The sequence below is a fragment of the Actinomadura xylanilytica genome, assembly GCF_030283145.1.
GTDB lineage: Bacteria > Actinomycetota > Actinomycetes > Streptosporangiales > Streptosporangiaceae > Spirillospora > Spirillospora xylanilytica.
On the sequence record NZ_JASNWE010000004.1, the window covers coordinates 1 to 57,671 of the forward strand.

Below are 57,671 nucleotides of genomic sequence, written 5' to 3' on the forward strand. Positions count from 1 at the left end.
TCCCCGCAGACAGCGCCCGCCCCTTGCTGCCGACCTGCTTGCGGTGCCGGCCGACGACCCCGGTGACGTACTGCAGGGTCTGACGCGACAACGGCAGCGAAGAACGATAGAAAAGCATGTGAAACCTCTGGTGGGCGCGGAGGGTTGTGAGAGATCACCCGCCCTACCAAGGCTTCTTCACGTTCCAGGGCCCGCCACACCGCCCGCGACCATGCCGTGATCACCCATCCCACGGATGCTGGTGAAAAACGTTCACTGTGCGGCCGGGCAGTAGGACAGGAGCGAGGGCCCTGAAAACATTCTGGACGGACTCGCCTCCATACTCCTCCAGATTGTCGGTGGCCTGGAGGAAGCCTCCACCATGAGAGAGTTCATCCACTTGAGTAAACGCGCAAGTATTCCGAATAGCTTGTGCTCCACCGAGAGCCTGCATCAGCTCGGGCGCTACGATCGTCACCCAGGAGTAACCTCGAAGGGCCTCCGAGCACTTCGGAATCGTTTCATAAACGGACTGTCCTGTGGCGTCCTCATGACTGGTCTCAGGATCGGCGAAGTCATCGGTGATATGTCCCCAGCATGCTTGCATGCCCGTCGCCCACGGTTTGATAAATGACGCCCAAGCCCGCTGCTCATCCGCCGGAACAATCTGCGTGAACTCACTCATCACCTCCACACGCATCCACTCCGGGAAGTCCTCATCGGCGTAGGAAACCCCGATCCGGATGCTTCCGGAAGCGCTCCGGCCAGCGGCATCCAGCGGCTCCATGAAGAGCCAAGCTCCGTACGAACGGCACGCCAAGGCATCGACGAATCTCTGCCACGATGTCGGAGAATACAGTCTGAGCGGGGATGGTGAACTGTAGAGATCTTTGTGGACCTGCATCGCCGCCCAGATCCCGTTGGGCTCGCCGCGCGGGACGAGTCCTGTGTCGTCCTTCAGGGCAGCCGCGTTCAACACGGGGCCGCGCTGTAGTTCATCGTCGAATCGCGGAAACAGAACTCTCCTGGCAGCCTGCATCCAAGCGACGGCCAGCCGGGCGAACTCCTCCTCGGGCTCCACCCGGGCCACCAATTCCATGTGGAACTGCTGAGACGCCACCGTCCCCCACCTCCCGGGAGCAGATCGGCTTGAATCCTAACCCGCACGTATGCCGGGTTCCGGCGACCGCCGTCGGAGCTCAGGATGTCGCGCCGAACGTCAATAGTCCCAGCACCACCGCTCCACCGCTCCACCGCTCCACCGACGACGGCACCGGTGGCCGTGGCCTTTGCGGCGTACCCGGTCACCTGATGGCCCTGGCGTTGGAGACATCTACTCCGCTGCAAGGAAGAGTTCCGCGCATCCATGGAACGGGCACGAATGACCGCCTTCTCGATTGGGATTGAGCGCGCGGATCAACCCGCGTTCGTCAGAATGCGGATTACACGGGTGCAGTTCCGTGCCAGCATGGGAACATGACACGGAACCATTCGCACCAGTTCATGGATCGCTCGTCACGACCAGCCACACAAATCCGGTCTGAACAAGCGATCCGCAGGATTCAGGCTTCGGCCGGCGTCCTGCCGATCCCCAAGTTCGTCAGGTTCCGCTCATGATGCCCGCCAGTTCGGCCCGCGTGATCGGGGTCTCTCCTCGTTTGCCGGAGCCGGCGTTGAGGATGACGGCGGCGGCGTCTTCGGCGGATTGGCGGGCCAGGCCGGGGAGCAGGCTGGTGTAGGTGTCGGCCGCGATGGTGATCGACGACAACCGCAACGTCTCCTGCACGACCTTCATGTCATACCCCGCCGCCAAAAGGATTGACGCCGCGCCGTGCCGCAGATCATGGAACCGGATCGGCGGCAGACCGGCCTCCATCGACAGTTGCTCGAACTCCTCGGTGACGAACGCGGGATGCAGCGGCTGCCCGGTTTCGGTGGTGAACACGAACCCGGCCACTCTCCGGTCCATAATACGGAGAATTCCCATGCTCGAGGATTAGAAGGCGGATCCAACTGGTCGTCGCAACACCCTGAGATTTGGAGGTGTTGCTGGTGGGTGTGGGGAGGCGGCAGCAGTCTGTCCGGTTGTATCGGGGGCAGATTCCCTCGCCGGGGCGGCCGACGGTCGCGTGGCGTGAGGATCGTGTCCGTTTCTGGCAGGCGATCGCGCGTGAGGCGAGTTCGGAGGACGCCGCGGCTGCGATCGCGGTGTCGCAGGCGGTCGACACCGGCCTCCAGGTCTACTTCGCCGACCCGCACAGCCCCTGGCAGCGAGGAACCAACGAGAACACGAACGGACTGCTGCGCCAATACTGCCCCAAAGGCACAGACCTGTCGCGATGGGACGCAGACGAACTCGCAGTTGTAGCCCAAACACTCAACACCAGACCCCGCAAAACACTCGGATGGAAGACACCCGCCGAAGCCATGAACGAGCAACTACTAACGCCCCAGGAAACCGGTGTTGCGACGACCGGTTGAGTCCAAGCTTCACGCCTTCGCCACCTGGCATCTCTTCCGAAGTTGCGGAAGAAGGCCAAATAGCACCGCATCGCAGCCGAAGCCGGAGGAGTCTGGAAACCGCTACGCCCCCGGCGACCACCAAGTGACCAGAGAAGCTGCTGCAACCACGAATACGCGCTGAACGATTACGCGAGATCGCCAGCATCAAGCCCCGCGTCGAGGTTATAGTTCTCTGCCCTGTGCTGGAAGACCGTGTCGCGGTTGTCGCATGCGGCCTCGTACACGAGCATCGCCCGCACGGTCATGAGGTGCTCGCCTCCTCGCCCGCCGTGGCGTTGACGGACGCGATGGCTATCCGAAATTGCCGAGATCTACTTTGTGCATTGTGTGTGCTCATCGACGTCGGTGATCTCCGGCTTATATTCTTTCACTTCTTGAACATTATGGAAGTGGGTCGCGAAATTGTTCGACCACGTGGACATGAGATAATCTTTAAGCGCCTCTTTTAGGCGAATGCAATCGTTATAATGTCCCTTGGCGATGCCGATTCCGTAATACTGTGGCGACAGAGCCACGATGCCTTTTATGACACGCAGATCCTTGTACTTGTTTGCAAACCCATAGAGGATGGCCTGGTCTGTCCACACGGCGTCTGCATTTTTTCCTATCAGCAAATTTACGCAAGCCTTATAATCCTCCTCTGGGGGCAGATATGTAGCTTTTTCGTTCAACTGGGCGGCCATCTTGGCATCCGGATTACCCTTGCCGTCCACCTTCACTTCCGAGGTCGAGCCTTTCACGGTGCACACTTTTCTCTTTTTGAGTTGCGGCGACGTCCTGATCAGCTTTCTATCGTCTTCTCGTATCAGGACGCCGGTCCGGGTCATCAGATAGGGGCCGACGAAGTCGACCCTCTTTCGCCGCTCGTCTTCCATCGAATATGTTGCGATAACTAGCCTGTCGGCTCCACTTACGAGTCGCGGTTCACGTTGGGTGGTCGTGATGTCCTCCAATAGTGGATCAAATTTCAGCGAGCGGCCCAGATACGTGGCGAGATCGTTCTCGAATCCGTCGAACTTGTGGCCATCTTTGGAGGTCTCATTGAAGCCCGGCTGCCCGTTCTTGGCACCGACGTGGACAACGCCGGACAGCCACGGCTGGGCCGATGATGCCGCGGGCGAGCCCGCGGCGGACTGGACGGCCTTGCCGCCGTCGGTGCCGGAATCGCACGCTGCGAGTACGAGTGCGGTAAGCGTAAGTGCGACGAGGTATCTGCGTGTCACAGACATGACCGTGTTCTCCAAGGGAATCGCATGGAACCGGTTCGGCGTGGACCGGCGGGCGGCTTGGGATTCATGAGTCAATGACTCCACTCCCGACGCCGATCTTGATTTTGCAACCCTGGTCGGTCACCAATATTGCATTGAGTTTGACGGTTGTCCCATACGCCTGTCCAATGGGCACCATCGCGCTTTCATTGAACTTATAGTTGCTGCCCGACTTTGAGCCTGACACGTACCATCTACTTACGAATAGGCAATCTCCCGTATTCCCAGTGTCGGATTTTCCGGTCAATTTCAGTCGCAGAGTCTTATGGTCAGCCTTCGGCACCGGCGTGGAGATCGTAAAACCCTCGCCGTTACTCTTGGTGATCACACGGCCCGAATCCAGAGTGATCTTGTCGGTGACGTCGACGGGCTGGTGGTTCTTCCAATACGCGATGCCGAGGCCGCCACTGGTGAAGACGGCGGATAGCACGAGCACGAGGGCAATGGTGCTGCGGCCGTCCAACGGGGCGGCCGCCTGAACCAGCATGCCGAGCAGCGCCCCGGCGAGCGCAAGGCTGACAGTGCTGTAAAGCGTGCGTTCGTCAGGAGTTCCCCAGTTGACCCAGAAATAGGACGATAAGGCGAACAACCCCGTGACGGCGAAGGCCGACAGGAGTGCGATCACGAACCCGCGGCCCTGCCGCTCGCCCTCTGGTTCACGGGCGTCCGACGCCGGATCCACAGCCTCAGGGCACTGCGGTCTGCCCGGTTCACTCTCGGACTCCGCAGAGCCGCCTCGCGTCTGTCCCTCTGGCATGATCCCACCTCCGGCACCGACCGTGTCGCCTAGCATAGATACGAAGTCGTGGAGTAGTAAGGTAATCCCGGTAAATTTGAGCCGGACACCGATGCATTCTTAGGCATGACCGGTGTCGTTCAGGGAGACGTGCAGATAGATCGCAGGGTCAGAGAACGAGCGTGGAGGGTTTTTGGTCAGCTGATAGTCGCGTTGCGGGCGTGCGTTTCGGGTGACCAAGGACAACTCGATGGAGTCACCTAAGGCTTGTCCCGTAACTGTTGGGCGTGCTGGGGTGATCTTGGGGTGTCTGGTGTGATCACGGCGTCGGAGTCGTCCTGGATAGCCCCGTTCACCGGGCTGAGCCCGCGTGCCTTCGGGAAGCTGGTGATCGCGCTGCGCCGCGAGGGCGCCGATCCCGTCCGCAAAGGCCGCCCTTGGTCGCTGCCGCTGGAGGACCGGGTACTGCTCGTGGCGACCTACTGGCGGACGAACCTGACGATGCGCCAGCTCGCCCCGCTGTTCGGTATCTCCAAGTCCGCGGCCGACCGCGTCATCGACCACCTGGGCCCATCACTCGCGCTCCAGCCCCGCAAACGGTTCCGCAGCGACACCGTGCTGATCGTGGACGGCATCCTGGTGCCCACCCGCAACCACAGCATCGCCGAACAGTCCAAGAACTACCGGTACTCCACCAACCACCAGGTCGTCATCGACGCAGACACCCGCCTGGTCGTGCTGGTCGGCCAGCCCCTGCCCGGCAACCGCAACGACTGCAAGGCCTGGGAGGAATCCGGCGCCAAAACCGCCATCGGCACGACCACCACCATCACCATCACCATCACCATCACCATCACCATCACCATCACCATCACCATCACCGACGGCGGCTACCCCGGCACCGGACTCGTGATGCCCCACCGCCGCCGCACAGGCGAAGAACTACCCGAGTGGAAACAGGCCCACAACAAATCCCACAAACAGGTCCGCGCCCACGTCGAGCACGTCTTCGCCCGCATGAAAACCAGGAAGATCCTCCGCGACCGCCGACTCAAAGGCGACGGCGTCCACCACGCCATGCCCAGCATCGCCCGCCTCCACAACCTCAACCTCACCGGATAAGCAAACAGCCAACCCGACCACCGACCACGCCCACACACAGCCTGAGGTTCCCCCCGTAGCACGGCCACCTGGGGTGAGATGGGTCAGCCGGTCGGTGGTGAGGTGCGGTGTTGTTCCTCGAAGGCGACCGGGCTCAGCATTCCGATACTGGAATGTCTTCTGAATGAGTTATACCAACACTCGATCCATTCAAACATTGCGGCAGCGAGTTCGGCTCTTGTCGACCATTCTTGGTATCTAGGAGCTCAAGCTGCATGGTTCCCCAGAACGACTCCATCATCGCATTGTCGAAACAATCACCGACCGTGCCCATCGAGCCGAGCAGTCCAGCGTCCCGCAGCCGCTTCCCGAACGCCCAAGAAGTGAATTGCGGTCCGTGGTCGGAGTGCAGGACCGTGGAGTCGGCAGGTGGCTTGCGGCGGGTCACCGACGCGGCCATCGCATCGATGACCAGTTCGCTGGTCTGACGGATATCGATGGAATGACCGACGACACGGCGAGAAAAGCAGTCGAGAACGGCCGCGCAGTAGAGTTTTCCTTCGGCGGTCGGGTGTTCGGTGATGTCGGTGACCCACAGCAGGTCCGGAGCCTGGACCTCGAACGCGCACTGGACCAGGTCCTCCTCGGTGGGCTCGCCGGCCGGGTTGCGGTGGCCCCTGCGCCGGTGGATCCCCTGGATGCCGGCCTCGCGCATGAGCCGCTCCACCCGCTTGTGGTTCACCCGCTCTCCCAATCCGAGCGTCAGTTCGGCATGGACGCGTGGCGCACCGTAGCTGAAGCGGGATTCGGCGTGAACGGCGCGTATGAGCTTCAAAAGCTCGGCGTTGCTCTGTTCGCGGATCGAGGTAGGCCGGCCGAGCCAGTCCTTGTAACCGGATCGTGAGACGCTCAGGACTCGGCAGGCCACCGCGACGGGAATATCGTAATCGGCGAGTTCACGGACCAGCGAGTACCTTATTTTGGGAGGACGTTCTCGCGGGCAAAGTACGCCGCCGCCCGTTTGAGGATCTCGTTCTCCAACTCCAATTGCTTGGCTTTGCGGCGTAGCTCGACCAGTTCCTTTTTCTCGGCGCTCGTCAGGCCGTCTGTGCGGCCCTCGTCGACTTCTGCCTGCCGTATCCAGTTACTCAGGCACGACTGGCTGATGCCCAGGCTCTTGGCCAACGCTGTGACCGGTTTGTCGCCGGTCCGGGCCAGCTCGACAGCGCGTCGCCGGAACTCCGGCGGATGAGGTGGCGGCACGAGACACTTCCTTCCCCGTTGACACACGGCCAACTCAGGTCACGTGGCCGTGAAACGGGTCGAGTAGCCGGGGGCATCTCAGCCCCCGGCTCTCACAGAACCGTGCTTAACGATCTCTCGTTACACGGCTCTTGCTGTCTTGGTCACCAGACCACGGGGACCCAGTTGACCCAGGCCCAATGCGCAAAGAAGCGGGGCCGTTTCGCCACCGCCCTGTTCCACGCGTCCTGCGCCTTTCTGCGTCCCTGAAGTCGTTTGAATTTCTCACGGAGCCAGCGCATCAGGTAGGCGTTGATGCGTGCCAGGAGGGGATACAGCGCTGACCTGTAGAAGGCGCCGTAGTAGTTCATCCAACCTCGCACCACCGGGTTTATCCGGCGGGCAAGGTCCGCTTCGGACAGGCTCGTGCGGCGGTTCAGTCGCCAGGACCGCACCTCCGCGTTGAGCTTCTTAAGGGCGTCCTTGCTGACCGCGGGCAAGATCGAGGTGAACATTCTCCCGTTCTTGTCCCGCGCTCCCCGGGCTCGGAACGTGAACCACAGGAAAGTGAACGAGGTGTGTTCGTACGAGCCACGCCTCTTTCCGTCCTGGCAGTAGACGATCCTGGTCTTCTCCGGATGCAGCGCCAGCCCGACCTCTTCCATTCGCTGCCTGATCGCCTCCAGCACAAGGTGCGCTTGGCGCTCGCTGACGCAGTGCACGACCGCGTCATCTACATATCGTTCGAATGGAATGCCGGAGAACTCCCTGGCCATCCACGCGTCGAACGCGTAGTGCAGGAACAGATTGGCGAGCACCGGCAATACCGCCGAACCCTGCGGGGTCCCGCGGTCGCGTTGCAGCAAGGAACCGTCGGGCAGTCGCAGCGGCGCTTGAAGCCACCGCCGCACATACAACACCACCCACGGAAGGTCGGTATGGGCCTCCACCGCTTTGACGACGAGGCCCCACGGAACGCTGTCAAAGAACTTCTGAATGTCCAAATCGATCACCCAGCCGCTCTTCCAGCAGCGCCGGCGGCAGGCGTCGACCGCGTGCAGCGCGGACCGTCCCGGCCGATAGCCGTAGGAGTCCAGGTGGAAGATCGGTTCGACCTTCCCCTCCAGACTCCGGGCCACCACGGTCTGGCCGATCCGATCCGCTACGGTAGGCACCCCCAACATTCTGGTGCCTGCACCATGCGGTTTCGATATTTCCACCGCCCGCACCGGAGGTGGAAAGTAGCTCCCCGAGGACATCCGATTCCAGATCTTATACAGATTGTTCTTTAGATCTTTCTCGAATTCCTCGATCGAGTGGCCGTCCACACCCGGCGCTCCCTTATTCGCCTTCACCCTCTCCCACGCCTCCCAGACAACCCGCTTCGAGATATCAAACGACTTGCCTGACGATTTCAGCTCGTCCATGCGACTCCTCCCAGAACAATGCCTGGTTGATCGAACGAACAACAGCCACAGACAGCCCGGCCCCTTCGCTCCGCTCCCATTGCAGGAACTTCAGCGCTACTACGGACCGGTCCGCCGGCACACCCAGCGACGGTACTCAGCCCCTCACAGTTTTGGACTGCTCGAGGCGCTCCCTCTCTCCCGCCCTCGCAGGCGAGTAATTTCCGGGCATGCCTTCTCCTGTTCCACACAGACGCCGCAGACCGGGCTCACGCCACCTCCATGCCGGACACCACCTGGCCAATAAGCGGATACCCGCCAGGCTCATCCCGAAGCTTTCCCCACACCCCGGTTTCGATGTCACCTTATGAGTAACGACACGTCAGCAGTGGTTCACTCGCGTTCGTCTTCCCGGTCCCTACCTGACACCTTTCTGGCGCCTTTTCCTCATCGCTCACCACGACGGTCTTCAGCCAACGCAGCATGAGGCGGTTTGAAGCCTCCCTCCGCAGGGCGACTCCGAAGGGCCACAAAACCTTCATCATCTGTGCAGCGCCGCTCCGGACAGCTCTGCCTACATCACGAGCCTCCTTCACGTTCAGGACACACGGGGAAGCTCAGTGTCCGTCGTGGTGAATTTCGATGGTGGTCTGGTCAGGGGGCCGTTCGGCCCGGGTGCGGTGGAGCGGGAACGCTTTCGCTTGCTGGCGTCGCGCGCGCCAGCGTGGGTGGCAGCGTCAAGCGATCCGGCGTGGCAGTCGGTTCCGGCCCCACACGGGCAGGGCGGCGGGCGTCACCATAGCGGGTCCTGCCGGGCAGGAGGTTCGGACCAGGCCGGCATGGTGCGGGGTTCGGGGTGAGCGCGACGCCAGTGGCCAAGGTACTCGCGGCCGCAGGTCCGGCACCACGCGCGGTAGAGATGGATGATCAGAGCAGGGCAGGCAGACAGCACCTCGCACACACATCTGATCTATTACCAGGGGTCGTCATGACGACGAGTCGGACCCACGAACGGAATATGCACGACCACTTCTAACCTGCACAGATACATCCTCTGCCGTCTCCCGTTCATAGAGAGAACCTCGAAAAGGATCCCGAGAAGAACCCCGAACAGAAGGCCGGGAGGGGTGCCACCACACGCCTCAATGGGGGTCTTCGAACTTAACCGTGCCCGGTGGGCACGGTCCGCTGTCAGGGTCTTGACGGGTGCAGAACGCCCGTGACGCTCTGTGATTCTTCGAGTTGCGACGCTTGAAGGATCACGTGAAGGGCCACGGGCCTGTCCAACGATACGACGCGGCTGTTCGGCTTGGTCGGGGTGGAGGTGGTCGGCGTCGCGGTCGGCGCCGCCGAACCCTGATCGGGAGATGCATAAAGGATTCATATAAAGCCGCTATGCTTCAGCCATGAGTCGCCAAGGCGCCGCGCACGGCGCTTTCGATGCCATCGGGTCAGCCCTCTACGGTCTGGCCACCAGGGCCGTGAGACGCCTTCCCCGTGACATGAGCCTGACGTCCGCCGCCACCTTGGCCACCCTGGACAAGACCGGTCCGCGACGGATCACCGATCTGGCGGTGGCCGAGGGCGTCACCCAGCCCGCGATGACCGTCCTGGTCCGGGTGATGGAGGAATCCGGGCTGGTCGAGCGGAAGGGCGATCCGTCCGACAAGCGGGTCACGCTGGTGTGCCTGACCGAGGCCGGCGCGTCGTACGCCCGGACGCGGCGCCAGGCGGGCGTCGACGCGTACGCGCGGTTGCTCGACGAACTCACCGGTGACGAGGTCGAGGCCTTGGCGGCAGCCCTTCCGGCGCTGCTGCATCTGGCGGAGCTCGAAAGCCACGCCCGAGAGGAGTCGGACCGGTGACCGAGGCCCAGGCTCATGACCAGTCCATGAGTACTGCCCTGATTCGTTCCGAGGCACGTCTGCTGGTCCCCGCCCTGATGTTCATCGCCCTGGTCGTGGCGGCGGTCGCCAGCCTCGGGACGCCGCTCATCACCAGCGTGGCGACTACGTTCCACGTCTCCCTCGACAGCGCGCAGTGGACGCTGACCATCTCCCTGCTCAGCGGCGCCGTCGCCACACCCGTCCTCGGCCGGCTCGGAGCCGGTCCGCACCGGCGGGCCACGATTCTCGCCACGCTGGCGGTCGTCGTCGTCGGCAGCGCGCTCACCGTGCTGCCGCTGCCGTTCGCCTGGCTGCTCGTGGGCAGAGCGGCCCAAGGCGTCGGACTCGGTCTCACGGCGCTGATGATGGGCGTGGCCCGCGACCATCTTCCCGAGGAGCGCAGCGCGGCCACGATCGCCCTGATCTCAGTGGTCTCCATCATCGGAGCCGGCGTCGGCTACCCGCTGGCCGCGCTGCTCGCCGAGTTCGGCGGACTGCGGGCCGCCTACGGCCTCGGCCTGCTCGTCACCGCCATCGCCTTCGTGACCGCGTGGCGCTCCATGCCCGCAGCTCCCGAAGGCCGCTCCGCTCACGTGAACGTGGCCGGTGCGCTCGTCCTGGCGGGTGGACTGCTCCTCGTCCTGTTCCTGGCCGGCGAGAGGAGCCTGTGGAGCCGACACCTCGCCGTGGCGGTGACCCTTGCCGTCGCCGCCGTACTCCTGCTCTGCGTCTGGACCGTTTCCGAACTGCGAACCACGACGCCCCTGATCGACGTCCGGGCGGTACGGCACCCGGCGGTCGCCGGGGCGAACATCGCCATGTTCGTCGGCGGGAGCGGCATGTACCTCCTGCTCACGCTCATCACCCGCTACGCACAGACGCCGAACAGCGCCGGCTACGGCTTCGGACTGACCACCTTCGTGGCGGGGCTGGTCCTCATCCCGTTCTCCGTGCTGGGGTTCGTCGCCGGCAAGCTCACGCCCCGGGTCCGCGAACGGATCGACGGCCCCCTGCTCCTGGCCGGCAGCGCCGCCATCGTCGGCGGCGGGTTCGCCCTGTTCGCCACCGCCCGGTCCAACCTGGCCGAACTGCTCGTGGCCATGGGCGTGCTGGGCTTCGGCGTCGGCAGCTTCTCGGCCGCCATGCCCGGCGTCATCCTGGCCGTCACACCCAAGAGCGAGACGTCGAGCGCCATGAGCTTCAACTACGTCGTCCGCAGCGTCGGGTACTCCCTGGGCAGCGCCATCGGCGGTCTGGTCCTGGCCGCCGGCACCGCCACGGGCCGCCTCTTCCCGAACGACGACGCCTACACGACCGCGGCGCTGGTCGGCGTCGCCGCGATGGCGATCACGACGATGGCCAGCCTCGCCCTCGCCCGCCGACGCTCACCCGAGACCAACCCGATCACAGCCCCAGTCGGTGTGCCGGGCCAGGGCCGGTCGAGTCGAACCGGAAGCTGAGGATCGAAGCCGTCCGACTTCGACGCCGTCTCCGTCGGCTCGCTGGCCCACAGCGCGCCGGCCGTGGATCTGAGCATACTTCTGAGCATCCATTCCGAACACAGGAGGTAACCGTGGCCAAGGGCTATTGGGTCAGCGCCTACCGCACCATTGCGGACCCCGAGAAGCTTGCTGCCTACAACAAGCTGGCCGCTCCAGCCGTCGAGGCCGCGGGCGGGCGGCTGCTCGCCCGCGGCAGCCGGGTCGTCGCACACGACGCCGGAATCGCCGAGCGCACCGTCCTGATCGAGTTCGACAGCTTTGAACAGGCGGTCGCCGCACATGCGAGTGCGGCCTACCAGGAGGCGCTGGCCGCACTTGCTGACGGCGTCGAGCGCGACTTCCGCATCATCGAAGGCCTCGACTGACGACCGATGCTGCGTCGGCGACGAACACGAAGCCGACTGCGGGGATCACCCCGGCTCGTCAGCGGGGCGGCTCGGACGTCGGCCTCGATGTCGGCGGGGTGCGTTCGACGAGGTTCCAGCGGCCGATGTGGGTCATCAGGGCGGCGTAGGGGTTCGGGGTCACGATGTTGGAGAAGTAGAACGTGCCTCCGGGGCGGCACAGGCGGGACAGAGTGGTGCGGATCAGGGCTCGGGCGAAGCGTTCTTCGAGGTAGTCGAAGAGGCCTCCGGCCAGGACCAGGTCGAAGGGGCCGTAGTCGGAGGCCAGGTGGGCGGCGGTGCGCAGGACGTTGCCGGGGGCCGCGGCGGTCTGGGCGCGGGTCGTGGGCGGCAGGTGTGTGAGGGTGCGCTGGAGGGCGTCGGGGTCGACGTCGTTGAGGACCAGGCGGTCAGCGGGGTGCAGGAGAGCCGGGGCGACTCGGCGCAGGTCGGCGGCGCCTCCGGACGCGATCAGCAGGATGCGGCGGCCGGTGGCGCGCGCGGGGGCCGTGCTCGGGACGTCCGCCGGGTCGCTCCCGAGTGCGGACTCGATGAGCGCGGCTTGGTGGGCGATCTTGTTGCGGTGCTGGTCGGTTATGGGGGCGTGCAGGAGGTAGTCGTCGAAGTGGTGGCCCCAGGTGCTGGGCACGCCTCCGGGCTGACCGCGCAGGATGTACTCGATGATCTCGAAGTCGCCGGCCCGGCCGCGAGCCTGCTCACGGCTCAGCTGGACCATGCCGCCGGCGTCGGCGAACATCTCGGCCAGCGGTGCCATGGCCGCCGTGACGGTGTCCTGACGGGCCGTGGCGAGCGCGGCGGGGAGTCGGCGGAGGGCGAAGTCGTCGAAGTAACGGTGTGCGGTCGCGCGGTCTGCGCCGGCGATCGCCGGGAGTTCGGCCTCAATGGGCCGTGCGCAGAAGGCGCGGATCGCCGCAGAACAGAAGCAGGCCCCACCCGCCGCCCGGCGAACCGGGCCTGCGGACGGGGCCTCGACTTCAAGGGCCTCGTCTATCCTGCCCCCGAGGGGCCAGCCTGTTACAGGCAGGCTGGGCCCTCCTATGACGCCAGCGGCACCTCTCGGACCGGGGTGGTCCCCGAACTTCCCCGCAGGTCGATGTCGGCCCACACCGTGTAGCCGATCCGCGGGCTGCCGAGGAATCCGGTACCGGCAGAGTCGCCGTGCCCGTCCCGGAGGCGGACCGTCCCGGAGGCGAGGACGGTGTCGGCATCCTCATGGTCGCCGTGCCCGGCTCCGGCCGCAGTACGGTCGGATTCGTCCTGGTCGTACACGGGGCCTCCTCGGTGAAGGGAGCGGGAGGGTGCTGGCAGTTGCGACGGCGGATCCCGGCATGCCCCGCGGGACTCAGCCCGGAGGCGGGGCCGCCCGCCGGGCCTCGGCCCGCGGACTCGGGGCCGGGTACGGTTTCCGACACCGCGTCCGAACCGGCAGGGCTGCTGTGCCATGTAAGGCTGACGGAGAAGTTGGCCTCCGCAGAGGAGCCCGCGACAAAGACCTTCGCATCGGCGGAGAGCGACATGCCGAATTCGAGGGTCGCCTCGTCCGGCGGCCGGAGCATGCCACGGCAGCGGCCGACGAAGTCGTCCGCAACCGGCCGTACGACATCCAGCATCTGTTCCAGGGACTGTCCGGCCCGGACGACGGCACGGCTGCCGCGTCCGACGCGCACGACGTCCTCCCCGGCGTCGTTCACCTGCACTCGTACGACCTCGCCGCCACTCCCCAGCGGCACCTCGACTGTGTACACGGCTTGACCCTCCGACAGCGGCTTGACGTTCCCCGATCGTGAATTGGGCCTCCACGCCCCTGAGCTAGGCGGCTCGTGAGGTAAACGGAGGATATCCGGCCGTGTGCCGAGAGTCACAGGATTGACCGAGGCGGTGTGCCAGCACCTCGTTGCCTATGCCCGGGACCCGGCCGCCGTCCCGTCCAGGTGGAAGCAGCTCCGTGTGCCGCACTGCGCATCCCACGACGCAAAGGTCATGTCTCGCTTCCTCGCCCGGCTCGTCTGGCACTTCGACCGGAAGGTACATCTGATCGGGGACCGACACTCGGTCCACCACTCGAAGGCTGTACGGGCCTGGCTCGCCGACCACAAGGGCGAGATCGAGCTGCACTTCCTGCCCTCGTACTCACCCGAACTGAACCCGGACGAGCTGGTCAACGCCGAACTCAAAGGCAGCCTGCCCCACACCCACCGGGCAAGACCCCGGGTCGATACCGGCCACTTTGCCGGGGAACTCGCCCTGGAATGCCTGGCCCAGGATGTGCGGTTCGCGATCGGCGCCAAACGGATCAAACCGTTGTGGGCACACGCCGCCCAGATCTCCGATGATGCGTGGACGCCCGCGATCGGCCTGGACGATGAGGGCCGTGAGGTCGCGGTCATGCCCTATGTCTCGAACTGGTGCGTCGATCTTGTCTCGGTTCACCGGATTCGATGGTCCTGTGGTGGGTCGAGGGGCGGGGCGGATACCGTCCAGCCGTGGATGAGGAGAAGTCGGGTGATCCGGCCACGACTCGGTTGGATCGTGCCGCGATACTGGCCGCCGTAATCGTGCTGGTCGTGGCGGCATTGGGAGGTGACGGCGTCCCGGCCGCCGCTCGCTGGCTGGGCGGACTGCAGGACGGCATGCATCGGACCGGCGCGCCTCTCCCAGGGCCGATCGCCGACGAGCCATTGCGCGACAAGGTCGCGTTGCTGGCCACTACGGGCACCTATCCGTGGGTCTTCGGCGGTGTGCTGGTCCAGGCGGCCATCGGAGCGTCGGACGTGCGGGCGTCGAGCATTCGCGACGGCGGAATATATTGGACGTATCGGCGTCACTCGCTGGCCCTGAATGCAGTGAGCCGGGATGAGACGAACGGCGACCTCTACCTCACCTGGCGGGACCGCGACGACAAGCACATCCGGGCCGTCGACCGGGTCGACGTGGCCGCCGGGAAGGTCGTCTGGCACCACGATGCCGGAGCCGACATCGACAGACTCGGCAAACGCGAGGACAACCTGATCGTGGCGGCGCACCCGGTCGGCTCGCCGGCGGCCGTGGCGTTGTCGTTCTCCCTTGCGACCGGGCTCGACGAGGCGACCGGGCGGCGGCGGTGGGCGGTCCCGCAGCCGAAAGACTGCTCGCTGATCGCCGACCCGCGGACCATCGCCGGTGCCTCCGGCCTTGTCGCCGTCGTTCAGCAATGCGTCGAAAAGAACCAGAGCAGGCTGTTCCTGCTCGGCCTCGACACCGCCACCGGTGCCTCGCGATGGCGCACCCCACTCCCGTCCAGAGAATGGTCCGAGCCGCCCGACTATGTCGAGCCGATACCCGGCGGGCGCCTCCTTGTCGGCGGACGCCTTGATCCCTGGCTGGCCGTCGATGCCACAACGGGACGGCCCTCCAAGAAAGGGTTGCGGCCCCTCGCGCACTGGGTGCGGAACGGAGATGCACGGAATGGGCCCGCGGTCGCCCAATGCGCCCTGGCCAAGTGGTGTGGGTATGACATCGCCACCGGACGCCGGATCTGGACCCAGACAGCACCGCCCGGCTTCCAGACGGACGGCCGTAACCCGGTAATCAGCCATGGCCGGGTCTACGCCCTGACCGAGGAGGACACCCTCGGGATCGAGCCCGGCCGTCAGATCAACGTCCTTGACCAGAAGACCGGCGCGTGGATCACCCGGCTTCCACTCCCTTCGCCGCCCGGAGACCAGCCGGGTTCCACGCCGTCCATCCCACAGATCCGTGATGGGGTTTTCATCGTCGGCTATCCGTCGGTGTACAGCCTGCTGGGAAAGAAGTCCTAATACCCAGCAAGGCCCCTCTTAATCCGCGGGTTCGGGGTTCAAGTCCCTGACGGCACACCCGCTCCGACCAGCGAGACACCCCTCACGGGAGCCGTCGCTGTCGTCGTATGAGGCCGAACTGAGGCTAACCTGCGCCCGTCACTATGCGTGCATTGGGCCAAGACGTTCTCGGCCACTTTTGGGACCCTCGATGCCCCGTACGCAGGCATGCATCATCGCGCGTGGAGCCCTTCGACTCGCCACGCCGGATGGTGTTCAGTTGTCCTTTCTGCATCGAAGTATCAGCGACAGGGAGCCGTAAAGGCTCTGGTCATACGCTCCCGAAGCGGCCCTGCAGGCCAGCGGCGGAGCGGCTCAGCGTCTTTGTGGACGCCCGATCTGGCGGCTGGGATGAGCGTTCGACTGGCCAGTCCGTACTCTCCGGTCAGTGCGGCTCTTGCGTCCGCGTCGTTTCTTGGAGGTTGCTGCGCGGCGGCGCGTGCGTTTGGTTCCCGGGACGAGTCGGCCTGCTTTGAGGACGTGGGCGGCGGTCTTCTCGGCCGCTTTGTGGGCGACCTCGGGAAGGACGGAGGTGTAGGTGTCGGCGGTGAGCACGATGCTGGAATGGCCGAGCATCTCCTGCACCACCTTCAACTCCACACCTGCGGCCAGGGCGAGGGTCGCCGCTCCGTGCCGGAGGTCGTGCAGCCGGATCGGTGGCAGGCCATGCTCGGCGATCAGCTTGGTGAAGGTACGCGTCAGCCGGTCCGGGGCCATCGGGCCGCCGTTGAGGCAGGTGAAAACGTACCCGCTGTCGCGGTTACTGCTTGCCGGCCCGGGCGCGCTCGTGTCGTTGACCGTCTTTGTGGTCGCGCAGCGCGGCGACGGTGGTGCGGTCCAGAGCGATGACGCGGGCGCTACGAGCGGTCTTGGGCGGGCAGGCCGTCAGATGCCGGTCATACTGCTGCAGCTGCTGGGTGATGACCGCCACGCCTCCGTCCAGGTCGACGTCGCACCAGCGCAGCCCGGCGGCCTCGCCACGGCGCAGGCCGCGCAGTGCGATCAGGTGGTAGGCGGCGTAGAGGCGGTGGTCGCCGATGGCGTACAGGAACTCGGCCGTCTGCGCCGCCGTCCAGACCGCCACCGCCGGCCGCTCCCCGGTCTTCTCCCAGTGCTCGACACGCGCTGAGGTCCACACCACCGCCCGCGGACGGCGCGCACCCGGCAACTCCACCCGGGCGGCAGGATTGTCGCTGAGCAGGCCTTGGCGGATGGCGGCGTTGAGCGCTGTCCGCAAGGTCGCGCGGATCCGGTTCAGCGTCGCCGGCGACATCGGCTTGCCCAGCGCCTCGCTGTGCCGAGCGATCGCGGTGAACATCGCATGCACATGCGCCACCGAGACCTCGGCCAGGATGAGCTTGCCCAGGTACGGGGACAGGTAAAGCCGGACATGACTGGTGTAGCCGCGCACGGTGGAGGAGGCGCGGTTGCGGGTCGCGATCCAGTGCGACAGCCAGTCCCCCACCGTCAGCAAGCTCGAACTCGCGTCCCTGCGCTCGGCGTTCGGAGCCGGGTCAGCGCCGCCCCGGCAGCCTTGCGGGTTGCGAGCCGCCACGGCGGATCCGCCTGCGGCGGCCATCCAGGTCGGCGGGAAGCTCCAGCCGCAGATACAAACTGCCATACCGCCGCCCAGGCACGAGCTTCGGACAGGAGCGGCCCCAGGATTTGCCAGTCTCGGGGTGCAGGCAGCCGCACCGCCGGTACACCCCACCAGCACTCGTCAAATCGTTACCGCCGACACCTACACCCCACAGCACCATAGGGGACGCTCAACGCGACGAGCCGCTCGCTTCCTGCTGTGAACGGAACCGGGTGGGCTCCAGTGCTGATGACCGAGACCGACGTCCATGGGCCCATCGACTTCGTGCTGATCGAGTCCCCCGGGGACCGCGAAGCCCAAGGTCCTACATCCTCCCAGATTGATCACTGAATGTCGTTCGGCTGCGTTTTGTGGTGTTACCACGGCGGATTGTCCTGGTGGGTCGTTACGATTCCCCGCGTGGCCAAGAAGGAGCGGCAGAAAATTCTGGCGAGCGTGCAGCGGGCCCTGTTCGACGCCGCTGACCGGCGGTGCAGCATGTGCCTTCGGAAGGTTGACATCGGCGGGAGCACGGCGCACATCGGCGAGATGGGACACATCGCCCCGTCCTCTCCGGGCGGGCCGCGCGCCGAGATGGACAGGCCTGCCGAGATCGACGGAGTCGCCAATCTCATGCTGCTCTGCCCCGCCTGCCACCGGACCATCGACAAGGCCCCCGCGCTCTGGCCCGGGGAGACACTGCTCGCGATCAAGGCTGAGCACGAGGGCTGGGTTGCGGTCGAGAGGGCACGCCCTGAGCCGGTCAAGGAGGGCGCGGAGGATCCCCTCGGTCTCGGCGAGGTGGTCGAGATCGGCGAGGATCTGTTCAGGGTCGCGGGCGCTCCGGTCGAGCAGTGGTCGGCCGACAACGCCACCGTCGTCTCCCGGACCTTCGCCCTCGGGCGGGACGGCCGGCACGTCTGGCTCCGGAGGGCCGAATCGCGGGAGCCCGGTCCCGAGACCCTGCAGTGGCGCGCGGAGCTCGCGGCCGAACAGGACCTCCTCGGCGAAGGGCTGCCAGGCCTGCCCGCGGTGGCGGCGGCTGCGCTGACGCCGGCGGAGCTGGTGCTCGCCGTCGACGTTCCGTCGTTCACCTCGATGGGGGACTTCTACGAAGGCCGAGGGCGCGCGGCGGAGACGGTAAAGGTGCTCGGCGCGGCTCTCGAGGACGTGTGCGCGGGCCTCGCCGCCTTGCACGCCAGGGGGCTGACCCATGGCGACCTCACACTCGGCTCGATCTTGACCGATCGGCGAGGAGCGCTCGCCCTGCGCGACACCGGCCGTGCTTTCGCCCATTCCAGCGATCCGTCCGATCGGTTCGCGCCCGCCGATGATGTTCGCGCGCTCGCCGAGCTCGTTCACCTGATCGTGACGGGACGGTCGCCGGTCCCGATGGTGTCGGCCTCGATCCTCAATCCGGCCGTTCCTGAGGGATTCGCGCGAGCCCTCGCCCGGGCCCTCTCGGAGGATCCGGCGGAACGAGGCCACATCAGCGAACTCGGTGCGCAACTGCGCCGCTGACCCTGGGGAGAGGAACGTGACGGGAAAGGTCGTCGATCTGGGGCCCGAGGTCGGGCTCGTCTGGTCCCGGAAGTTCCCCGAGACCTTGATGAGACAGCGTGTCCGGCACCCGTTCCTGCCCGACCTGCAGGCGATCACGGGAGACCTCTGGGCGTACGGGCCGCGGCAGCCGTTGGCCGGCCGGGTCGAACGCGGCAGGGACGGGCGCGACGACTTCCTCAAGGTCTACGTGGATGACCGGTACGCCCTCATGCTCTTCCCGACTCGCGATGAGCGAGGCTACTGGGTGGGGGGCATCCACCCCCTCCATTTCGACGACCATGACCAGATCGCCCGGGGAGCGCTGCTGCTGCGGGCAGGTGGGTGGCGGGTCCACGCCCACCCCAGCGAGCTTCGCCACCTATCGGGCTGGCCCGCCGTCCAGGCCGCCTGGAACGCCGGCATCATCGGTTCGCACGAGCCACGCCAGGACCTCCCCGACACGCACGCCCGGTACCTCGACCGCCTGACGACGCTGATCGAGCAGGGGCGCCGGATCGAGGCGACCGGCGGCGCCGGACGCCTGTCCACCTACCGCAGGGTGGCACCCGTGGCGGCGGTTCGCCGTTCGGCCAGGTCGGTGCACGCGTTCCACCTGCTCAATGCGGGCCGGTTGACCACCGGCTCCCGCGTCCACATCGACGGCGAACCCGACCTGCGCGGCCGGGTCGAGCAGATCGACGAGGGCGTGGCCAGAGTCCGGTTCGAACGTCCCGTGGACTTCGACCGCATCCCCGAGGTCGGCTCGTTCGCCGAGTCGCCCAACCTGGTCGCCTACGACAAGCGGCGCGAGGCCGTCGAGATCCTGAGGGAGCGGCGCTCGCACAATCCGGCGCTGCTACCCGCCCTGGTGGACGGCGTCTACCAGCCGTTCCGCCCGGCGGTCGGGACCCGCCCGGCCGAGCCCCTGGACCCCAGCCAGCTCAGCGCCTTCCACAAAGCCCTGGAAGTCCCGGACCTGGCCCTGATCCAAGGGCCGCCTGGCACGGGCAAGACGCACACGATCCGGCAGCTCGTCCTGGCCTGCGCCGAGGAGGACCGCAAGGTCCTGGTCACCTCGTACACCAACCGCGCCGTCGACAACGTGCTCAAGGACCTGCCCGACGACCTGCTCGTTCTGCGGGTCGGGCGCGAGGACGGCGTCACCGCGGACTGCAAGCACCTCACGCTCGAGGCCCGCGCCGGTGAGCTCCAGCAGCACATCGTCGAACGGACCGAGCCGCACCTTCGGCGCTACGCCGCCGCCGACCCGGCCGGAGGAGCCGCCGACGCCCTGTGCCGCCAGTTCGCCTACGACAGGGAACGCCTCGTCGAGGCCGTCGAGGACGTCGGGCGCCGCGCCGCGGCCGTCGCGACGAAGGACGGCGAGGTCACCCTCGACCTGAGGCGCAGGCTCGGCACGCTCGACCAGGCCACCGGGCAGCACCAGGCGATGCTCGCCGAGCGCGTCGAGGTGCTCCAGCGTCTGGAACGTTCGCTGGCCAAAGCCCGGCGCACGGCCGAGATGCCGTTGATCGGGCTGTTCGTCAGGAGACGGGTGACTCGCATCGACGGCGAGGCCGCCAACGCGCGGGCCGAGGCGGACGGGGTTCACCGGACGCTCGCCGCGATCGACAACGACCGGAAGGGGCTGCTGGCCGAGCTCGCCCGCGTTCGTGGCACCCACCCCGAGCTGAACGCGCTCCGTCGCGACCATCAGCAAGCCCTCACTGAGCAGGGCGCCCGCGCCGACCAGGCCGCGGGCGTCGCCGGAGCGTTGCGCGACCTGCTCGACGGCCCCCTACCGCCGATCGCGGCCGACCCCGCCGCGCTGGCCGTCTTCCATGAGGCCGCGGAACAGGCGCTCGCCCTGGCCCGCCGGAGGCTGGAGCTGCTGAGATCCTGGCGCGAACGGCTCAGCCGCCGGACCGAACAGCTGTACGGAGAGCTGATCAGGTACGCCGACGTCATCGGCGCGACCTGCATCGGCAGCGCGACGAGCGAACATCTCGACGACGTCGGCTTCGACCTGGCCGTCGTCGACGAAGCGGGGCAGATCGCCACCGTGGACGCGCTCGTGCCGCTCGTCCGCGCGCGGCGGGCCGTCATGGTCGGCGACCACGTCCAGCTGCCGCCGCTGCCCGACCAGGAGCTCCTCACCTGGGCGACGGCCGAGCACCCGAACGACCCCGACCTGGCCCGCCTGGTCACCCACAGCGCGTTCGAGCTCGCCTTTCCCAAGGTCCCGCCGGGACACCGTGAACTGCTGCGCTACCAGCGCCGGATGCCCGAGATCGTGGCCCGGTTCGTGTCCGACCAGTTCTACGGCGGATTCCTGGAGACCGCCGTCGAGCGGACGCACCGCGACGACCTGTTCGCCGCGCCGCTGGCGTTCGTCGACACCTCGACGCTGCCCCAGAAAGAACGCCGCAGCAGGAGACCGAGACCCGACGAACCCTGGCCGAAGCGGAGCTGGCTCAACGACCGGGAGGCCGAACTGGCGGCCCGGCTCGCCGCCCACTACCACGCGCGTTCCGGCGACTGGGCGGTGATCCTTCCATACTCCGCGCAGATCGGGCTGGTCTCCGAACTGCTGGCGAAGGAGATCGGCGACGAGGACACGATCGCCCGTCGCGTCGCCACCGTCGACTCGTTCCAGGGCGGCGAACACGACACGATCATCTTCGGCTTCACGGTCAGCAATCCCTCCGGTCACATCGGGTTCCTGAGGGAGGTCCGCCGCTCGAACGTGGCGTTCTCCCGCGCCCGGCAGCGGCTGATCCTCATCGGCGACCTCAGCACGCTGCTCAACACGGGCGACCCGCTCTTCCGCGGCATGGTCGACAACCTGCACGAGCACGTCCGGCGACGCGGAGACCTCCGCGCCTACCGCGACGTCATGGGCGCTCTCGGGGAGGACACGTGAGCAGGAACGACGGCCCGCTTTACGCCCAGACCCGCGCGCTGGAACACGCGGCGAGCCTCCCCGGCGTCCGGCCCCTCCGCGTCCACTCCCTCGCGTTCCCCCTACACGCCGCCGAACTGGACGCCACGATCGAGGAACGCGGCCCGTTCGACCTGCTCGACCGGTACGTCGGCCTGGCCATTGCCGACGCGCGCTTCACCACCACCCCGGAGATCGCCACGTTCCTGGGCGTCTCCGAGCGCATGGTCGACCAGGTCCTGCGGTTCCTGCACGGCATCGGTCACGTCCAGGCGAACGGTGGCAGTCTGACCCTCACACCACGCGGCTTCCGGGCGGTCCGCGACGACCGCCGCTACGTCGAGAAGCGCGAGAAGCTCCGGATCTACTTCGACGGCGTCCGCTGCGGCCCGCTGCGCACGGCCCACTACGCGCCCGGCGTCCGCGTCCTCGACCGTGAGGCCGCCCACGCCCAGCGCACCTTCCGCCTGCTCCAACACGGCGGACCCTTCCAACCGGGCGCCGTCGACGACCTGGCCCGGCGTCCCGACCGTGGCGACTACGACCTGCCCGACGAGCTACTGAACCTCGAAGTGTCGAGCGTCGACCAGGCGTTCCTGCCCTGCTACGTCATCAGGGCGCGCGCGGGCGGCGCCCGCACGACGATGGTCTACTCCGGCGTCGCCGACCGCCGCGACCTGCACATCGAGAAGATCTTCAACAACTGGCCGAGGTCCACCCATGTCATGGAGGCCTCGGACGCCGAGGAGCCGCGCGACCATTTCGCCGGCTGGATGCGCCAGCGCGACATCGCCCCAGACGCGATCGTGTGGCAGGACCATGACAGCCCCCGCCTCAACCTGCCGCCGTCCCGGTACACCGACAAGGAGAGCCGCCCGAAGAACACATTCTCCCTGAGCATGCTCGGCGCGTACGTCGCCCCCCGCAGCCACGTCCTCCAGCTGTGGTGCAACGACTCCGCAACCCGCGAGAAAGCCGCCCTGAGCCGCGCACTCGCCTACGTCTCCACCACCCGCCGCACCCGGGACCAGCTCACCGAGTTCCTGGAACGCATGTCCGGCCAGCTCGAACTCCCCTCGCCCCTCACCGAGGAGACCCTCCGGCGCCACGCCCGCAAGGTCGGCTACGGCCCCCTCAACCTGAAGGGCTGATCGCTATCCAGTTCGACGATCGGCGACCCGTACGACAACGCCGTGGCCGTATCGTTCTGGGCGCGCGTGCAAACCGAACTGCTCGACCGGCAACGCTGGCAGACCCGCGTAGAACTCGCCAACGCGATTCTCGAGTACATCGAAGGGTTCTACAACCGCCACCGACGCCACTCCGCCCTGCACTACATGAGCCCGATACATTTCGAAACCACCCACCCGTCGAACCTGGTCTCCTCATCACCGAGTCCGTGAAACCGGGGCAACACCAACGGGCCGTGGAACGGGGGGAACCTCAGGAACGGGCAGAGCACCGCCGAGTTCTTGGGGATCTATCACCGAAAGAGCGACAGAATCGGAGACCGTACACTTCCCAGCCGGCTTGGCATCCTGGGATGCCTCGGTCCTGCACGTCGGCCGGGGGCATCACGTGAGTCAGGCCTTGGCGCGCTGCTGCTTGAGGCGGAGTTCCTCTTCGCGGACTTTGGCTCGGATGGCCTGCTCGCGTTCTAGCCAGTCGGGGTTCTCGGCCTTCAGGTTCTCGATCTCGGCTGTGGTGAGGGGGCCCGTGATGCCGGCGCGGGCCAGACCTGAGGCGGAGACACGGAGCTTGGCGGCGACGACCTGGCGGGGGTGGGGGCCCTCGCGGCGAAGGTCGACGAGCCAAGAGGGCGGGTCAGCCTGGAGCGCGTTCAATCCGTCCCGGGAGACAGGGCCTTCCTGGAACTCGGTGGGCGCTGCCGACAGCAGGATCCCCAGCTTCTTGGCCGCGGTCGCGGACTTCATGGTCTGCGGGGTCTTTGCCTTGAACGTGCTCATGACCTCAAGGGTAGCCAGCGGATGGGGGCTGCCTGGACGTGACTAGGCTGTGGGAGTGACCAAAGGTGAGTTCCGGCTGGCCTACGTGCCGGGGGTGACGCCCGCGAAGTGGGCTGGGGTGTGGGCCGAGCGGGTGCGGGATGTGCCGCTTCGGCTGGTGCAGCTCCCCGCCGCCGATGTTGTCCCCCTGCTGCGGAAGGGTGATGTGGACGCGGCGTTCGTACGCCTGCCCGTCGACCGCGAGGCCCTCCATGTGATCCCGCTGTACCTGGAAACAACCGTCGTGGTGGTGCCCAAGGATCACGCGGTGGCCGCGGTGGAGGAGGTGGAGCTTGCCGATCTCGCCGACGAGGACGTGTTCGAGCCGCTCGACGAGGTCTTGACCTGGGGCGACCGCCCCGGGCAGCCTGCCTTCACCCGTCCTGAGGACACCGCTGATGCGATCGAGTTGGTGGCGTCGGGGGCCGGCACCCTACTGCTCCCACAGTCTTTGGCCCGCCTCCACCACCGCAGAGACCTCACCTACCGCACCGTGACCGACGCTCCTCAATCCCAGATCGGCCTGGCCTGGCTTGAGGCCGTGACGACCGACCTCATGGAGGAACTGATCGGCATCGTCCGCGGCCGCACCCCCAACAGCTCCCGCGGCCGCAACGCCCAACAACAGCCCACCCGCAAGAAGCCACCGCGCCAGCGCTCCACCCCTAAGCACCGCCACCAAAAGCGCCGCCGGACGTGAAGAGAGTCATTGTGGGCGCCGGAGATCCTGTCACCCATGTGACCTGCGAGTACTTATGAACAAGCCCGGCCAGGGGGTATCCCCTGAGTTCCTCGACCGGACGGCCCCGGCGCCGACCCAAATACGCGATCGGGTTCACCCTCACCGACGACATCTGCGCCGCTTCAGCGCTACTACGGACCGGTCCGCCGGCACACCCAGCGATCAACTTCCTGGGCCGCTACGCCTTCACCCGCGCCGAACCGAGTGCTGGGCTCCGCCCCTTCCACGACCCCGTCCACCACGAGATGGCATCTGGTGAGCACTCACCGGCTGGGCAGTGACGTCAGCGCGGCATAGGTGGCCACGCCGAAGGGCGCCCTCTTAACGGGGGCGCCCTTCGGCGTCGCTGCTTGGCCCTCCGCCCCGAGTTCGGTGTCCGGCCCCGCGCAGAACCGGGCGCGCGGTTCAGCGCTGCTGCGGAGCAACGAACCGGACACCGGTCGGCCGACTGGGAACGCCCGGTGAAGGGTCAGTCCGAGAAGATCGCGCGGCGCAGTGGGGGGAGGACGCCGCACAGCCGGAAGAACGTCCGTGCGATGGTGCGGACCGCGCGGCTGGGCAGGGTGGCCAGGCGCAGGTACATGGTCGCGGCTCGCACGGCGGCGAAGCCGTTGTTCAACATCGCGCGCTCGTAGGCGGCGAGGGCGGGGAGCAGGTCGTCTTCACCCTGGCCGACTGCGATCAACGCGCGGCGCAGCGCGCCTGCGTCGTACAGCGCCGCGTTGCCGCCCAGACCGCCGACCGGCGGCATGGAGTGGATGGCATCGCCCAGCACGGTCACGTTCGTGGTCGGCCAAGGCTTCACCCGCTCGGCGGTGGCGAAATCGAATCGCTCGATGGTGTCGGCGGGCGTCTGGGCGATCAGCTCGCGCAGGTCGGGATGCCAGTCGGCCAGGCGAGAGGTGACCAATTCGCGCAGCCGTTGCCCGCGCCCGCCCGCCGGGGCGTCGAGCAGGTCTGCGGGCAGCACGCGCCGGTGGGCGACGTAGGCCCACATGACGTAGTCGTCGTCTTTGGCGTCCTGGACGAGCAGTTCTGGGTCCAGGCCCACGGCCCGCATCTGGTCGCCGATGCGTTCGACGGTGGCCCCATCGGTCTCCCGGCGGCGGAACACCGCCGTGAACAGGAAGTCCCGCTTGGGCAGGAACATGTTCTTGGTGCTGGTCATCTCCTCGGGCAGCCACGCCGCCCCGTCGTCGAGCCGGAGTTTGCCGCCGATCCCGACGCCGGGTACGGGGGTCCGTCGCGCGTGTGGCAGCAGTTGCCGCCGCACGCGAGAGTTGACGCCATCCGCGCCGACCAGCAGGTCGCCGGTGGCCGAGGTGCCGTCGGCGAACTGGGCGGTGACGGTGCCGTCGGCGTTCTGCCGGTAGCCGGTGAACTCCTTGCCGAAGTGGACGACGTCGTCCAGACCGGCAAGCAACAGCCGCCGCAACGTGACGCGGCTGACCGCGTGCGTCTGTTCGGACGGGTCACGCTCTGCGGGCGGGGCGTCCTCCCGCATCAGCAGCCGGAGCCGCTCGGTGAACACCCCCATGCCGGGTCCGGGATCACCGGCGGTGGCCACCAGGACCTGCCACAGGTGCGCGGGAAGGCAGTCGTGCAGCGCCCGGCTACCGACTGGTTCGATGTTGAGCCGGTATCCCTGCAACCGGGCATCGGGCGCGGCGTCGCGTTCGAAAACCGCGACGTCGATCCCGGCGGCGTGCAGGCCCTGCGCCAGGCACAGGCCGCCGATGCCGGCCCCGACGATGACGGCCCGGAGTGGACGTGTGGACATGAGATGTTCCTCCTGGGGGGCAGACCGGGGGTCAGGTGCGGATCAGCAGCTGATCGAGCAGTTCGAGGACGTCGCCGGCGCGGCTGGAAGCCAGGCTCGCTCCCTTGACGGTGGCGATGACCAGCTCCGCTCCCGTTGCCGGATCGAGGCCCGGGCCCAGCGCTCCGGCCGCGGCGGCATCGGTCAGCAGAGCGCGCAGTGAGTTCCGCCAGCCTTCCTCCCGGCTGGCGATGATCTCCCGCAGCTCGGAGTCGCGCCGGGCCCGCAGATCCAACTCGCGCAGGACGATGTGGAGCTCGGGCTGGTCGGCGATCTTCTGGCGGAGCGTGGCCAGATGGTCCCGCAGGCGCTCAACGGGGCCGCCGTCCGGTGGTGTGGTCGACCGGAACTGCCCGGTGGCGTAGTCCACGACCGCCACCACCAGATCCTGCTTGGTGGGGAAGTGGTGATGGATCGAGGAGTGGTCGATACCCACTTGGGCGGCCACGTCCCGCATCCGCAACCGCTCGAACCCGCCTTCGGCCAGACACTGGTACGCCGCCTGCACCAGCGCGTTCCGACGCTCCGGACCAGCCGGTGGCCTGCCTCGTCGTGTCGCCGCCATGCCCGCCTCCATTAATCCACCAACCAGTTGGTGGATTAATATCAGGCGAGCCGATGCGACGTCAATCCGATTGGTGAAGCGGCAGCGGCGGCGGACGCCTCGGGGTATGACTTTCGGAACTTGAGGGCGGGGGAATCTTCAGCGGTAGCTGGCGGGCCGGGCCGCAGCCTTGCGAAACTGGCTTATATGGTGTCGGCAAACGAACGGTTGACGACAGGCGCCGCACGCGTCCAATGGACCCTGCCGGACCAGGGCTCGACGGCCGCGCCGATCCAATCGGATCCAATGCCGATTCATGACAGGTTTGACGACCGAAAGTAGCCGTTCCAGCCCACCGGAAGGCTCCCTCGATGGCGAACCTGGTCTACAAACGGGTCTCCACCGACCAGCATTCCACCGCCCGGCAGAACCTCGTCCTGGCCGAGGCCCAGATCGAGAACCCGGTCGTCTTCGAGGAACAGGCCGGGACCTCCAGCCGCCTGCACCCGCTCCAGCGCCCCAGGTTCGGTGAACTGCTCACCTATGCCCGGCCCGGCGACACCGTGCACATCTCCGAGATGTTCCGCCTGGTGCGCGGCACCGGCCACATCCTCGACGTCCTGGACGTGCTGCACCGCGATCGACTGGCCCTGCGCATCCACGACGGCGCGTTCTCGGGCATGGGCCTCACCGCCCGCCACCCCCGCACCGGCCAGCTGCTGTCCACGGTGAAGTTCATCGTGCAGACCCTGGCCGCCGCCGGCGAACTCCAACGCGACCTGCAACGCGAGCTCACCTACGACGGACTACGCGCCGCCAAGGCCAAGGGCGACAAGGGCGGCCGCCGCCCCGCTATCACCGCCGTCACGATCGGCGTTGTCCGCACCGCCTACTCCGACGGCACCTCGACCGCCGCCCTGGCCCGAGAGCACGGCGTCAGTCGCGGCGCCTGCTGCACCGCCGTCGCCAACCTCATGCCGGCCCACAACGCCAGCGGCCAGGCGGTAGCCCCTGCCCCCGAACTGCCGGTCACCCTCGACATGCCCAGCAAGGTCGCCGACTTCATTCGCGCGGTCGACCTGGACGACGTCGAGCGGGCCGTGCTCGACCACGGCCAAGCGGTGCGGCGCGGCCAGGGCTACACCCTGCACGTCAGCGCCGCACCCGCAGTCCACCGCCGACTCCAAGGCCACTGCCCTGCCCCTCGGCGCAGCCCCGGCCACCCCCGCCCAACGCAAGGCCCGCCGCGAGCACGAAACCCGCGTCAACCCCGAACCAGGGGTGAATAATCAGCGGCAAATCTTCCGGAACTCAAACCCGGAAAGCGTGTACCGCTCGATTATTGAGTTGCGTGGCCTGAGCCGTTGTTATGCGGCGTGATGATATTCGTTGATCACACCCTTCACGACGGATCTTCGTCGGATGGATCGCCGACCGTTGAGTTCAACCGGGTCCTGGACGGGCTGGGCTTGGGGGTCCGGGGGGCATTTCATCCGCGGCGTTCGCGGCAGGGTCCTGACGATCCGAAGCCCTTCGGCTTTGAACACCTCATCGAACGCGGCGGTGAGAACCGGATCACGGTCGTGGATCAGAAACCGTAGCGCGCCGATACGATCCCCCAACTCCATGGCCAGGTTGCGGGCCTGCTGCACCGCCCACGCTCCGGTCGGGTGCGCGGTCACTCCGGCCAGATGCAGCCTGCGGGTGCCGTGCTCGATTAACACCAGCACATACAGCCGCTTGAGCAGGACCGTCTCCACCACCAGGAAGTCGCACGCGATGATCGCATGCGCCTGAGCAGCCAGGAACTGCCGCCAGGTCGGCCCGCCCCGGCGAGGCGCGGGATCGACACCGGCAGCGTGCAGGATCTCCCACCCCGTCGACGCGGCGACCGTGTACCCGAGACGGGCCAACTCGCCTTGGATCCGCCGGTGCCCCCACGTCGCGTTCTCCCTCGCCATCTGCAGGATCAGCATCCTGACCGCCGCACCTGTGCGGGGGCGACCTGGGCGCCGCCGATCGGTGAAGGTCCACTTACGGGCGACGAGGTCACGGCGCCAGCGCAGGATCGTCGCCGGAACAACCGGAAAGAGTTCGGCCCACCGCCGGCGGTGGGACCAGCCGGGACAACGCAGCAAACCAGAGCCGGTCGCCATGACCCCAGCGCGGCCGACCTGCGACCTGACGGCGCAACACCTGGTTCTCGTGACGGAGCACCAGCAACTCGACGTCCTCGGACAGATCAGACCGGACCAGCACCACCAGCAGCCCGAGCAAGCCCCGAACCGCCCGGTACAACACCGACAACAACACCTCGAGAGGATCGCAGTGCCTGCCGTAGCCCCGCAGCAAAATCCCAGCTCAGAGCACGAAACCAAGTATTCGAGCGGTACACGGTCCAGGTTCCAGCGATAGGCCTGCTGGCACGGACTGTCAGCGTCCTGCCCGCCAGTCGCCGGGTGTTGGATCCAAGCGGCGGGCGAGGCCAGCCGCTTGGAGTTCGCGGTGCAGGTCAGGAGGCTTACGGGCGGCGGGTTCGGGACGAACCGGGTAACATCGATCACATCTCGGCACGCCAACCTCATCTGACAGCGCCGCATCTCATTCAGGACGGGCCGATCACGACGGTCGCGCATCGAGGATGAAAGCGGAGTTCATGCAGAAGATCATGATCACTGCAGTGGCGGCCGTGCTGACGCTCGTCCTGACAGCCTGTAACGGCGCCGGCGAATCCGCGGCGGAGCCCTCGTCGCCCGCCGACTCCGCACCCGCGACGGTGGGCACCCCCGCTCCTGAAGGCTCGGGCGCCTCGGCGGACAAGCGGATCGGGTCGGTGTGGGGTCGGCTGCACCACTTGACGATGGGCAGGTTCATCGTCGACGACGTCGCCTTCTATACCAGCAACGAGACCGTCCTGTACGTCGCCGGAGGCAAATGCCCGAACGGCTCCGCTCCGATCAATGTCAGCAAATGCTCAATGGCCGGGTTCGAAGAGTGGATAAAATCCACACCGCACAACGCCATCGTGCGCTTTCACGGTCAGGTCGCCACCCTCATCCGCGAGACGCAGTAGCACCTGCCCTCAACCGGTCGTAGCAATTGATTCTTCCGGCTGTAGTTCTTCTCGGGAGCTCGGCCGGGGGACTGCTGTGGGGGTGTGCACCTGCACCGACCCGGTACTGCACCCCGGGCATGCCGCCGAGCCGTCGGGTGTCCGTGCCCGCACCCAGATCAGCTCGCCTTGGCCCACCACATCCTCAACGACCGGCGGGGGCGGTCCAGAGAACAACAGCTTCACAAGATCGTTGATCTCCTGTGTGACCGATCGCGACACCTTGAAACCAGGCCGCCGCCACCGAATATACAACAAAGCCCAAAGAGCGATATAGCCATTACCTGGACAGACCCCGACTTACGGAAGCGTAGTGCTCGATCCGAAAGGACGGATGGGTACCGAAATTCTGCAGGGCGAGCTCGTGGTGAACTTCGCTCGTTTGGGTGGCGTCACACCCGTTGGTGATCGATTGTGACGTTGTTGGTTCCACATGAGGCCGGCGGGTGCCGGCCGGGGCTCGGGGAAGGGGTGTCGGGGTTGGTGGATCGGTTGGTGCCGGGAGATCCGGAGCGGGTCGGGGAGTTCTGGCTTGCGGGTCGGCTGGGTGCGGGTGGGCAGGGTGTGGTGTACGAGGCTTATGGGCCTGATGGGGCACGGGTGGCGGTCAAAGTACTGCACAGTGCGTCGGACTCGCCGCAGGATCTGGAGCAGATGGGGACCGAGGCGCGTGCGGCGCAGCGGGTCGCCTCGTTCTGTACCGCGCGGATCGTGCAGGTGCGGTTGAAGCCGCCGCGGCCCTACATCGTCAGTGAGTACATCGACGGGGTGAGTCTGCAGGCCGCCGTGACCGGGGCCGGTGACCGGCAGCCGCGCCGGTTCGGCGGGGATGAGCTGCACCGGCTGGGGATCGGGATCGCGACGGCGTTGACGGCGATCCATCAGGCCAGGGTGGTGCACCGCGATCTGAAACCAGGCAATGTGATGCTGGGGCCCGATGGTCCCAGGTTGATCGATTTCGGGATCGCGCGAGTTGTGGAGACCCACTCGGCCCCTCAGGGCGGCGGGCTGGTCGGGACGCTGCGGTACATGGCGCCGGAGGTGTATGCGGGTAAGCGGGCGGGGGCCGAGGCCGATGTGTTCGCCTGGGGCGCGATCATGGTATTCGCCGCCACCGGGCGGCACGCCTTCACCGGCAGCGACCTGCCGCAGATTGCTCATCAGGTCCGCAGCCACGAGCCCGACCTGTCGGCGCTGCCCGAACCGCTACGTGCGCTGGTGGCCGCGGCACTGGACAAAGATCCGCTGCGACGCCCGTCGGCGCGGGCGATCCTGGCGGCACTGACCGGCGATCCCAACCAGGACACCGGCGAACCGCAGAACCTGGTCAGGTGGGCGGCCGGGCGGGCCGCCCCGCACAGCGGATGGCAACCGGGCGACCCGGCACTGGGGAAACTCGCCGAGGACATCTACAGCGACCTGCCGTCCGAAGAGCAGCGCCTGGTCCCCGAGGTGTTCCTACGGTGTGTGGTGCCCGGAGAGGAGACGGGGGAATGGTCCATCCGCCCGGTGCCGGCAAGGGAGTTGTTCGACCGTCCTGAGCCTGCCGCGCTGGAGCGGGTGGTACGGGCGTTCGCGCCCCTGCTGACCATCACCGGTGATCACACGCCGGACCCTGCCGGACCACAGCCGTCCCCGCGACCGGCCGAGCGGGTCCTTTTGACCCGCCCGGCGCTGCCGCGGGCCTGGCCCCGACTCCACGACTGGCTCGACAGCCATCGCCAGGACCTGGCTGCCCACCACCGCCTCCGCCAGGCCGCTCACACCTGGGACAGCAACGGTCGACGCCGCGGTGACGTGCTGACCGGCATCAATCTCGATCAAGCCATGCGCTGGGCCGGCACCGGGCACCCGCCCTTCCCCAACCGTGCCGAGCGCGGCCTGCTGGACGCCAGCACCCGTACCCAGACCGCCCGCACCCGCCGCACCCGCATCGCCGCCCTGCTGCTGGCCGTCGCCACCCTGCTGTCCCTCACCGCGACCGGATGGGCCGTCCAGGCGCAACACACCGCGACCCGGCAACGCGACACAGCCACCCGCCAACGCGACACCGTCGTGTCCGACCAGCTCCTCACACGAGCGAAGCAGGCCACCGACCCGACGGTTTCGGCGCTCCTTGCCGTAGCGTCCCGGCGCTTCCGGCAAACCCCCGAAAACCGCGCCGGCCTTCTCGACATTCTGGCCAAACCAGAACGCGCGGTCCTCAAAAGTCACACCGGCGATGTGGATTCGGTGGCGTTCAGTCCCGACGGCACCACCCTGGCCACCGGCAGCGGCGACAAGACCGCGCGGTTGTGGAACGCGCGCACCCACCAATCCATCTCCCTCACCGGTCATACGGCCCCCGTGGAGTCGGTGGCGTTCAGTCCCGACGGCACCACCCTGGCCACCGGCAGCGGCGACAAGAGCGTGCGGTTGTGGAATGTGAAAACTCACAAACCGATCGGCACGCCCCTCACCGGCCACACCGACTCCGTGGAGTCGGTGGCGTTCAGTCCCGACGGCACCACCCTGGCCACCGGCAGCAGCGACGGAACCGCGCGGTTGTGGAACGTGAACATCCGCCAGCCGACCAGCGCACCCCTCACCGGCCACACCGGCATCGTGGACTCGGTGGCGTTCAACCATGACGGCACCACCCTGGCCACCGGCAGCGGCGACAAGACCGTGCGGTTGTGGAATGTCAACACCCACAAACCGGTCGGCACACCCCTCACCGGCCACACCAGCGATGTGTTGTCGGTGGCATTCAGTCCCGACGGCACCACCCTGGCCACCGGCAGCAGCGACAAGACCGCACGGTTGTGGAACGTGAACACCCACAAACCGACCGGCAAGCCCCTCACCGGCCACACCAGCATCGTGGACTCGGTGGCGTTCAACCATGACGGCACCACCCTGGCCACCGGCAGCTACGACAAGACCGTGCGGTTGTGGAACGTGAAAACTCACAAACCGATCGGCACACCCCTGACCGGCCACACCGACTCCGTGGAGTCGGTGGCGTTCAGTCCCGACGGCACCACCCTGGCCACCGGCAGCAGCGACGGGACCATGCGGTTGTGGAACGTGCACACCCACCAGCCGACCGGCAAACCCCTCACCGGCCACGATGTGGGTTCGGTGGCGTTCAGTCCCGACGGCCGTACCCTCGCCACCGTCGGCAGCACGGACGACACAGTGTGGTTGTGGGATGCGCGCACCCGCGAACCGATCGGCGAACTCTTCACTGATGACCAAGACACCGAGCAGGTGGTGTCGGTGGCGTTCAGCCCAGACGGACGTACCCTGGCAACCGGCGGCTATTTCGCCACCGTGCGGTTGTGGAATGTGAGTTCCCGCCAGCCGATCGGTGAACCCATCACCCACAGTGGCGGAGTTTATTCGTTGGCGTTCAGTCCCGACGGCACTACTCTGGCCACCGGCAGCATCGGCATGGACGATAAACTCAACCCCGGCAGAGCCGACAGGGAGTCCCTGCGGTTGTGGAATGTACGAGACCACCGCCAGGTCGGTAAATCCATCACCAGTTACAACGTGTATTCGTTGGCGTTCAGCCCAGACGGCCACACCATTGCCACCGGGAGCTACGACAAAACCGTGCGTTTGTGGAATGTACGCGACCACAAACCGACCAGTAAACCCCTCACCGGCTACCCCAGCATCGTGGATTCGTTAGCGTTCAGCCCAGACGGCCATACCGTGGCCACCGCCGGCGGGAACGAGGAGAAGAACGTGTGGTTGTGGGATGTGCGCAACCAGCAGCCGATCGGCGCACCCCTCACCGGCCACACCGACTTCGTGGAGTCGGTGGCGTTCAGTCCCGACGGCACCACCCTGGCCACCGGCAGCAGCGACAAGACCATGCGGTTGTGGGATGTGCGCACCCACCAGCCGATCGGCGCACCCCTCACCGGCCACACCGGCAGCGTGGAGTCGGTGGCGTTCAGTCCCGACGGCCACACCATTGCCACGGGGAACCCCGACGGCATTGGGTGGTTGTGGGATGTAGCGATGCCCGAGGACAAGGAGCTTGCCGGTTTCGCCTGTGAAATGGCTGCGCGTACGCTGACACACCAGGAATGGACCCAGTACACGCCACCCGAGGTCAAGTTCCGTAAGGTCTGTACCTGACCGCACCACCACTCCCCCACCCACTCAGGCCACTGGAGTACGCATCACGTCCTTCCACTACACGACACCCCGCCTACCGTGTTCGCTCGTTGTTCGCTCGGGGGCACCGGTACCGGCCAACAGACGACGGCACAGCGCACCACGCAAGTGACGCTCGATGCGGACAAGGCGATAGCAATTAACACCGAGAGCACTGTTCTGACATGAGAGCAGTGGGCTCTTAATCCGCGGGTTCGGGGTTCAAGTCCCTGACGGCACACCCACTCTGACCTGGGCAAACGCAAGCACCACAGCGTTTGCCCATCAGCGTTTCTGGGGTACTTCGTCCCCACCGCCGCTCAATGTTCACTCGCGGCCCCCAGCCCAGACACAGCACCCCGCGGATCACACGCGATGCGCCACCCGGACCACCAGCGAGCCGTATGCTTCATTGGCGTGGTCCAGGGCTTGTCCGGTGGATCGTGTGTTGATCCCTAGCAGGGCTGTGACCAGGGTGATGGCGGCTGGGTAGTTGGGGCGAGTTTGTCGTGGCGGGTGGCGATGCCACGCGCCATTGCTCGAGTCGGCCGATGCAGCGTTCGACCAAGTCCGCGGCAGGATCGTGATGATCCGGAGCCCCTCGGCCTTGAAAACCTCACTGAACGCAGTGATGAGCAGCGGATCGCAATCGTGAATCAGGAACCGCAGTGTGTCGATAAGGTGGCCCAGGTCCACGGCAAGGTTGCGGGCCTGCTGAACTGTCCACGCCCCGGTCGAGTTCGCGCTCACATCGCCCAGATGAATCCTGCGGGTTACCGTGCTCGATGAACACCAGCACCCACAGCCGCTTGAACAGTGAGGAACTGGCGCCAGGTCGGCCCGGCATGGCACGGGGCCGATGCCTGGTGCAGAGGTCGTGCCCTTGTGGCCGAACACCGCGGGCAGGATCCTGGGTTACAACACAGCAAGCTCCGCGAGCGTATCCGTCCGCAGTCGCCTATGTTCGGCAGCTCTCCCGAGCGCATCGAACGTAAGCCCTTCCTTCTTGAGGGTCTCGCGAGGATCGTCGGTGCGCCCCTCTTCCACCCAGGCGAACCCATCCGTGATGCGTCCATCCGCCTGCAAAACACGGTGTGCATTTGGGAGCGGGGTGCTGGCCAAACGGCGGCCAATGACCCTGGCGTGGGCGCCGACCAGGGCCGCCAGATCACCGTACGTCGTCCACCAGCCAGAGGGCAGCGCGGCAAGTGCGCGCTTGATGACTTCCCAGTCCGGCTCGGACTTGTGGCCCCGGCCCGGTGGGCCGGGCCACTCGGCGATAATCCGCTCGGCCAGCCCCTCGGAGCGGGCGTGGATCTGTGGCCGGCCCCAGCGGTTGCAGGCGGCGATCTCCTGGTTCAGGCGGATGCTGCTTTTACCGAGTTCGGTGCGCTTCCAAGCAAACGGCTTGTTGCTCAGCATGGAGTTGTAGCCGGTCAGGGTCAGGTTGCCGAGAGTGTGGACGACCGCCTCGTGCACCTCTTCCAGGTCTTCTCCCGCTTCTAGGTCTCCTTCCAAGACGGCTCGCCACTCCGGGCTGACGGTACGCGGCAGGACATGCTCGATGGTCAGCCTGTCCCCTGCCACAGGCTCGTTGCTGCCGTAGGATTCCTCCAGCCAACGCAGCACTAGCCACCGCTGCTGGGCACGCCCATGTAGGTAGAACGGCACTGTGGGAACGGCGTCACGGACCTCGGCATCGGTCGCGAAGTACTTGCGGCCCGTCGACAGGTAGCCCAGCACTGCCTCATCCACTGGCAGGTCGCGGTCTAGCTCGGTCACCAGTGACATCAGGATCCGGTTGACGTTCTTGGTTGGCTGTCCGGTCAGCAGCCTGCGGACCAGGAAGCTCTCCACGTAGCGCAGGGCGCGCGCCACCTGTTCGGCATTAGCCTCACCTCGTGCACGGCGGTCCAAGGCATACAGGACGAATGGATAGACCGTGGTGGAACCCCAGGCACCGAGCCGCTCCAGCCGGTGCCGCACCACCGAGTCAGCTTCCTGCTGCGGCTCGAGAATGATTCTCAGGAGCCGACCGAGTACAGCGAATCTTCCTACCTCTGCCTCGATCTCCTCCTGGGTCAGCCGCTCAAGCCGCCGCTGCTGACCGGAGTAGATGTCGGTCTGCTTGGCCTTCTGGTCCCGCTGAGCCAGATCCAGCCAGAACAGCAACTCAAGCTGCTCGCTGGTCAGGCTCTCCTGTAGTGGCAGCCACAGCGATTCGTACACCACCTCCGACCTTGCTCCCAGCCGCATGAACAGGTAGTTCCGCAGCAGGTCGCCCTGGGTGAGACGCAGGCCAGTGTTGTTGAGGGACTCGAAGATGCGGTGGGCGTTGTCACCGGCCTGAGCCGTCACTGACACCAGGGCAAGGCCAGAGATAACCGCGTTCTCGATCTGCTCGATGTCGTTCGGATCTTCGAGATCGTCCACGGTGACGAGTTGTGCACGGAAGAACCGGTAGGCCCGTCCCACCGGGTCCTGCCCGCCTGCCTCTGCCGTGGCGTCCAGGCAGGCGCGGAAGGCCGCCCGGTCAGCCTGCGTCGGTACGAGCTTCATCCGCTGCTGCTCGGGCTTCCACTTGTTCACCAGGAACTGCTCGTTGATCCGCGCGCGGTGCTCCGGCCCGTCATGGTCGGCACGGTGATCACGAATTGCACACAGTAGGAGCGCCAGTGTAGTCAGCCGCTGCTGCCCGTCGATTACCAGGAACTCCTGCACCCCTGCAGGTCCGTTCGTAGGACTTGGGGCCAGCACTAGCGACCCAATGAAATGAGTGATACCCGGACGTTCCGCTCGGTCCTCAGCTAGCTGCTCAACGTCGTCCCACAACCGCTGCAGTTGCTCGGTCTCCCAGCCGTAGGTCCGTTGGTAGAGCGGCACCTGGTACTGCTTGGACCCCTCCAGTAGTTCCTGCAGAGTCGTTTCGCGTGCCGCGACCACAGTGCCCCTCCCTGGCTCATCAGTGTTGATCAGACCATTGTGACCGCCTCAGCTACCGAATCGCACCCCTCCCCTCGCTTTCGGCAGGCGCTGACGCCCGTCCAGTATCGCCGCTGAAGTGGATCAACCTCACGTCACGACCTCGAGCCTCGTCTCGGTGAGCAGCCACCTCCAGCCGGGTAAACCTCTCGGGCCTTCGGGACGTCCTCCTGACACCTCGTCGCACCAGCTCCCACGTCCGATTCCTGTAGCGCGGCAAGCCGAAGATGAAGGATGTGGACATGGCAGTGGGACGTTACCGATCCGTCTTTCAAACTGATCTGCCAGCGGGCGATGCTTCCTCTTAACGAGCAACAGGTCCGGTGCTGGCTTGGACACAAAGGCCTAGACCAAGAATCGTTTGACAAGGGCCGTGCTCGGGTGGGACCCGATGGCCAACTGATGCTCGTCCTAAAGGCTGTCCCGTAATGGAGAAGCGCGGCCGGGCACGTTGCCCGTGAGCGGCCCGTCCGGGGTCGTGGTCAGCCGGCCATCGCCAGGTTGCGCATGAGGGCGACGCCGTGGGTGGCGTGGAGGACGCCGTCGCGTTTGCGTCGGCAGTTGCGCAGGATGTTCCACCACTTCATGTGCGCGAAGGCGTGCTCGACGCGGGCGCGCACGCGTTTGTGAACGGTATTGCGTTCGTGCTGCCAGGCTGGCGGATCGCCGCCATCGCGGGGCCGCCGGTAAGGCATGATGACCTGCCGGTTTCCCTGGTAGCCGCCGTCGGCCATCACGTGTGCGCCCCGGCAGGCCGCTTCGGCGTCCGAATCACGGCAGGCGGTGCAATCGTTGTGGTTTCCTGGCATCGAACGTCCGATCGCGACGACCAGTCGGGTGTTGGAGTGGGCGACGACCCGGTGCGCGGCCGATTTCCACCCCGAACAACAGCGCGACCTGCCCGAGCGTGAGGTTGGTGCGGTAGTACACCGCGATCAGCAGTACGCGGTCGGCCGGCGGCAGGCTGCACCGCCGGCCCGTACCGGCCTGCTCACCACCACGAAACGATCCGCACCAGACGGCGGAACCGCCGCACCGACAGGCCAGTGAACACCGGCACCACTCGTCCCGATCGGTCCTGATCACGTGCTCCACAGCGAGATCAACGACCGAGATCGTCCCCCGATACGGGACAGCTTTTGGGCAAAACCTACATAGCGGACAAATGCGCCAGACTACCCCAATTAGAAGGGGCGAGGAAGGTGGCGGCGCAGTGACGGATGATCGTGGATGCCTCCGCAATGGCCAATCAGACGATACTGTCTATTTGAGAAAAGGAGGTGTGCCGTGAGATCCTTGGAGGCGTCCGATCCCGGCCAGATCGGGCATTACCGAATGCTCGCCCAGCTCGGCCGCGGAGGCATGGGACGGGTACTGCTCGGCAGCGGGCCGGACGGGCGGCTGGTCGCGGTCAAGCTGGTCGACGAGCAGCTCGTGCACGACGACCAGTTCCGCGGCCGATTCCGCCGCGAGGTCCGCGCCTCCCGCCGGGTCTCCGGGGCCTACACCGCGGCGGTGATCGACGCCGACCCCGAGGCGGCCGAGCCCTGGCTGGCATCGGTGTACGTTCCAGGCCCGTCGCTGCAGGAGGTCGTCGCCGCGACCGGGCCGCTAGCGGCCGGACCGGCGCTCCGGCTGGCAGCCGGCCTCGCCGCCGCGTTGATCGAGGTGCACCGCGCCGGGCTGGTGCACCGCGACCTGAAGCCGTCCAACGTGCTGCTCACCGAGGACGGCCTGCGAGTGATCGACTTCGGTATCGCGCGAGCTGTCGAGGGCGAGGACGGCACCCAGCTCACCCATACCGGCGCCCTGGTCGGCACGCCCGGCTTCATGTCCCCGGAGCAGGCCCTGGGGCGGGACCTGACCACCGCCAGCGACGTCTTCGCGTTGGGCTCGACACTCGTGTACGCCTGCACCGGCCGCGGCCCATTCCACGCGCGGAGCACCCCGCAGACCCTGCAGAACGTGATCCACACCGATCCCGTGCTGGGCGACCTGCCAGACCGGATCCGCGAGATCGTCCCGGCCTGCCTGGCCAAGGACCCGGCCGCACGGCCGGAGCCCGCCGAACTGCTGCGGTCGATCGGCGAGGTACCGCCGTCCGCCCCGCCCTGGCCGGGCCCGGTGCATGACACGATCGCGCGCCAGGACGCCGAGGTCGCCCGGTTGCTTCAGGCCGCGGAGGCCCCGGCGCCGCACATCCCGCCCGCACCGGCGCCCACGCCCACGGCCGTCGCGCCGGCTCCGGACAGGAGGCGGTTCCTGCTGATGGCGGGCGGCGGCGCCGCCCTCGGCCTCGCCGCGCTCGGCGGCACCGCTGCCTGGGCACTGCGCGATGACGGCGAGCCGGCATCCGGTCGGAAGAGCACGTCCGGCGGGAGCGGCAGTACGGACGCGAAGCCGCTGGCAGTCCTGGAAGGCCATGCCGGATCCGTGCACCATGTGGAGTTCAACGGCTCGGGTGATCTCCTGGTCACCGCCGGGGAGGACGGCACTGTACGGCTGTGGGACGCCAAGGCCCGGCGGCCGTCCGGCCAACCGCTCAAGATCGCCTCCAAGTCGGCCCTCAAGGCCAGGTTCGACAGAGCGGGGCGGCTGCTGCTCACCGCCAGCATGGACGGCGGCGTCAAGGTGTGGGACGTGCGGACCCGCCGGCAGATCGGCGCGACCCTCGGCATCCCCATGTTCGACTTCACCGACGACCCGGCCCCGGTGAGCGACGTGGCCTTCAGTCCTGCCGGGGACCGGCTGGCGGCCGTCGGCTCCCACCTGAAGGTGTGGGACACCGATTCCCGCAAGGAGGTGGGCGGGCTCACCTTCGACAAGGCGAACATCATGTCGTTCATCGCGTTCAGCGGGGACGGGCGGCTGCTGGCCGTCACCGCCTATAATCTGGTGCGGCTGTGGGACGTGGAGTCCCGCAAGGAGGTCGGGCAGCCCCTGCGCGGGCACACCGTCCAGATCACGCAGGCGGCGATGAGCCCGGACGGCCGGACGCTGGCGACCGGGAGCGGCGACCTGACCGTGCGGCTGTGGGACATCCGGAGTGCGGCTCCGCTCGGTGAGATAGTGCGCGGGAACGACCACGCCCCGCAGGGCATCGCGTTCAGCCGGGACGGCCGGCTGCTGGCCACCGTCGGTCACGACGCCACCGTGCGGCTATGGGACGTGGCCGGACGCAGGGAGGTCGGGAAGCCGATCGGCATCACGGGCAAGGCCTCCGCCGTGGCGTTCAGCCCGGGCGGGGAGGTCCTCGCCGTCGGCGGCGACGAGAAGGTGTGGCTCTACGACGTCGCCGGCCGCACCCGCGCCTGAGCCACTGGTGAGCGAGGTGACCATGCGACCGCTCGCCGCGTCCGACCCGGAGCGGGTCGGGCACTACCGGATGCTCGCCGAACTCGGCCGCGGCGGGATGGGCCGGGTGCTGCTGGGGTCCGCGCCCGACGGGCGGCCGGTCGCGGTGAAGCTCATGCACGCCCGGCTGACCGGCGCCTCCGGCTTCCGGGAGCGGTTCCGCGCCGAGGTAGCGGCCACCCGCAGAGTGTCCGGCGCGTACACGGCCGCCGTACTCGACGCGGACGCCGACGCGCCGACCCCGTGGCTGGCGTCGGTGTACGTGCCGGGGCCGTCGCTGCGGGACGCGGTCCGGGCGGCCGGGCCCCTGCCGGAGCCGGCGGTGCTGCGGCTGGCGGCCGGGCTCGCGGCCGCGCTCGTGGAGATCCACCGGGCCGGGCTGGTGCACCGCGACCTCAAACCGTCCAACGTGCTGCTGGCCGCCGACGGCCCGAAGGTCATCGACTTCGGGGTCGCGCGGGCGGCCGAGGGCGACGGTGGCGAGGGGCAGACCGGCGTCCTGGCCGGCACGCCCGGGTACATGTCGCCGGAGCAGGCCGAGGAGGGGTCGGCGACCGCGGCCGGGGACGTCTTCTCGCTGGGGTCGGTGCTGGTGTACGCCTGCACTGGTCGCGGCCCCTTCGACGGGCCCGGCCCGGCGCAGGCGCTGTACAACGTCGTGCACGCCGAGCCCGACCTGTCCGCTGTACCGGACCGGCTCCGCCCGGCCGTCGCGGCCTGCCTGGCCAAGGACCCGGCCGGGCGGCCGGCCCCCACCCGGCTGGCGACGATGGCCGGCGCGGTCGCCCCGGCCGCGCAGCCGTGGCCGCCCGCGGTGCAGCGGATGATCGACGAGCGGCGGGCCTGGATCGGGTGGGCACCCGGCCCGGAACCTGTGGCGACCCTGGTCGACACCCGCCGCCCCCGCTCCGGCCTGTTCACCGCCCTCGTCTCCCCGCGCGGCGCGCTGGTGGCGGGCGGCGTGCTGGCGGCATGCGCGGCGGTGGCCACCGCCCTGGTGGTGGCGCCGTGGTCGGGATCTGCTGCCCGGAGCGACCCCGGGGCGCACCGGTCCGCGGCCCCGCCGCAGAGCCGCTCGCTGCGCGGGCACACCGCGTCTGTACGCGACCTGGTGTTCACCCCGGATGGCCGGACGGTGGCCAGCGCCAGCGACGACGCCACGGTACGGCTCTGGAACGTCGCGGACGGGAAGCAGCGCCGTGCGCCCCTCGACCACCCCGACGGCGTCAACGCGCTGGCGATCAGCCACGGCGGCAGCGTCCTGTACACAGCGGGCGACGATGGCGACCTCCGCCTCTTCCCGATGTCGGGCAAGGGCGAGCCGGGCGACCTCGACATCGATCTCGGGCCCCTGACGTCCCTGGCCCTGAGCCCGGACGGCCGCGTCCTGGCCACCAGCAACACCGACCAGTCCGTACGGCTGTGGGACCTGGACGACCGGAAGGTGGGCCCGCTTCTGGAGACCGGCGCCGGCACCGTGCAGGCCCTGGCGTTCGCCCCGGACAGCCGGATGCTGGCCATCGGCACGACCGGCACCGAGGAGGATCCCGACACCGGGAACACCCGCGGTGTGGCGCAGCTGTGGGAGGTGTACGACCGCAAGAGGCTCAGCGGGAACCTGTCCGGGCACGACTCCTGGATGGAGGACGTGGCGTTCAGCCCCGACGGGCAGACGCTGGCGACGGCGGGCGGTGAGACCACCCGCCTGTGGAACGTGGCCCGGAGCCAGCAGACGGGCACTCCGTTCCGGTGCGACGGCCGCTGCCATACGGCGGTGTTCAGCCCGGACGGCCGCATTCTCGCGGCCGGAGGCTCGGAGGGGACCGTACGGCTGTGGGACGTGACCCGCCACCGGCAGGTCGGCCCGGCGCTCACCGGGCACGACGGCGCCGTCCTCAGCGTGCGCTTCAGCCCGAACGGCCGTACCCTCGCCACCGGCGGCCAGGACGGCACCGTCCGCCTGTGGGAGGTGCCCACGTAGGAGCGCGAGCCGGTCGGCTCCTACCGGCCTTCCGGCGCAACACCCGATTCTTGAGGTTCCCCCCGTTCCAAGGCCGCTCACGGTGAGATGGGTCAGCCCGTCGGCTGCGAGGCCGGCCCCGGTACTGGCCGGCACCGACCGGCACGCGAAACCGGCTTCGACACAGACAAAGTGGCACGGTCTGCCCGGCTTGAGCCCGCCGAGCCGCCTGCCTGACCTGCGATGAACGATTCCGAACAAGTTCGCACGGACCCGTACGGGCCGTTCTCTTGCCCGGATCCGCGCCTTCCGGCGAGTGTCGCACCATGTCCCGCCGGCCCCCGACCGTCCTCGATCGTCCTCGGGCCGGCGGCCTGTCGACCACCTTCACTGGAGGAGACTTGGCAACCAAGACCATTCGCCGCGGCTCGCTGCTCGCCGCCGGTGCCGCCGTCGCGGGGGCCCTGGCGCTCGGCGCCGCCCCCGTCGCGTCCGCCGCCCCGGCCGCCCCGACCGACGGCGGGACCACCCTGACCGCCACCCGAAGCGGCGTCAACGCGGCCGCCGCCGCCGTCATCACCTGCAAGGTGCGGATCCACGACCCGCACTACTCCCACCACGCGCACGCCAAGGACAAGCACCGCGTCAATGTCACGGCGGACACGAAATGCACCAAGAAGGTCGCCTCGCTGCGGATCAAGATGCGGCTCTACAAGAACGGCAAGCCCTACAAGACCACCGGCTGGAAGAGCAACACCGGCAAGAACACGATCTCGCACAGCGCCGCGCGCCGCTGCGTGAAGAAGCAGCGGTACCAGGGCCGCGCGTGGGTGCGGGTCGTGTTCCCGCCCGGCTACAAGCCGCCGACGGGCTCCTCGACAGTCACGAGCAAGGCCGTCACCATCTACAAGTGCGCCAAGTAGCGTTCGCGGCCTGAGCTTCCCGCCGCCCCGTTCCGCCTCGGCGTACCGCGTCCGGGCGGGGCGGGGCGGCGGGCGTCCGGTCGCCGTTCAGCCGCCGTTGACGTCGTCGCCGTGCTCGCCGAGCGGATCGCGCGGGCTCGCCCGGACGGTCTCCAGGCGCGGATCGTCCAGCAGCTCGGCGACCAGCGCGGCGGAACCGCCCACGTACGTCGAGTCCAGTTCGATGTCGGTCGCCGCGCACCACGCCCGGTCGGCGGGCCAGAATACGTTCGGGGACTGCTGGAAGAAGTATCCGGGCCCCCGGTCTCCGATCTCCGACGCCGCCGCCAGCGGTCCGGCCAGCAGCAGGTGGTCGCGCCAGGGGAGGCGCACCCGCGGGCCGTCCAGCAGCTCGCGCGGCGGCGCCGGGAGCGGCGGCGGCGCCGGGTCACGGGACGGCGGAGGGCCGCCGGGCTCCGCCGACTCGGCCCGGAGAACGCCGGTGGCGGGCGAGCCGCCGAGCCAGCCCCAGCCCTCCCAGATGCAGAACAGGCAGTCGTCCGCCCGGCCGGTGTGCCGGGCGAGCACCGCGCACAGCGCTCTGAGCTGAGGCGCCGCCAGGGTTCCCCGGGCGGGCGGCTCGTCCCAGGGAGCGGGGTCGTCCGGCGTCCCGCGCCGCAGGGCCGCCAGCGCGCGGAACTGGACGCGCGGATGGATCGCGCCCCCGGCCCAGGACGCCGCGGCGTCCCACCGCACAGGTCCGCCGTCCGCGTCCTCGGCCGGATGCAGCACGCGCGCGTACGCCTCGAAGCAGGCGGGCAGCAGGGCCGCGACCACCGACGCGTCTCCGGTCACCTCCCGTTCGAGCCAGACCGCCCGCGAGGTGTCGGTCAGCGGGCGGGGCGGACCGGGCGGCACGGAGTCTCGGTCCACGTGTCATTCCTCCGCAGTCAGATAGAACGTGAAGTCGGCCGGACGTTTCGCGGCCCGCGCCCACCCGTCGGGCCGCTTCGCGCCGAGCAGCGCCCGGCTGCCCGGATCGGCGGCCGGGCGCAGGACGAGCCGGGCGGGCAGCCAGCTATGCCGTTCCCCCGGCATGGGCGCGACGAACATCCGCTGCGCGCGTTCGAACGGCTCGCACGCGCTCATGCGGAGAACGCTCCCGGACGCGGTGGGGTCGACGGTCATGCATTCGGCGTCCGCTTTCGAGCGAGCCGCCTGGATCCGGTAGAAGCCGTCGAACCGTTCGAAATAGAAGCGCTGCTCCGGAACGGCGCGGCAGTCCTCCTGGATGAGGTGGACCCGCCGCTCCCCGCCGTCCCGTAGTCCGACGCACCCTCCGGACGGCCCGGTGTGGATCCGGTACCAGCCCGCGCCGACGCCGCCGCTCGTGATCGCGCGCGGACGTTCCGGCCGCGCCGTCTCCGCCCTGATCGTCGGAATGCTCCCGGCAGTGCACGCCAGGACGGCCACCCCCGCCGCGACCGCTCGCGCGAGCAGCCGCCGCTCACGCCCCTTCCGTGCCCCGGGCCCGGGCCCGCCCGTACCGGCGACCGCGTCCCTCCGCAGGTCCGGCGGCAGGTCCCCCGCAGCAGCTGGTGAAGCGGTCGCCTGGCCGGTCGCGCCGCCCATGGCGATCCGCCGCCGCGCCGCGATCCACACCTCCACGGTCGCGTCGTCGCCTCCGCAGGCCCGAACGAACGCCGCCAGCAACGGCTCAGCCGGAAGCGAACCGCGCCGCAGGGCCGTGGCCAGTGTGCTGGGCGGCAGGTGGTCTCCGCGCCGCGCAGCGCGGCGGGCCAGCTCACGGTAGGAGAGTCCGGACCACGCCTTCAGCCGGCAGGCCGCGCCGACCAGCTCCGCAGCGGTCAGGGCATGCCGCGGCGTCGGCCGCGCGTCAGTCATCATCGAGCCCCCGAGCAATCAATGACGAACGTTTCCCCGAGCGCCGCGGCACCCGAGGGCGTCGTCGAACCGCGGCGCCACCGACGACGCTCTAGGCAAGTATCACCGAACGCGAAGCGCGACCGCAGGGCCTGTGAACGGAATCACGACCGTCTGACCATAACCGGACACGCCAGAACCATATGCCCGCTCCGGACGTCGTGGCCTACATCGATTAATCCGCTATTTGCCTTCGAACGGGGTGACCGATCTCCTCCGAACGAAAATGGTCGTCGCCAAGCGCAAGGCCAGTCACAACAACACAGCGGCTGATCATGCGACGAAAACTCATCCTACGGCGACCATTCCGACATGCTTTATAGGACGATCACAACCGAGATCTAATGGGATTTTACCGCCGTGATCGATTCGGACAGCGAGGATTTTCGAGGCGCGCTCGATGGTGCGCCTCTCGATTAATGAGTTACGTGACCTGAACTGTGGTAATGCAGCGTGATGGTATTCGTTGATCACGCCCGTGACGACAGGCCTTCGCCGGATGGATCGCAGGTCGTTGAGTTCATATGGCCCCTGGACGGGGCAGAGCTTTGGTGTCCGGGGGACGTTGGTTTCGGGCTTGTGTGACCAGTGACCCTGCAGTGGTCCAGTCACTCTCCCGACACCAGGAGCCCTAAAGCTTTGAAGACCCCATCGAACGCGGCGATGAAGACCGGATCGCGGTCGTTCCACTACGGGCGACGAGGTCACGGTGCCGGCGCAGGATCCTCGCCGGAGTGACCGGGAAGATCCCCGCAGCACAAAGACCAGCTCACAGCACGAAGGGGATTTCCGAGCGGTACACCCATCAGATCACTTAGTTGAGCTGCAATGATATGCGTTCCGACATCATTCAGTGAGTGATATCAATATTGGACAGAAGTCGTCGCGCAGTGATCGAGTGACCGCATGATCAAGTTTTCTTCCCGAACCTGGCACGGGGCGGCTTCAGTCGTCGCGCCCGGCGCCGCGATCGGGTGCGCTCATGTCCCCCGTCCTGGGCGTGCCATCGGCAAGCCCATAGCGCAGGTACACGGTGCCCTTCGGACCGGCTACCGGCGATTCGAGGAGTGTGACGTTCGTGGGCACCGCGCCACCGTCGAACACCTTCTTCCCGACACCGAGCACGACCGGGTGCACCCAGAGGTCGAGACGGTCGAAGAGCTTCTCGCGCATGAGGGTCTGCACCAAGTTCAGGCTCCCGACGACCTTCACGTGCTCGTGCCGGTCACGGATCTCGCGGACCGCGCCGGCCAGGTCCGGGCCGAGCTGTGTGGACCCGGACCACGACAGGTCGGGCCTGCCGCGGGAGGCCACGTACTTCGGGACGCTGTTGAAGAGCGTGGCGATCTCGTTGTCCTCGCCGCCCTCCTGGGACGGCCAGTAGGCGGCGAAGATGTCATACGTCCGCCGGCCGAGCAGGAGGGCGTCCGTACCCTCGTACGCGGCACCGATCTGCGCCCCGGCGACCTCGTCCAGCAGCGGCGCCTGCCAGCCGCCGAACGGGAACCCCACCGGGTCCTCGTCGGGGCCGCCGGGCGCCTGCCCGACGAGATCGAGGGTTGCGAAGAGCTCGATGTGGATGAGGCCCATGTCTTACTCCCGATGAGTCGGTCGTCTCAGTCGGGAGGTAGACCTGCGGGCGCCGGCAGACTCATCGCAGTGACGGCACCCAGCCTCATACTCGTCGACCGTGTGCTGCTCGATCATTGAGTTATGTGGTCTGAGCTGGGGTCATGCGAGGAAATCTCATGGAGACGTCCAGCAGCCGGGTTGCGGCGTGGGCGAGGGGAATGGCCTCCTGTTCGATCCGGCGGAACGGGGTGGGGCCGGCGGTTGCGATGGTGTCGTAGGCGGTCGCCTCAGCTTCGGTGAGGTGCGACAGGGTCACCGAGGAGGACTTGATGGGGCGACCCGCCTTGTCATGGTTCACCCCGTGCTGGGCGTAGCGGTGCAGGTCGCCGGCGTCCATCAGGATCGAGGCGACCGGTTTCGGTGGCGCCTCGTCCGGTGCGGGCTCGGCCAGCGCGGCGCGGAACCGGTCGAGGATCGCGTATCCGTCCGCGTCGATGTCTCCCCAGTAGACGACGTGGTCCGCAGCGTGGATCCAGGGCACGTTCGCGAGCAGGGCCGCGGCCGCCTTGCCGCCGCCCTCGACCACGATCGTGTCCCGCACCGGTGGGAACCAGAGCCGGGAGTCGCGGTTCTCGACGACGAGAACGATCCGCGGCTGGTAGGCGATGTCGTGCGTGTCGCCGGTGGTCCAGGCGTCATGCCTGCGGCGGCCCGACGCGGCGTGGTCGGGGTCGACGTAGGTCAGGTGCAGCACGGCCGGCCGGGACCGGACCTCGTCCCGGACATCGCGTCCGGCGACGTCGCGCAGCAACGCGCCATGGGTGTCGAGCCACTTGGTGTGCATGCCGGGGACCGGGAGTTGACGCGCGGTCCATGCGCCCGCGTCCGGGTGCCGACGCAGCCAGGTCACCGCGCTGAGCAGTACCTCGGTGTCGTCGGCTCCGAGCTGGTAGGCGGCCCGGACGGTGGCCGGGGTGAGGACCGCGCCGATGGACCGCAGCGACGACGCGCGCGCGCGGGCGCGGGCGACGTCCACGGTCGGCGGTTCGGTTCCGGAGACCAGGGCGACGGCGGCGTCCAGGTCCGCGACGAGCGTGGTGGGGTAGTCGTTCGTCACGCCCTGGACGGACATCGGCTTGCGGACGATCACCACGCCCGCGGGGTGCCGGTCGGCGAACTCACGCCAGCGCATGTACCACTCATGCCAGGGGGCGGGCCCGATCCGCGCCACCGCGCTACCGGTCGACACGCCGGGGCGGAGCGGGACGGAGAACGTGACCGGGTCGCCGACGCCGAGGTCGGCGCACACGGCTGCCGCCCACTTCCGGTGGACCATGCGGCGGAGCGACTCGACCGCGTCGGCCGGGCTGATCAGTCGGGGGGTCATGCGTCGGGAACCGCGACGATGGCTTTCGCCCATGACCGTCCCTCGGTGTTCTTGAGGATCAGGTATTCCGCGTCCACGTGGGGTTCGATCGCGCTGTGCTTGTCGTTGGGGGCGCCGATGACGAGTTGGAAGCCCAGCCCGCGCCATGCCCCGATGGCCCGGCCGGTGAAGTGCGCGTCCGCCTTGATCAGCGCCTCGTCGAGGAAGACGGGGGCGTAGCGGGGGCGTTCGGCGCCCGCGTCGCCCAGCTGGTAGCGCAGCGCGGCGCCGACGATGAACGCGACCAGTTCCTGGGACTCACCGCCGGACTTCTCCCCGATGTGGTCGTAGACCGCGACATGCTCGCCGGCGAGGTCGCGCTTCTCCGCGCTGATCCGGACATGGTTGCGCACGTCGATCAGGTCGGCGAAATCAGGCGCGGTGCGGCGGATTCGGTCAATCACCTTGACCATCCGGAGGTAGGCGCGTTCCCGGTCGGCGTCCGAGGCCGCCTTGTCGATGACGGCACGGACGTCGCGCAGCTCCTTGCGGAACCTGCCGCGCACCGCGGAGTGGCTCTCCTGCGGGTCGATGCGCAGCCGGTGGCCGTCGTCGGCGAACGGCAGTTCGGCGAGGATGCGGTTGACCGGGTCGATCCGGTCGCGAATCTCCCGGACGGCGGCGGCGAGCTCGCTGTCCAGACTGGTCAGGTCGTTGCCGGAGAGTTTGAGCAGGCTGTCGCGCCACTCGTTCTCCAGCTCGTGCAGGCCGCTGGTCTCCAGGTCGGTGAGCAGGCGGTCGAAGTCGCGGTAGGAAGCGTCCGGTTCGGTGCCGAGGTTCGGGTTCGGCCAGCGCTCGACGAACGTCGAGAACGTCTCGTGCAGCGCCTTCCGCGACCGGCTGATCGACTCCTCCGCCGACTTTCGGTCGTCGTGCATCCGTTCGACGCCGCGCCGGTGCGCGGCGTCGAACTCCCCCAGCGCCGTCGCGGGGTCGGCGCCGTCCTGAGCATCGTCGAACAGCTCCGCGAGGTACTCCCGGTGTTCGCGGCTCACCTCGGTGCCGGTCGCCGCGGCGGTGTCGAGTGCCCGCTGAGCGCCGTCCACCCCGTCGACGATCGATTCCCATGAGCTGCCGAGCCGCTCAACCTCCTTCTTCTGTCCGCCGATGCGCTCGGTCAGCCCGGCGAACCGTTGCCGGAGCTCCTCCGACTCCCGCTGCAGCCGGTCGATCTCCGGGTTGCCCGCGCGGACCTCGGTGATGACTCGCTCCCAGCGGTCCCGTTCGGCGGCGACCGACTCGACGTCCACCTGGTCCCAGGACAGTTCGGTCACGGTCTGGTAGGCGGTGCGCCTCTCTTCGAACAAGTTGAGGGCCTGCTCCGCCTTCGTCGCCTCCTCGAGGGCGTCATCATGACGTTTCCGGGCGGCGTCGATCCGGGTGCCGAGGTCGGCGAGCAGCCTGGCATTGGTGAATCCCAGCAGGTTGGCCCGGCCGTGACCGCCGTGCGCGCCCCGGCCGCGCTGCGACGTCTGGCCGGTGATCGTGAGCGCCTTGGGGTACTGCACCAGCAGTCTGGGCGCCTCGACGCAGACGAAGTCGAACCCGCGGGCGAGTTCGCTCTTGAGCCAGGCGGTGAACGGCGACGGCCGGTAGTCGAGCCGGCCGGGGAGCGTCTTGTCGTTCAGCCCGACCTCGTCGCGCATACCGGTGCGGACGCCTTCGAACTGGATGCGCCGGGCGACGGGCACCGCGTTGATCGCCTCGCGGAACGCGTTCAGCCGGCCGATGTCGATCAGCATCCGGGTGGCGAACCCGCCGAGCGCCAGGTTGAACGCCTCCCGCCACGGCTCGAACTCCGTGCGCACCTCGATCAGTTCGCCGACGAACGGCAGGTCGTCCGGGGTGAGCCCGGCGGCGTCGGCCAGTCGGTCGCGGGCGGCGTGCAGGTCAGTGGGGATGTTGCCGCGGCGGGCCTTGACCGCGCTGTGCTCGGCGCGCAGCCCGGCCAGATCGCGTCCGGCGGCCTTGCTTTCCGTGGTCGCCTCGGCGAACTCGTTCTGGGCGGTCCTCCTGGCGTCGGAGTCGGCCAGCGCCCGGTGCGCCGTGTCGACCAACGCGGCGAAGTCCTGGCCGGTCGACACGGTGGCGCCGACGGTGCCCAGGACGCGGTCCAACCGCTTCCGTGCGCGTTCGACGTCGGCCAGCCGCTGTTCCGCTCCACGGATCTCCCGGCGCGCGGTGTCCAGCCGGTCGCCGCCGGAGGCGCGCAAGGTGTCGAGCACCGCGTCCCGCTGGGACTCCGCCGCCTTGATCAGCGCGGCTGTCTCCTTCACCTCCTCCTCGGCCCGGCGGCGCCGTCCGGTCAGGTCCCGCTCGGCCGCGCGCAACAGGTCGAGCCGACGTTCATGCCGCCACAGCGCCGCGGGGGACATCGGGTCGGTGAACGATCCGACAGCGTCGATGACCCGCAACCGTGTCACCGCGCGGTCGATGGTGTCCCGGTGGCCGCGGATCGGAGCCAGGGCCCGCACCTGCCGGCGGGCGGTGATCATCCGGTCCCGGGTGCCGGACAGCTCGTCGAACTGCTGCACCACCTCGTCCGCCGTGACCAGGGTGGACGGCTCCTCCAGGACCATCGTCTTGTACAGCGCGTCGACGGTGGTGATCTGCTGACCGGCCTGGATCCTGCCGAGCAGCCCGACCGCCTTGTGCCCGTCCCCGGCGGCGCCGATGCCCAGTGTGGTGTGCAGCCGGGCGGTGAAGTCCCGGTCGGTGCCGAAGCAGGTCACGCCCGTCGCGGTGACCGCGGTGTGGGCGAACCTGGTGCCCGCGGGGTCGTCCAGCTCACGCAGATCGTAGGCGTCGTCCTTGGTGGCGCGGACCTGGACGACGTCGTCGAGGGCGCGCGCCGACGCCGGCACGTACCAGGCCCGGAGCGCGGTGAACACCGCACCGCTCCGGTCGGCCCACGTCATCGCGATCGCCGACCAGGTGTCGCGGCCGTCCCCGCGCAGCACCCGCGACCTCGTCTCACCGCCCGCCCGTGACTCGTCGAGCTTCCCGCGCGCGTAGGAGAGGATGTTGCGCTGGTCCTTGCCCCGGGGCCGACCGACCACCCCGCCGTTGGACGCCCCGTTGAACGGCGTGGTGTGCGGCATCAGCAACGCGATATAGGAGTCCATCAGCGTCGACTTGCCCGACCCGGAACCGCCACTGAACAGGGTCGCGCCGGGAGCGAACCGGACGCGGTGATACCCGTCGTAGCCGCCCCAGTTGACCAACTGCAGGTCCCGCGCCACCCACTGCTGCCCCCGCGATGCCGCCGGGATCAACCCGAACAGCGTGTCGACCATGCTCATCGCGCGACCTCGTTCTGTTCCCGCAGCCACTGGTTCAGTTCGGTGAGCTTCTCGGTGCTCAGCACGACCTCGACCAGCGGCGTGATCCGGTACCGGCCCGCGGACTCCTCCGCGAGCAGGCCCTCGGTGACCAGCCGCTGCACCGCGTTGCGGATCTCGCGCTGGCCGCGGGCAAGGTTGTGATCGTCGGGATCGAAATAGGTCAGCACGGTCTGTTCCAGCTCTTCGATGTCGACCCGCGCGGACGTCTCGCCGGTGCCGCGCTCCCGCTGGAACACGGTCCGCAGGTGGACCAGCACCAGGGTCTCGGCCCGGTTGTAGGGGTCGTCCTTCAGCAGGATCGGGACGTCCAGTTCCGCCGAGCGCACCTGCTGCTTGTAGGCGATGCCCCGGTCGTGATCAACCACGAGCCGGACGAACAGGTCGTGCAATCGCGACTCGATGATCTGCTGGTTCTCCAGCAGCGTGCGCCACTGCGCCGGGCTCTTCTCGGCCACCAGGAACCTGCGTTGCAGCAGCCGTACCAGCACCCGCCGCACGTCCACGTCCAGCGTGCCCCTGTCACCGGCGAACAGTTCGGTCGGGTCGTCCTCCATCGGGACCGGCTCGATGAAGCCGGCCGCCGCGCCGGTCGACCAGCCGTCGTCCGCGCCGTCCGGTTCACTCATCGTCGTCTCCCTGGCGCTCGTCTGCGGCACGCGTCGACGCCGGGTTCGCCGCCAGCACGCCGCCGAACGCCAGCCGTCGCCGCGTCTGGTCGGGCCGAACCACGTCGACCACCGCGACCTCAGCCGTGTCGGTCATTCCGAAGTCATGCGCGATCTCCAGCAGGCCGAGCAGATCCACCGGCCGCCGTAGCCGCTCGGCCGCCGCGCGGAACGCCGCCGCGACGTCGACGCCGTCCGCGTCGCCCGTGAACGCCGCCAGATGCGCGCGCAGTTCGGCGTACTGCGGACCTCCCCATGCCCGGGTGTCCGCGGCCGACATGTCCTCCGCCTCGTCCCATTCCCGCAGCGGCGTGGGCGGCTGGGGCGGCCGAAGGTCGCTCATCGTCTGCCGCAGCTGGCCGACGTCGGCCATCGGCAGGCGGCGTAGCGGGGCGACGACCGTGTTGCGGCGCGAGCCGGGCACCCATGTGTGAAACCCGGACATCACGTCCCGCAGCAGCTCGTCCACCTGGCGGTCCCGCATCGGGTCATGGTTGCGCACCTGCGTGGTGATGACGTGTGACGCCTGCCGTTGCGCGGCCAGCACCTCCTTGACGCCCTGCTCGATCCGGCGCGCGATCTCGGCGAGCTCCCGCCGCTGTGGTTCCGGCATCAGGTCGGTGAACCCGTGCCGCAGCACGGTGCGCAGCAGATTCCACAGATCGTCGATCTGTGCCGGGTCACCGACCAGGCGCAGCGCCCCGGCGAACGCGCGGCCCTCCGGCGTCGCGTCCATGATCTGCCGACCGCGCTCCAGGTACTCGCGCAGCACCTCCCCGGTCGGCCGCACGTCCTGCCGCAGGTCGGCGACGACGTCCCGCTGCATGGCTTTGATCGACTCGGCGACGCGGGCGAAGTCGGCGGGCAGCTCCCGTGCCAGATGCAGCACGTTCTCCGCCGCCTCGAGCAACTGGTCGTCGTCGACGGCGTCAACGACGCCGCCCCGTTCGAGCCGGTCGAGTTCTCGCCGACGCTGATCGATCTCCGTCTGGAGGCGCGCCATCCGGGCCATCACGTCCGGATCCGCGTCCTGCGCGAGCCGCTCGACCGCCTCCAACAGTGTCCGGACCCGGGACTCCGACACCCTGGTCCGCGCCCCGCCGACCCGACCGGCCACCTCGAGCGCACCGACGCCATGTGCGGACAGCCGGTACACCTCGACGTCGTCGGAGACCTGCCGCACCAACCAGCCCGCGTGCACCCACTGCCTGCACAGGTCACGGGCGTTCCCCGAAGGCAGCGGCTGGTCGCCCTCGTAGCCGTGGCCCGCGGCCCGCAACTGGTCGAGGGCGTCGGCGATCTCCGCATGGGCGTCCGCCACCGCCACCGTCGGCCGCTCCGGGGTGAACATCATCGCCAGCACGGTCACCACGAACGGCGCATAGGTCCGGTGGAGCAGATCGAGCATCGGGTTCTGGAACGCCCGGAGCGCACCCTGATACGCGCCCCCCACACCTCGTGTACCCATCGCCGACCAGGGTACGACCTGGGCTCGACGCCACGCACCCGAGCGCCGACACCATCGTCCTCATCTCTACCCGTCGCGCACCCCATGGGACGGTTCGCCGCGTTTACGACTTCATCCGCATCGAGGCGACGGGCAAAGCGTTCGCAGTTCAGACCCGCGGCCCGTGGCGGACGGCGATCCGGGCAGCCTGTCGCGACCGCCGTTGGAGCGCTCCTTTCACCTTCCCTTCTCCGTCAATCGGGGGCGGCGATGTTCGCGCGAAGGAGCGCGAGGAAAGCGCGGAAGAGGCCCGGCATGTCGATGTCGTCGGGAGACAGCAGCCACTGTTGCTGGAGGCCGTCCATGACGGCCAGGAGCAGGGGCGCGGCCTGCTCGGGCGTAACACCGCCGGGCAGCTCGGGACCGCACTCGGCGCGGATCAGTTCGGCCATCCACGCCCGGGACGCGCCGTAACGGTCCCGGAAGAAGTCCGCCGCCGGATGGTCGTCCAGAACGCTCTCCGCGGACAGGACGGTGAACGACTGCACGATCCCGCGCCGCTCTTGGTTGTAGTCGATGAGCGCCGACAACGTGTCCAGAGTGATCTTCCCGCCCGCACCGCCGAGCGCGATCACGTCCAGGCTGCGCTCGTCCCGCATTCGCAGGACCTCGGCCAGCAACCGGCTCTTGCTGGGGAAGTAGTGCAGGACGCCCTGCTGGGACAGGCCGACGCGCTCGGCGACGGCGGCGATCGAGGCACCCGCGTAGCCGCGTTCACCGAAGACCTCCAGGGCGGCGACCAGGATCTCCTCACGGCGGTTGCGGCGCATAACGCTCAGGATAGGCCCGAGTTTTTATAACAAGGAAATCACATACCCTACCGATCACTCGGTAGGTATCGTACCGTGTCGACATTCGCGACGTGCCGCCGACAAGGGACACGAGGATGGATCTGGACCTCGATGCCAAGGCCCACCTTCTGGCGAGGCAGGACATGTCGACGCTCCCGGCGGAGCCGGCACCCGGACTGCGCTCCATCGTGATGTCGGACGGTCCGATCGGCGTCCGCGAGACCGAGTGGTCGCCCGCCGCCCCTTCCTTCGAGACCGAGCGGATGACGGTGATTCGCCTACGGAGGCCCGCCCGCATGAAGTTGAATGTTCACCAACTCGGGGACGGTGACCGCACCGCGATCCTCGTGCACGGCGTCATGTCGTCCGCGCGCACATGGGTACGGGTGGCGCCGCTCCTCGCCGCCCGCGGCTACCGGGTGCTCATGCCCGACCTGCGCGGCCACGGCGCGAGCCCGCATGCCGCCTCCTACACCGCCGAGGACTTCGCCGGCGACCTCGTGGAGTCGCTGCCCGCCGGAGCGGACGTGGCGATCGGCCACTCCCTCGGCGCGCTGTCGCTCTCGCTCACCGTCGCCGAGCTGCGCCCCGCCAAGGCCGTCTACAGCGACCCGGCCTGGACGATCGGCGACACGGCTCCCCTGTGCGACTTCGGCCGCCGGACCAAGACGATGACGCGGGAGGACATCGCCGCCATGAACCCCCGCTGGGCCCTTGAGGACATCGGCGCGGAGAAGGCCGACTTCTCGGACTGGGACGTGAGAGTCATCGATGCGCTCCCCGAGCTCGGCCCCCGCGCTCCCGAACACCCGATCGTCCCCTCCCTCGTCCAGGCCGCCGACCCTAGCTTCGTGGTCTCTCCCGGCCTCGCCGCCACCCTGCGCCATCGTGGCTTCGAGGTACGCGTCGTCCCCCGCACCGGCCACTGCATTCACCGCGACGATCTGGACGCCTTCATGGCGTCCCTCCATGGATGGATCTGAGCCCCCCGGGGCGAGCCGGACGCCGCACCATCCCTCACAGAACCGGGCTTTCCCGAGTTCGGCACAGCCCCTGACACTCCCATCAGACGATCGGAGCCAACGATGAAGAAGACGCTGACCGCACTCGGCCTGGCGAGCCTGGTGCTCGTGGGCACGCCGCCCGCCACCGCCACCGCCACCGCTCCCGCCAAGTCGGAACCCCTGCGCATCCTGCTCACCAACGACGACGGCTACACCGCCCCAGGAATCAAGGCCGTCTACGACAAGCTCACAGCCGCCGGTAACGACGTCACCATCGTCGCGCCCACCGAGAACCAGAGCGGAACCGGTACGGGACAAGCCTTCGGCGGGACCGTCAAGGCGTCGCACGTCTCCGAGGACGTGTGGGCGGTGACGGGCACGCCCGGCGACTCGGTCATGTTCGGGCTGTTCCACGTCTTCAAGGACAAGAAGCCCGACCTCGTCGTTTCCGGAACGAACTTCGGCCAGAACATCGCCGCCCTCGCCAACCATTCCGGCACCCTCGGCGGTGCCGTCTCGGCTCTCGACCACGACATTCCAGCCATCGCGGTCAGTACCGAGTTCTCGCCCGATGGCTCCCCGGAGGCGACGCTCAACGCGCAGCGCCACACCGCCGCATTCCTCGCGGAACTCATCGCCAGCCTGCGCGCGAAGGCCGGCAGGGGCGCCCTGCTGCCCGAAGACGTCGGCCTTAACGTCAACTACCCGATCGTCGGCCCGGACGGCGACCGCCCCGCCACCGACTGGGCGCTGACGAACCAGGACCGGCAGCCGATCCTCGTGCCGTCCTACACCGACAAGGGGGACGGCACCTACGCGATCGGAATCTCCTACGCCCCACGCGAACCGGGCCCCAGGGCCGACCTCGTCGCCCTCGCCGCCGACAAGATCAGCATCACGCCGATCGACGCGAACTGGACCGCCGGCGCCATCGCCTACGGCAGGGCCGGCAGCCTACTCCGGGGCCTCAAGCCCTGACCGAACGCCGCGACAGGGTGCCGGTTGAGCACCACGAAGAAGTTGGACCGAGCATGGCATGGGCCCGCTCAGAGACGCGGGGCAACGCTCGTCGAATTCCGCCCGGTGCACCTCCGGGACACGACGACCCGTACTTCCCCAAGCCGTGGCTGCCTGGGCGATCCCCGCCCTGGGGATCGCCCAGTGCCGTCTCGTGCTCGGCGAGGGCCAGTAGACGCTGGTGACGCTGTGGCTCTGTCCTTGATCACTGGGTGGTGCCGTCGTGGATCGCCGTCCCGGCGTACTCGTCCAGTCGCCCGGACGCGTCGGCGAGGTCGGCGGAGGCCACCACGCAGGCGGTGACGTGGTCGTTCAGCGTGCGGTACAGCCAGGGTGGCGCGGCGTCGTGTGCTCGGAGCCGGACCGCGAGCCGGCGCAGCCGTGCGGCGCACTCGGCGAGCACTTCGGCGTCGGCGCCGAGGACTCGGGCGTGGGCGGTGATGGCGTCGGTGCGTCCGGGCATGGGCTGGCTCCGTGGGTCAGTGTGCGGGCAGGGGGACGGCCGGCGAACGCAGGCTGCTGCGGGCGGGTGCGACCAGGCACAGCACCGGGCGGGCGCCGTCGAGGCCGAGCGCGTCGAGCCACCGGGCCAGGGGGTGGCCGGAGGAGCCGATGGTGAGCCGCATGCCGGGAGACGGGTGGACCCACCGACGCCCGCGTTCTTGGATGTGCGAACGCTGCGGGATTCCGTCGCTCCAGGAGTAGACGACGAGGTCACGGTGCACGAACGGCAGCCTGCGGCCGAGGGAGCCGGCCAGCGTCAGTACCGTGCCGTCGGTGTCGGCGACCGTCATGGACACGGGACGGTCGCCGCCCGCCACGCGCACCCTGCCCACCGAGGCCGAATGCCCCCAGACCTCGGCCGCCACCGCGTGGGCCCGGT

The 57,671-nt window shown here is 68.1% G+C and carries 47 protein-coding genes and 4 pseudogenes (1 of these 51 running past the window's edge); 20 read left to right on the forward strand and 31 right to left on the reverse strand.

The window, feature by feature from the left end; translation table 11 throughout:
• Positions 1–220: 220 nt before the first annotated feature.
• Together QP090_RS23810 and QP090_RS23815 are read right to left on the reverse strand one after the other, a co-directional pair.
• Positions 221–1,099, reverse strand: a complete 879-nt coding sequence (locus tag QP090_RS23810; protein WP_285941426.1) for a hypothetical protein — start codon at positions 1,097–1,099, stop codon at positions 221–223.
• Positions 1,100–1,579: 480 nt separating this feature from the next.
• On the reverse strand, positions 1,580–1,936 hold the full coding sequence (locus QP090_RS23815; protein ID WP_285941428.1) for a tyrosine-type recombinase/integrase: 357 nt from the start codon (positions 1,934–1,936) through the stop codon (positions 1,580–1,582).
• Between the two features lie 260 nt (positions 1,937–2,196).
• On the opposite strand from QP090_RS23815, the pseudogene QP090_RS23820 reads away from it, so the two are divergent.
• A pseudogene (locus QP090_RS23820) lies at positions 2,197–2,460 on the forward strand (IS30 family transposase); the annotation flags it as partial.
• Between the two features lie 353 nt (positions 2,461–2,813).
• On the opposite strand, the gene QP090_RS23825 reads toward QP090_RS23820, so the two are convergent.
• Entirely contained in the window at positions 2,814–3,725 is a 912-nt protein-coding gene (locus QP090_RS23825; RefSeq protein WP_285941430.1) for a transporter substrate-binding domain-containing protein, read from the reverse strand.
• A gap of 70 nt (positions 3,726–3,795) precedes the next feature.
• Entirely contained in the window at positions 3,796–4,452 is a 657-nt protein-coding gene (locus QP090_RS23830) for a hypothetical protein (RefSeq protein WP_285941432.1), read from the reverse strand.
• Between the two features lie 360 nt (positions 4,453–4,812).
• Between QP090_RS23830 and QP090_RS23835 the strand changes: the two genes are divergently transcribed.
• On the forward strand, positions 4,813–5,628 hold the full coding sequence (locus QP090_RS23835; protein ID WP_285941434.1) for a transposase family protein: 816 nt from the start codon (positions 4,813–4,815) through the stop codon (positions 5,626–5,628).
• Between the two features lie 83 nt (positions 5,629–5,711).
• Here QP090_RS23835 and QP090_RS37705 read toward each other — a convergent pair whose 3' ends face one another.
• The 4 genes and pseudogenes from QP090_RS37705 to ltrA all read right to left on the reverse strand — a co-directional run bounded on the left by QP090_RS37705 (position 5,712) and on the right by ltrA (position 8,276).
• Entirely contained in the window at positions 5,712–5,825 is a 114-nt protein-coding gene (locus tag QP090_RS37705) for an IS3 family transposase (RefSeq protein ID WP_432763074.1), read from the reverse strand.
• 92 nt (positions 5,826–5,917) lie between these two features.
• A pseudogene (locus QP090_RS23840) lies at positions 5,918–6,655 on the reverse strand (IS3 family transposase); the annotation flags it as partial.
• Positions 6,583–6,870, reverse strand: coding sequence for a transposase (locus QP090_RS23845; protein ID WP_285941436.1), 288 nt, complete (start codon positions 6,868–6,870; stop codon positions 6,583–6,585). The gene QP090_RS23845 and the pseudogene QP090_RS23840, both read right to left, overlap by 73 nt.
• Positions 6,871–7,013: 143 nt before the next feature.
• Positions 7,014–8,276 (reverse strand): group II intron reverse transcriptase/maturase, encoded by a 1,263-nt coding sequence (ltrA, locus tag QP090_RS23850; protein WP_285941437.1) that lies wholly within the window; start codon positions 8,274–8,276, stop codon positions 7,014–7,016.
• Positions 8,277–9,757: 1,481 nt separating this feature from the next.
• Between ltrA and QP090_RS23855 the strand changes: the two genes are divergently transcribed.
• The 3 genes from QP090_RS23855 (at position 9,758) to QP090_RS23865 (ending at position 12,008) form a co-directional block, all read left to right on the forward strand.
• The gene (locus QP090_RS23855; protein WP_285941439.1) at positions 9,758–10,120 is read left to right on the forward strand and encodes a MarR family winged helix-turn-helix transcriptional regulator; all 363 of its coding nucleotides are present in this window, start codon (positions 9,758–9,760) and stop codon (positions 10,118–10,120) included.
• Positions 10,121–10,146: 26 nt separating this feature from the next.
• Entirely contained in the window at positions 10,147–11,601 is a 1,455-nt protein-coding gene (locus QP090_RS23860) for an MFS transporter (RefSeq protein ID WP_285941441.1), read from the forward strand.
• Positions 11,602–11,714: 113 nt separating this feature from the next.
• A complete protein-coding gene (locus QP090_RS23865; RefSeq protein ID WP_285941442.1) occupies positions 11,715–12,008 on the forward strand; it encodes a DUF1330 domain-containing protein in 294 nt (97 codons plus the stop codon).
• Between the two features lie 58 nt (positions 12,009–12,066).
• Here the strand turns inward: QP090_RS23865 and QP090_RS23870 are convergent, their stop codons facing one another.
• From QP090_RS23870 to QP090_RS37550, 3 genes and pseudogenes are all read right to left on the reverse strand, one after another.
• Positions 12,067–12,801, reverse strand: a complete 735-nt coding sequence (locus QP090_RS23870; protein WP_285941443.1) for a class I SAM-dependent methyltransferase — start codon at positions 12,799–12,801, stop codon at positions 12,067–12,069.
• A 281-nt stretch (positions 12,802–13,082) separates the two neighbouring features.
• Positions 13,083–13,316: a hypothetical protein gene (locus QP090_RS23875; RefSeq protein WP_285942832.1), complete on the reverse strand. Its 234-nt coding sequence runs from the start codon at positions 13,314–13,316 to the stop codon at positions 13,083–13,085.
• Between the two features lie 182 nt (positions 13,317–13,498).
• Positions 13,499–13,909, reverse strand: a pseudogene (locus QP090_RS37550) (CU044_2847 family protein); the annotation flags it as partial.
• Between the two features lie 4 nt (positions 13,910–13,913).
• Between QP090_RS37550 and QP090_RS23885 the strand changes: the two are divergent.
• On the forward strand, positions 13,914–14,600 hold the full coding sequence (locus QP090_RS23885; RefSeq protein ID WP_432763075.1) for a transposase: 687 nt from the start codon (positions 13,914–13,916) through the stop codon (positions 14,598–14,600).
• Complete coding sequence (locus QP090_RS23890; protein WP_285941445.1) at positions 14,531–15,844, forward strand: PQQ-binding-like beta-propeller repeat protein; 1,314 nt, start codon at positions 14,531–14,533, stop codon at positions 15,842–15,844. The genes QP090_RS23885 and QP090_RS23890 overlap by 70 nt, the downstream gene beginning before the upstream one ends.
• Positions 15,845–16,198: 354 nt before the next feature.
• On the opposite strand, the gene QP090_RS23895 is transcribed toward QP090_RS23890, so the two are convergent.
• On the reverse strand, positions 16,199–16,600 hold the full coding sequence (locus QP090_RS23895) for a tyrosine-type recombinase/integrase (RefSeq protein ID WP_285941447.1): 402 nt from the start codon (positions 16,598–16,600) through the stop codon (positions 16,199–16,201).
• 43 nt (positions 16,601–16,643) lie between these two features.
• Positions 16,644–17,348 carry a tyrosine-type recombinase/integrase gene (locus QP090_RS23900; RefSeq protein ID WP_285941449.1) on the reverse strand — a complete coding sequence of 235 codons (705 nt, stop codon included), beginning with the start codon at positions 17,346–17,348 and terminating at the stop codon, positions 16,644–16,646.
• A gap of 534 nt (positions 17,349–17,882) precedes the next feature.
• On the opposite strand from QP090_RS23900, the gene QP090_RS23905 reads away from it, so the two are divergent.
• From QP090_RS23905 to QP090_RS23920, 4 genes are read left to right on the forward strand one after another with little or no spacing between them, the layout of a single operon-like run.
• A complete protein-coding gene (locus QP090_RS23905; RefSeq protein WP_285941451.1) occupies positions 17,883–18,983 on the forward strand; it encodes a hypothetical protein in 1,101 nt (366 codons plus the stop codon).
• A 16-nt stretch (positions 18,984–18,999) separates the two neighbouring features.
• Positions 19,000–21,927: a DEAD/DEAH box helicase gene (locus QP090_RS23910; protein ID WP_285941453.1), complete on the forward strand. Its 2,928-nt coding sequence runs from the start codon at positions 19,000–19,002 to the stop codon at positions 21,925–21,927.
• A complete protein-coding gene (locus QP090_RS23915) occupies positions 21,924–23,096 on the forward strand; it encodes a hypothetical protein (RefSeq protein WP_285941454.1) in 1,173 nt (390 codons plus the stop codon). The genes QP090_RS23910 and QP090_RS23915 overlap by 4 nt, the downstream gene beginning before the upstream one ends.
• An 18-nt stretch (positions 23,097–23,114) precedes the next feature.
• Positions 23,115–23,348 (forward strand): integrase core domain-containing protein, encoded by a 234-nt coding sequence (locus QP090_RS23920; protein WP_285942780.1) that lies wholly within the window; start codon positions 23,115–23,117, stop codon positions 23,346–23,348.
• 180 nt (positions 23,349–23,528) lie between these two features.
• On the opposite strand, the gene QP090_RS23925 is transcribed toward QP090_RS23920, so the two are convergent.
• Positions 23,529–23,912 carry a DUF5997 family protein gene (locus QP090_RS23925; RefSeq protein ID WP_285941456.1) on the reverse strand — a complete coding sequence of 128 codons (384 nt, stop codon included), beginning with the start codon at positions 23,910–23,912 and terminating at the stop codon, positions 23,529–23,531.
• A gap of 55 nt (positions 23,913–23,967) precedes the next feature.
• Here QP090_RS23925 and QP090_RS23930 point away from each other — a divergent pair, with 55 nt between their 5' ends.
• Complete coding sequence (locus QP090_RS23930) at positions 23,968–24,651, forward strand: LysR family transcriptional regulator substrate-binding protein (RefSeq protein ID WP_285941458.1); 684 nt, start codon at positions 23,968–23,970, stop codon at positions 24,649–24,651.
• Between the two features lie 511 nt (positions 24,652–25,162).
• Here QP090_RS23930 and QP090_RS23935 read toward each other — a convergent pair.
• On the reverse strand, positions 25,163–26,473 hold the full coding sequence (locus tag QP090_RS23935) for an FAD-dependent oxidoreductase (RefSeq protein WP_285941460.1): 1,311 nt from the start codon (positions 26,471–26,473) through the stop codon (positions 25,163–25,165).
• 31 nt (positions 26,474–26,504) lie between these two features.
• Positions 26,505–27,077: a TetR/AcrR family transcriptional regulator gene (locus QP090_RS23940; RefSeq protein WP_285941462.1), complete on the reverse strand. Its 573-nt coding sequence runs from the start codon at positions 27,075–27,077 to the stop codon at positions 26,505–26,507.
• A gap of 350 nt (positions 27,078–27,427) precedes the next feature.
• Between QP090_RS23940 and QP090_RS23945 the strand changes: the two genes are divergently transcribed.
• Positions 27,428–28,345 (forward strand): recombinase family protein, encoded by a 918-nt coding sequence (locus QP090_RS23945; RefSeq protein ID WP_285941464.1) that lies wholly within the window; start codon positions 27,428–27,430, stop codon positions 28,343–28,345.
• Between the two features lie 78 nt (positions 28,346–28,423).
• Here QP090_RS23945 and QP090_RS23950 read toward each other — a convergent pair whose 3' ends face one another.
• Positions 28,424–29,032 (reverse strand): hypothetical protein, encoded by a 609-nt coding sequence (locus tag QP090_RS23950; RefSeq protein WP_285941466.1) that lies wholly within the window; start codon positions 29,030–29,032, stop codon positions 28,424–28,426.
• A 73-nt stretch (positions 29,033–29,105) separates the two neighbouring features.
• On the reverse strand, positions 29,106–29,369 hold the full coding sequence (locus tag QP090_RS23955; protein WP_285941468.1) for a hypothetical protein: 264 nt from the start codon (positions 29,367–29,369) through the stop codon (positions 29,106–29,108).
• A 343-nt stretch (positions 29,370–29,712) separates the two neighbouring features.
• On the opposite strand from QP090_RS23955, the gene QP090_RS23960 reads away from it, so the two are divergent.
• On the forward strand, positions 29,713–30,129 hold the full coding sequence (locus tag QP090_RS23960) for a hypothetical protein (protein ID WP_285941470.1): 417 nt from the start codon (positions 29,713–29,715) through the stop codon (positions 30,127–30,129).
• Between the two features lie 534 nt (positions 30,130–30,663).
• Positions 30,664–34,302, forward strand: a complete 3,639-nt coding sequence (locus QP090_RS23965) for a protein kinase domain-containing protein (protein ID WP_285942781.1) — start codon at positions 30,664–30,666, stop codon at positions 34,300–34,302.
• Between the two features lie 384 nt (positions 34,303–34,686).
• Here the strand turns inward: QP090_RS23965 and QP090_RS23970 are convergent, their stop codons facing one another.
• The 3 genes and pseudogenes from QP090_RS23970 to QP090_RS23980 form a co-directional block, all read right to left on the reverse strand.
• Positions 34,687–35,070 (reverse strand): hypothetical protein, encoded by a 384-nt coding sequence (locus QP090_RS23970; protein ID WP_285941471.1) that lies wholly within the window; start codon positions 35,068–35,070, stop codon positions 34,687–34,689.
• Between the two features lie 165 nt (positions 35,071–35,235).
• Positions 35,236–37,263, reverse strand: a complete 2,028-nt coding sequence (locus QP090_RS23975; protein ID WP_285941472.1) for a GmrSD restriction endonuclease domain-containing protein — start codon at positions 37,261–37,263, stop codon at positions 35,236–35,238.
• Between the two features lie 521 nt (positions 37,264–37,784).
• Positions 37,785–38,365: pseudogene (locus QP090_RS23980) on the reverse strand (transposase family protein).
• A 224-nt stretch (positions 38,366–38,589) separates the two neighbouring features.
• Between QP090_RS23980 and QP090_RS23985 the strand changes: the two are divergent.
• The 3 genes from QP090_RS23985 to QP090_RS23995 all read left to right on the forward strand — a co-directional run bounded on the left by QP090_RS23985 (position 38,590) and on the right by QP090_RS23995 (position 43,539).
• Positions 38,590–40,617 carry a WD40 repeat domain-containing serine/threonine protein kinase gene (locus QP090_RS23985; protein ID WP_285941474.1) on the forward strand — a complete coding sequence of 676 codons (2,028 nt, stop codon included), beginning with the start codon at positions 38,590–38,592 and terminating at the stop codon, positions 40,615–40,617.
• 22 nt (positions 40,618–40,639) lie between these two features.
• Positions 40,640–42,637 carry a WD40 repeat domain-containing serine/threonine protein kinase gene (locus tag QP090_RS23990; RefSeq protein ID WP_285942782.1) on the forward strand — a complete coding sequence of 666 codons (1,998 nt, stop codon included), beginning with the start codon at positions 40,640–40,642 and terminating at the stop codon, positions 42,635–42,637.
• A 380-nt stretch (positions 42,638–43,017) separates the two neighbouring features.
• On the forward strand, positions 43,018–43,539 hold the full coding sequence (locus QP090_RS23995) for a hypothetical protein (RefSeq protein WP_285941476.1): 522 nt from the start codon (positions 43,018–43,020) through the stop codon (positions 43,537–43,539).
• An 87-nt stretch (positions 43,540–43,626) separates the two neighbouring features.
• Here the strand turns inward: QP090_RS23995 and QP090_RS24000 are convergent, their stop codons facing one another.
• From QP090_RS24000 to QP090_RS24035, 8 genes are all read right to left on the reverse strand, one after another.
• Positions 43,627–44,451 carry a hypothetical protein gene (locus QP090_RS24000; RefSeq protein WP_285941477.1) on the reverse strand — a complete coding sequence of 275 codons (825 nt, stop codon included), beginning with the start codon at positions 44,449–44,451 and terminating at the stop codon, positions 43,627–43,629.
• A 3-nt stretch (positions 44,452–44,454) separates the two neighbouring features.
• Positions 44,455–45,426: an RICIN domain-containing protein gene (locus QP090_RS24005; RefSeq protein ID WP_285941479.1), complete on the reverse strand. Its 972-nt coding sequence runs from the start codon at positions 45,424–45,426 to the stop codon at positions 44,455–44,457.
• A 981-nt stretch (positions 45,427–46,407) separates the two neighbouring features.
• Positions 46,408–47,052 (reverse strand): dihydrofolate reductase family protein, encoded by a 645-nt coding sequence (locus QP090_RS24010; RefSeq protein WP_285941481.1) that lies wholly within the window; start codon positions 47,050–47,052, stop codon positions 46,408–46,410.
• 121 nt (positions 47,053–47,173) lie between these two features.
• Positions 47,174–48,421, reverse strand: coding sequence for a Wadjet anti-phage system protein JetD domain-containing protein (locus QP090_RS24015; RefSeq protein ID WP_285941482.1), 1,248 nt, complete (start codon positions 48,419–48,421; stop codon positions 47,174–47,176).
• The gene (locus tag QP090_RS24020; protein WP_285941484.1) at positions 48,418–51,762 is read right to left on the reverse strand and encodes an ATP-binding protein; all 3,345 of its coding nucleotides are present in this window, start codon (positions 51,760–51,762) and stop codon (positions 48,418–48,420) included. Before QP090_RS24020 ends, QP090_RS24015 begins: the two co-directional genes overlap by 4 nt.
• On the reverse strand, positions 51,759–52,430 hold the full coding sequence (locus QP090_RS24025) for a DUF4194 domain-containing protein (RefSeq protein WP_285941485.1): 672 nt from the start codon (positions 52,428–52,430) through the stop codon (positions 51,759–51,761). Before QP090_RS24025 ends, QP090_RS24020 begins: the two co-directional genes overlap by 4 nt.
• Positions 52,423–53,937 (reverse strand): DUF3375 domain-containing protein, encoded by a 1,515-nt coding sequence (locus tag QP090_RS24030; RefSeq protein ID WP_285941487.1) that lies wholly within the window; start codon positions 53,935–53,937, stop codon positions 52,423–52,425. Before QP090_RS24030 ends, QP090_RS24025 begins: the two co-directional genes overlap by 8 nt.
• A gap of 233 nt (positions 53,938–54,170) precedes the next feature.
• Positions 54,171–54,746, reverse strand: coding sequence for a TetR/AcrR family transcriptional regulator (locus QP090_RS24035; RefSeq protein WP_285941488.1), 576 nt, complete (start codon positions 54,744–54,746; stop codon positions 54,171–54,173).
• A gap of 116 nt (positions 54,747–54,862) precedes the next feature.
• Between QP090_RS24035 and QP090_RS24040 the strand changes: the two genes are divergently transcribed.
• Together QP090_RS24040 and surE are read left to right on the forward strand one after the other, a co-directional pair.
• Entirely contained in the window at positions 54,863–55,750 is an 888-nt protein-coding gene (locus QP090_RS24040; protein ID WP_285941490.1) for an alpha/beta fold hydrolase, read from the forward strand.
• A 102-nt stretch (positions 55,751–55,852) separates the two neighbouring features.
• Positions 55,853–56,749: a 5'/3'-nucleotidase SurE gene (gene surE / locus QP090_RS24045; RefSeq protein WP_285941492.1), complete on the forward strand. Its 897-nt coding sequence runs from the start codon at positions 55,853–55,855 to the stop codon at positions 56,747–56,749.
• A 244-nt stretch (positions 56,750–56,993) separates the two neighbouring features.
• Here the strand turns inward: surE and QP090_RS24050 are convergent, their stop codons facing one another.
• Together QP090_RS24050 and QP090_RS24055 are read right to left on the reverse strand one after the other, a co-directional pair.
• Positions 56,994–57,251, reverse strand: a complete 258-nt coding sequence (locus QP090_RS24050) for a hypothetical protein (RefSeq protein WP_285941494.1) — start codon at positions 57,249–57,251, stop codon at positions 56,994–56,996.
• Between the two features lie 16 nt (positions 57,252–57,267).
• Positions 57,268–57,671 carry the 3' portion of a hypothetical protein gene (locus tag QP090_RS24055; RefSeq protein WP_285941496.1) on the reverse strand. The gene runs 1,720 nt beyond the window's last position, so only the last 404 of its 2,124 coding nucleotides appear in the window; the start codon falls outside the window, past its right edge — the gene reads right to left on this strand; it ends in the stop codon at positions 57,268–57,270.

Coding starts and splice junctions, on each gene's coding strand:
- QP090_RS23855 (WP_285941439.1), top strand. CDS start 9,758: ATGAGCCTGACGTCCGCCGCCACCTTGGCCACCCTGGACAAGACCGGT.
- QP090_RS23960 (WP_285941470.1), top strand. CDS start 29,713: ATGCAGAAGATCATGATCACTGCAGTGGCGGCCGTGCTGACGCTCGTC.
- QP090_RS23945 (WP_285941464.1), top strand. CDS start 27,428: ATGGCGAACCTGGTCTACAAACGGGTCTCCACCGACCAGCATTCCACC.
- ltrA (WP_285941437.1), bottom strand. CDS start 8,276: ATGGACGAGCTGAAATCGTCAGGCAAGTCGTTTGATATCTCGAAGCGG.
- QP090_RS23950 (WP_285941466.1), bottom strand. CDS start 29,032: ATGCTGATCCTGCAGATGGCGAGGGAGAACGCGACGTGGGGGCACCGG.
- QP090_RS24030 (WP_285941487.1), bottom strand. CDS start 53,937: ATGGGTACACGAGGTGTGGGGGGCGCGTATCAGGGTGCGCTCCGGGCG.
- QP090_RS24010 (WP_285941481.1), bottom strand. CDS start 47,052: ATGGGCCTCATCCACATCGAGCTCTTCGCAACCCTCGATCTCGTCGGG.
- QP090_RS23895 (WP_285941447.1), bottom strand. CDS start 16,600: ATGGCCCCGGACCGGCTGACGCGTACCTTCACCAAGCTGATCGCCGAG.
- QP090_RS37705 (WP_432763074.1), bottom strand. CDS start 5,825: ATGTTTGAATGGATCGAGTGTTGGTATAACTCATTCAGAAGACATTCC.
- QP090_RS24035 (WP_285941488.1), bottom strand. CDS start 54,746: ATGCGCCGCAACCGCCGTGAGGAGATCCTGGTCGCCGCCCTGGAGGTC.
- surE (WP_285941492.1), top strand. CDS start 55,853: ATGAAGAAGACGCTGACCGCACTCGGCCTGGCGAGCCTGGTGCTCGTG.
- QP090_RS24040 (WP_285941490.1), top strand. CDS start 54,863: ATGGATCTGGACCTCGATGCCAAGGCCCACCTTCTGGCGAGGCAGGAC.
- QP090_RS24020 (WP_285941484.1), bottom strand. CDS start 51,762: ATGAGCATGGTCGACACGCTGTTCGGGTTGATCCCGGCGGCATCGCGG.
- QP090_RS23860 (WP_285941441.1), top strand. CDS start 10,147: ATGAGTACTGCCCTGATTCGTTCCGAGGCACGTCTGCTGGTCCCCGCC.
- QP090_RS23940 (WP_285941462.1), bottom strand. CDS start 27,077: ATGGCGGCGACACGACGAGGCAGGCCACCGGCTGGTCCGGAGCGTCGG.
- QP090_RS23870 (WP_285941443.1), bottom strand. CDS start 12,801: ATGGCACCGCTGGCCGAGATGTTCGCCGACGCCGGCGGCATGGTCCAG.
- QP090_RS24025 (WP_285941485.1), bottom strand. CDS start 52,430: ATGAGTGAACCGGACGGCGCGGACGACGGCTGGTCGACCGGCGCGGCG.
- QP090_RS23925 (WP_285941456.1), bottom strand. CDS start 23,912: ATGAGCACGTTCAAGGCAAAGACCCCGCAGACCATGAAGTCCGCGACC.
- QP090_RS24050 (WP_285941494.1), bottom strand. CDS start 57,251: ATGCCCGGACGCACCGACGCCATCACCGCCCACGCCCGAGTCCTCGGC.
- QP090_RS23990 (WP_285942782.1), top strand. CDS start 40,640: ATGCGACCGCTCGCCGCGTCCGACCCGGAGCGGGTCGGGCACTACCGG.
- QP090_RS23935 (WP_285941460.1), bottom strand. CDS start 26,473: ATGTCCACACGTCCACTCCGGGCCGTCATCGTCGGGGCCGGCATCGGC.
- QP090_RS24015 (WP_285941482.1), bottom strand. CDS start 48,421: ATGACCCCCCGACTGATCAGCCCGGCCGACGCGGTCGAGTCGCTCCGC.
- QP090_RS24005 (WP_285941479.1), bottom strand. CDS start 45,426: ATGATGACTGACGCGCGGCCGACGCCGCGGCATGCCCTGACCGCTGCG.